The sequence below is a fragment of the Streptomyces sp. ME02-8801-2C genome (assembly GCF_033793965.1).
Classification (GTDB): Bacteria; Actinomycetota; Actinomycetes; order Streptomycetales; family Streptomycetaceae; genus Streptomyces.
Genome location: NZ_JARAXP010000028.1, coordinates 1 through 57,671, shown reverse-complemented (window position 1 = coordinate 57,671; position 57,671 = coordinate 1). Strand labels below are relative to the sequence as shown.

The following is a 57,671-nucleotide window of genomic DNA, read 5'->3' as shown; positions in this document are numbered from 1 at the left end:
GGCTGAGCACCCATCTCTCCATGATCGAGTTCATCCTTGGCATGCGGACGCCGGTGAACACGCTCTGGATGCCGACGTCGGCGAGGATCTCGTCGATCAGGGCAGGGTACTTCGCGTCGCAGTCGCGGATCAGGTAGGCGGCGTGCGCGCCCACGTCCTCAAGGTCCATGACGAGGTTCTTGACCGCCTGGGTCACCCAGCACGCAGTGGGGTGTGCGGTGGTGCCCAGGACGCGGATGCCGCGGATTGCGTGCTCGATGACGGCCAGGATGTACTGCCGCTGCCCGGTCAGGGCGATGGTTTCGACAAAGTCCATGGCCGGCAGGGCGTCGGCCCGGGAGCGCAGGAAGCCGGCCCAGGTGGTGGCGCTCCGTTCCGGCGCCGGGTCGACACCCTCAGCCTTGAGGATCTCCCCGACGGTGGACGGGGCGACCGTGATGCCGAGCACGGCCAGTTCCCCTTGGATACGGCGGTAGCCCCAGCCGCTGTTCTCGCGGGCCAGGCGCAGGACCAGCGCCCGGATCGAGCGAACGGTGCGCGGCCGGCCGGGCCGCTTGAGGCGGCAGATGCGGGCGTGCCGCTGCTTCACCAGGTTGTGGTGCCACCGCAGCACCGTGTCCGGACGCACCAGCAGCCGGAGACGACGCAGCACCTGGCGCGGCAGCGGTGCCAGGAACGCGGCGAGGAAGGCCCGATCCTCGGGGGCAAACTTCACCCTTTTCGGGCCGCGTTGGCGCTCAAGGACCGTGATCTGGTGGCGTAGGGCCAGGATCTCGGCGTCCTTGGCGCGGTCGCTCATCGGGAGCAGCCAGAGCGCGGCGAAGGCATTCGACACGGTCCGATAGGCGAGACGCAGGAGCACGAGTGGTCATCATGCCGTGGCAACTGGCAGCGGCCGCAAGCGGGATGACCTGCGCGGACGAGATTCTCGGCACGCACAGGTGACGGTCGGCGCCTGCCCTGTCTCATCCCACGGGCGACTGGCCTCGCGCGCAGGCTGGCGAACGGCCCCACACGCGCTCATGCCGTACACAAGTGCAAACCAGGTGGCTGCGCTTCGTGGCCAGCGAGGGAGAGCACTGGAAAGTGCCATCTCCCACTGCTCTACCATTCGATCTTGAAGAGTGGTGGAAAACAGCAGGTCGCGGCGGCTCGGGACAAGTCGGCATAGGTTCGTTCATGAAGTTCATCTCGCACAAGAGCTTCATGCCGTTCGTGTACTACCGTATTGCCCTCGGTGTGGTGGTGATTGTGCTGGTCAGCATGGGTGTGCTGAGCCCGCACGCGGCCGAGTCGTCGGGCTGACGCGGCTGCGCCTGCCGCCGCGGCGGGCGACCGTGACCAACCACATACCTGGTGAGTAGCCGCTCGGTAGCGCACTGTCAGTCCCTGCGCCTACGCTGATACGTATGTCCCCCGATTCCCTGACCCCTGGTTCCGTGCGGTCTGCCGCCATGCTGAACGAAGAGATCCGCGCGCTCTGGCTCCGCGCGGGCGGCTCCCTCTCGGCCCAGGAGCGGGAGGAGTACGAGCTGTTGGTGGTCAGATGGGCGGCGGCGATACGCGGCGAGATCATCGAGGCCGCCTGACCCACCCGGCGCCCGTCGGGCAAGCCGGGCGTCACCTCCCGCCCGACACCCGCAGCACCGCGCCGGTGGCGTAGGAGGCCTCGTCGGACATCAACCAGGCGACGGCTGCCGCGACTTCCCCGGCCAGCCCCGGCCTGCGGAGCGGAATCGTCGGCGCTGCGCGTTCCGCCCGGCCCGGGTCGCCCATCGTCGCGTGCATCTCGGTGTCGATGATGCCCGGGGCCACCGCGTTGACCCGGACACCGTCCGGTCCGAGTTCCTTCGCCAGCCCCATGGTCAGCGCGTCGACAGCCGCCTTGGTCGCCGCGTAGTGGACATAGTCGCCGGGACTACCGAGAGTGGCCGCCGCGGACGACACGTTGACGATCACACCGCTTCCCCGAGCCGTCATGGCCCGCGCCGCCCGACGCGAACACAGCAGCGTACCCAGCAGATTGACCTCCACCACGCGCCGCAGATCACCGGGGTCCGCGTCGGCGAGCCTGCCCAACGGGCCGGTCACCCCGGCGTTGTTCACCAGCCCAGTGACCGGCCCGAGCCGGTCCTCGACCGTGTCGAACAGCCGGTCCACCTCCGCCTCGACCGAGGTGTCCACCTGGACGGTCACACACCGCGCCCCCGCCTCCCGCACCGCCGCCGCGACCGACTCGGCGGCCCGCGCGTCCCGCACGTACCCCACCGCGACATCGTGACCGTCCGCCGCGAGCCGTAGACAGGTCGCGGCACCGATCCCCCGACTGCCACCCGTGATCACCGTGACCGACGACCCGCTCATGGGCACACCTCCGTGTCTCGCTGCTCCGTACCCGGTCCGTGGTCCCTACGCTCGCAGATGCGCGAGCGCGCCCTCGTCGAGCGGCAGAGGCCGCTCCTCCGGCAACAGCCCGGCCGCACGGTCCAGTTGACCCGCCCGTACGAGCGCGTGGACCTCGGCGGCGAGCGACGTCACGTCCTCGATCCCGACGATCCACTCGTCGGCGTACCGCGCCGCCGCCTCCCCGGAGAGCCCGAGCTGCAGGGACCGGTACGGCAGCGGATTCAGCCGCAGATCCCGCTCGGGATCCCACTGCACCCGCGCCGACGCCAGCCGCAGCTGCCGCTTCCAGGCACCCTGATCCTCGTGCAGCTCGGGCACGTAGTGCGACAGACAGGCGTTGCGCAGCGCCCACTCGAAGCCCTCCCGGCTGATCTCGACGGCCAGCACGGTCTCCTGGCCCTCCTTCGTGCCCCAGCCGCAGCGGTACATCATCCAGGTGAAGGACGGCTTGATCCACGTCATGCGACTGCGGCTCCACTCCGGCGGGAACCGGCCGTCGCGGGCCGCCGCGAGCCCGATCTCCGGGCGGTAGGCCTGATAGACGGTCAGTGTGGACGCCGTATGACGGGCGCGTACACGGAACCTGGGTTCCCGCTCGGGGGAAGTGTCGGGAGAAACGACTGTCTGATCTTTCACGCGACCAGCTTGGGAGTCGGACACGCCCACAGGCCACCGAATATCCGCACGTCCCTTGGCTCCGCCCGCCCTGTGCCCAACACTGAGCCGATGACGCAGCGTGTGGAGCTCGCGACCGTGATGGACAGGCTCTCCCTCGACGGACTCGTCACCGCGTACGCGGTGGCGGTGGACGACGGCGACTGGGAGGCGTACAGGGAACTGTTCGCACCGGACGGGCGGGCGGACTACCGCTCGGCCGGCGGTATCGAGGGGGACGCCCGGGAGGTCGCCGGGTGGCTCAGACAGAGCATGGAACTCTTCCCCATGCGGCAGCATCTGATCGTCAACCGCCGGGTCGGCTTCGACGTCCTGGAGCACGACACCGGCGACACGGCCCGTGTCCAGGCCGACTACATCAACCCGATGCGTCTCGCGAACGGCAACGGCGAATCCGGGTCCACCGCACCCGACTTCGTGTGCGGCGGCCGGTACGCCTTCGGACTGATCCGTACGGGGGACGGCTGGCGGTTGCGCGAGGTGGTCGTCCAGGAGAAGTGGCGGCGCGCGCCGACGCACCTGTCAGAAACCGTCCACCGCCCGGCCGCCGACCGGCAGGAACACTGACCCCTTGGTCTCCCTGACGAGCCCCTGTACGCCAATACGAGGAATCCGCCGTCCTGGCCGGAGTCCTGCTGGTCCGAGATCGTCCACACCACGCACACTGGACGCAGGTAAGGGGTGACCGACTGGGTAGTTGACCCGGTGATCCCGGGGAACCGACTGGTAGGAGGCGCCGTATGAAACTGCCCGGCCACTGGATCGCCTCCCCCTGGCGCCGTTCCCTCGCCGCCGCGCTGGCCGGTGCCCTGCCGATGTTCGCCTTCCCGGCCCCGGCGCTCTGGTGGTTCGCCTACGTCGCGCTCGTGCCCTGGATTCTGCTCGTCCGCTCCGCCCCGACCGGCAAACGGGCGGCGTACGACGGCTGGTTCGGCGGCTTCGGGTTCATGCTGGCCGTGCATCACTGGCTGCTGCCGAGCCTCAATGTGTTCATCTTCGTCCTCGCGGCGCTGCTGGGCGCTCTGTGGGCGCCGTGGGGGCTGCTCCTCCGGCGGTTCCTGGCGGGCCGCGCCTCGGTGGGGCGGATCGCCGCCGGGCTGGTCGTGCTGCCTTCGGGATGGCTCATGGTGGAGCTCGTCCGGTCGTGGCAGGGGCTCGGCGGGCCCTGGGGCATGATCGGATCCAGCCAATGGCAGGTGGCACCCGCGCTGCGGCTGGCCTCGGTGGGCGGAGTGTGGCTGCTCAGCTTCCTGGTGGTGGCCGTGAACGTGGCGGTCGTCGTCCTGGTCGCGGTACGCGAGTCCCGGGTCCCGGCCGTGGCCGGGCTCGTCGCCACCGCCGCCGTCACCTCCGCGGCCTGGGTGTGGTCACCTCGTCCGGAGGTGGACGGCCGGGTACGGATCGCCGTCGTACAGCCGGGCGTCGTCGGCGGGGCCGACAGCGCGGAGAAACGGTTCGCTCTCGAGGAGGCGCTCACCCGCCGGCTGGCCGGTCAGGGCCTCGACCTGGTCGTCTGGGGCGAGAGCAGCGTCGGTTACGACCTCGCCGACCGCCCCGACCTGGCCGAACGGCTCGCGTCGCTCTCCCGCGCCACCGGCACCGACATCCTCGTCAACGTGGACGCAAGGCGCTCCGACCGGCCCGGGATCTACAAGAGTTCGGTGCTCGTCGGCCCGGACGGCCCCACCGGCGACCGGTACGACAAGATGCGGCTCGTGCCCTTCGGTGAGTACATTCCGGCGCGTTCGCTGCTGGGCTGGGCCACCTCCGTCGGCAAGGCGGCGGGCGAGGACCGCAGGCGCGGCAGCGAGCAGGTGGTGATGAACGTCGGGCACGGGCTGCGCATCGGGCCGATGGTGTGCTTCGAGTCCGCGTTCCCCGACATGAGCCGTCATCTCGCCCAGGACGGCGCCGAGTTGCTCGTCGCGCAGTCGTCGACCTCGTCGTTCCAGCACAGCTGGGCCCCCGAGCAGCACGCGTCGATCGCGGCCCTGCGTGCCGCCGAGACCGGCCGGCCCATGGTGCACGCCACGCTGACCGGCGTCTCCGCCGTCTACGGCCCGAGCGGCGAGCGCGTCGGCTCCTGGCTCGGCACCGATGCGAGCACCACGACGGTGTACGACGTCCCGCTGGCCCGGGGTGTCACGGCGTACGTCCGCTTCGGCGACTGGACGGTGCACGCCGCCGTGCTCGTCCTTGTCGTCCTGGGTACCGTCGAGGGCGTGGGACTGCTCAGGCGGCGCCGGTCCGCTCCCCCACCGCTCGTACCACCCGCTCGCACAGTTCATGAGTCGCCAGTGCGTCCCGGGCGCTGAGCACCTTGCCCGCGCGCACGGCGTCGAGGAAGGCGAGCACCGCCTGTTCGATGCCGCGCTGCCGGGAAACCGGCACCCAGTCGCCGCGTCGCCGCAGCGTCGGCTGCCCCTTGTGGTCGATGACCTCGGCGAGGTTGACCACCTGACGCTTGGTGTCCTGCCCGGACACCTCGAGGATCTCCTCGGCCGAACCGCTGAGCCGGTTCATCACCCCGAGCGCGGTGAAACCGTCCCCGGAGAGCTGGAGCACCACGTGGTGGAGCAGCCCGTCCTCGACGCGGGCGCGCACGGTCATGTCGTCGACCGGCCCCGGCACCAGGAACCGCAGTGTGTCCACGACGTGGATGAAGTCGTCGAGGATCATCGCGCGGGGCTCCTCGGGCAGCCCGATGCGGTTCTTCTGCATCAGGATCAGCTCGCGCGGATGGTCGGCGCACTGCGTGTACCCGGGCGCGAAGCGCCGGTTGAACCCGACGGCGAGGGAGACGGCACGTTCCTCCGCCAGCCTCACCAGCCGCTCCGACTCGGCGAGTTCGTATGCGAGCGGCTTGTCGACGAACGTCGGTACGCCCGCCTCGAGCAGCCTGGTCACGATCTCCGGGTGCACCACGGTGGGCGCGTGCACGAAGGCCGCGTCGAGGCCCTCGGCGATCAGTGCGTCGATTTCGGCGTGACGCTGCCCGGCCGGCAGGCGCAGACCGTCTGCGACGCGGGTGAGCGTCCCGGGCGTCCGTGTGTGCAGATGCAGTTCGACCTCGGGCCGCATGCCCAGCACTGGCAGATACGCCTTCTGCGCGATGTCACCGAGTCCGATGCAGCCGACCTTCACGGGGTCTCCTTCAGGGGTTGCCTGCCGGGGTCATGCCGGAAGCATACGGCCGCCGCAGGCCGCGCAGGCAGGCCGAGACCGGTGGAAAACCCATGGTGGGGACTGCCGCGGTAAGCGATCATGCGTGCATGACGACACAGGCGCCGCGCAGTGAACCCGCCCAGAACGCCGACGAGCGCACGATGCTGGAGGGCTGGCTGGACTACCACCGCCAGACCCTGGCGTGGAAGTGCGAAGGACTGACCGACGCCCAGCTCAGGACGGCCTCGGTGGAGCCCTCCGAACTGTCCCTCATGGGGCTGGTGCGGCACATGGCGGAGGTGGAGCGGAGCTGGTTCCGCAGAGTGCTGGTGGGTGACGATTCTGGCCCGATCTACTACTCCGAGGAGGACCCGGACGGCGAGTTCCATCTCACCGAGGCGGACACCTGGGACGAGGCCTACGGCACCTGGCAGGCCGAGATCGACGTCGCCCGGCGCAATGCCGCTCAGTTCGGTCTCGACGGCCTCTCGAAGGGCAGAAGCCGGCACAGCGACGAGCCGTTCAGCCTGCGCTGGATCTACACGCACATGATCGAGGAGTACGCCCGCCACAACGGCCACGCCGATCTGGTCCGCGAGCGCCTCGACGGAGCGACCGGCGACTGAGCCGGGCCTGCGGGCGGCGGGCCTCGGGACGGTGACGACCGTCAGCCGGGGCCGTCCCGCACCCTCCGTAAGGGGCCGGAGATCACTCGAGTGGGGCATCCTGCGCTTGTCCGCGGTTCCAAAACGGGCCGGACACAGCAGAGTTGCGCGGGTGCATCGAACGACGACCACCGCAACGCTTCTGGTCACCGTGGCTGTCACGGCCCTCGCCGGCTGCGTCACGGTCCAGCAGCCGTCCGCGCCCGGCCCGCTCCCGCCGCCCCCTGCACCGTCCCAGCCGTCGGTGCCGCCGAGCCCGGTCGGCAGGGCCGAACCGCAGATCGTGCAGGCGCCCGCCCGGGAGGCACTGGAGCTCATCGGCCCCGAGCGCGGGCCCACGCAGGCCCAGCGGGCACCGCGGACCCCGGTGGAGCGGCACCACCCGGCCGCTGCCGCGCCCGCGCCGCCACCGGCCGCCGCTCCGGCATCTCCTCCGCCGCCGCGCCGGTCGAAGCCGAAACAGCGTCCGCCGAAGCCGGAGCGCCGCCACACCCAGCCGCGCGTCGAGCTTCCCGAGATGTCCCGTCCGGTACGCGAGAACACGGACGTGTGCGCCCTCGGCAGGAAGTACGGCGGCTGGGGCAAGGACAGCCCGGAGGCGGTCATCTGCAAGGAGACGTACGGGCGTTGAACGCGCACGTCGGACTGACGCGCGGTCGGAGGTTCTTCCACAGCTCCCGTCAGCGCCCGTCAACACGCCCGTCAGCGCCGCGACCGTCCGAAACTCAGGGCCGCTGTCTCGGCGGCCCCCAGGAATCCCCTTCCGGTCCGCCGTCCGACCCGCCGGAGGGTTCTCCCTCCCCCAGCCGCGACTCCAGCCGCCCGATGGCGGCTCTGACCCCGTCGCCGTAACTGTCGTCGCCGAGGGCGTCGGCCGCGCCGCGAGCGCGGCGGAGGTGGGTGCGGGCGGCTTCGGGGCGGTCCAGCTTCACGTAGTCGGCGGCCAGGTTGAGGTGCAGTGAGGGGTACAGGGCACGTACGGCGAGCGCCCCCTCGTGCCGGACGACCTCCGCGACGCGCTCGTCCGACAGTTCCTCCGCAGCCGACAGCGCCCGCAGGTCCCACGCCAGCTCGTCCGAGGCATCGTCCTGGGTGTCGGCCATGTAGTGCGCCAGGGTGCAGCGGTGCAACGGGTCGCCGTCCTCGCCGATCTCCGCCCACAGCCCGAGGAAGCGGTCCCGGGCCTCCTCGCGGTCACCACCGTGATGCAACATGACGGCCTGACCGATCCGGGTCATCATGGCCTCCGGCGCCACCTGTTCCTGCCGCTCCGCCACCGCGCCCTCCGCCCTGTCCGCTGTGCCCGCTGTCTTTTCCGACGCTAACCGCAGGCACTGACAATCCCGGTCAGGCGGGCCGGTACGGCACCGGACCGGCCCCGCGACAGACGGACACCGGCCCGGCGACCCGGCTCACCGCTCCCGGTTCACCTCGATGCAGGGCGGATCAGCCCAGGTCGGGAATGGTCCAGTCGATCGGCTCGTGCCCCTGGCCGGCCACCGCCTCGTTGATCTGGCTGAACGGGCGCGAGCCGAAGAACTTCTTCGCCGAGAGCGGCGACGGATGCGCCCCCTTCACCACCACATGCCGCTCCTCGTCGATCAGCGGGAGCTTCTTCTGCGCGTAGTTGCCCCACAGCACGAAGACCGCCGGGTCGGGACGGTCGGCCACGGCCCGGATCACCGCGTCCGTGAACCTCTCCCAGCCCTTCCCCTTGTGCGAGTTGGCCTCGCCGGAGCGGACCGTGAGCACCGCGTTGAGCAGCAGCACGCCCTGCTCGGCCCACGGCATCAGATAGCCGTTGTCGGGGACGGGCGTACCCAGCTCCTCCTTCATCTCCTTGTAGATGTTGCGGAGCGAGGGCGGCGTCTTCACCCCGGGCCGGACCGAGAAGCACAGACCGTGGCCCTGCCCCTCGCCGTGGTAGGGGTCCTGACCGAGGATCAGGACCTTCACCTTGTCGTAGGGGGTCGCGTCGAGCGCCGCGAACACCTCGTCGCGCGGAGGATAGACAGGACCCCTCGCCCGCTCCTCCTCGACGAACTCGGTCAGCTCCTTGAAGTAGGGCTGCTGCAGCTCGTCACCCAGGACGCCGCGCCAGGACTCGGGCAGCATGGCGATGTCGGTCACGTGAACTTCCTCCGATGTGCGGTGTGTTCCACTCACCGAAGAACCTACCGGCGCCCACTGACAACGGTCACCGAGAACGGGTCATGAGCCCGCTACCAGCTGGTCTTCCAGTACAGCTCCCACATGACCATCATCGTCGCCGGGTCGATGGACACCTCGGCGCCCCCGATGTCCTCGTTCGCCGCCACATGCTGCTTGCCCTGCCACAGCGGCAGCAGACGGGCGTCGTTCAGGATGATCTGCTGGGCTTCCTCGAATTCCGGGCCGACGGCTCCCCGGTCGCTCTCCCGGCGTGACTCGGGCAGCAGCTGACCGGTGATCTCGGGCGAGGTGTACGGCGTGCCGAGCGCGTTCTGCTCGCCGACGAAGGGGGCGACGAAGTTGTCGGCGTCGGGGAAGTCGGGGAACCAGCCGCGCCCGAACACCGGGTACTCGCCCTTCTGGTAACCGTCCACATAGGTCTTCCAGGGGCGGCTCTGCAGGGTGACGGTGAACAGGCCGGAGTCCTCCAGCTGCCGCTTCAGTTCCTCGAAGGCCGGCTTGGTCTGGGAACCGTAGCGGTCACTCGTGTACCAGAGGGTGAGCGGGACCCGCTCGGTGACGCCGTCCTCCAGCAGGATCTGCCTGGCCTTGGAGGAGCTGGGACTCCCGAAGCTGTCGAAGAAGCCCGTCGTGTGGCCGACCAGCCCCTTGGGGATCATGGAGTACAGCGGCTCGACGGTGTCCTTGTAGATGTTGTGGGCCAGTGCCGGACGGTCGACGAGCTGGGCGATCGCCTTGCGGACCGAGAGTTTGCCGGACCACGGGTCCTTGGGGTTGAACACCAGGTAACTGATCTCGGTGGTGGGGTTCTCGACGAGCTGGAGCCCCTCCTCCTTCTCGTTGTCCTGGATGTCGACGATGTCGTCGGCGCTGAGCCCGCGGTAGATGATGTCGATCTTCTTGTCGCGGAGGGCGTCCGCGATCTCGGCCGAGTTCTTGAAGTACCGGATGGTGACGGCGTCGTTCTTGAGGTCCGCGATGCCCTTGTAGTTGTCGTTCCTGACCAGAACGGCCTGGTCGCCCTCCTTGTAGGACTCCAGGGTGTACGGTCCGGAGCCGTTGACCTTGCCGTCCCGGCGCAGGGACTTCGCGGGGTACTCCTCGGGGTCCACGATCGACATGGCGGGCGTGGAGAGCACGAAGGGGAAGGTCGCGTCGGGCTGGTTCAGATGGAAGACGATCCCGCGGTCGCCCTTCACCTCGATGCGGTCGAGGCTGGTCAGCAGGCCGGCGGGGCCACCGTTGACGTTGATCGTTTTGATCCGGTCGATGGAGTACTTGACGGCCTGCGCGTCCAGCTCGTGTCCGTCCGAGAACTTCAGTCCTTCGCGCAGCTCACAGCTGTAGACCGTGCTCGAACTGTCGGTGAACGCGCAGCTCTTGGCGGCGTCGGGCTTGGGCTCGGTCCCACCGGTGTCGAAGTTCAGCAGCGTCTGGTGGACGTTGCGGAACAGCTCCCACGAGTTGTCCCAGGAGGCGGCCGGGTCCAGCACGCTGGGCTCGCTGGTCGTCCCCACCACGATCGCCCTGCCCTCGTTGGAGGAGTCGGAGGAGAAGACCCCGCACCCGGCGACCATGGATATGGACGCGGCCGTCGCCAACTGCCGCAGGCCCCGGTTCCGGTTGAACACGCGCACGCTCCTCGATCTGCCATACCAAGCCAACGGTCGGCAGACCATACCGCAGTGCCCCACCAGGTGGTCCAGCCTCCCGGGAGGCCACTTGATCAGCGCGTATCGAAAAACACCACTCCTGGACCGTGTGACCTCGGACGTCGACACAGGAGCTTTTTCTGTCAGGTGACACGCATAAGTTTGCAGCGGCCGACATAGGAGCTTTTCGCCGCTCATCTTCCGGTAAATGGCAAAGGAGACGTCAAATTCATCGGCGCCCGAAGGAGCCCTGGGGGCCCTGTGACGCCTGTGACCCCTGAGTACGGAAGCGGGCGCCCGTCTCACGACGAGCGCCCGCCGGATTCCGTACCGCCGTGTCAGCCGTGACCGGCCTTGAGGAAGATGCCGCCGTCGACCACGAGCGTCTGGCCGGTGATCCACTCGGCCTGGGACGAGGTCAGGAACGCGGCGGCGCCACCGATGTCGGAGGGCACGCCCAGCCTGCCGAGCGGGTAGGCGGCGGCCGCCTCCTCCTCGCGGCCCTCGTAGAGCGCCTGGGCGAACTTGGTCTTCACGACCGCCGGGGCGATCGAGTTGACCCGCACCCCGGGCGCGTACTCGTACGCCAGCTGCAGCGTCAGGTTGTCCATCGCGGCCTTGCTGATGCCGTACGCGCCGATGAACGGCGAGGCCGAGAGGCCGGCCACGGACGTGATGTTCACGATCGCGCCGCCGTTCTCCTTCTGCCAGGCGTGCCAGGTCTTCTGGGCGAGGCCGAGCGCGGAGACGACGTTGGTCTCGAAGACCTTGCGCGCCACATTGAGGTCGAGGTCGGCGATCGGCCCGAACACCGGGTTCGTACCGGCGTTGTTGACGAGGAAGTCGACCCGTCCGAAGGCTTCCAGGGTGCGCTCGACGGCGACAGCCTGGTGGGCCTCGTCGTGGGCCTTGCCCGCCACGCCGATGACCCGGTCGGCACCGAGCGTCTCGACGGCCTCCTTGAGCGCGTCCTCGTTGCGGCCGGTGATGCACACCCGGTCACCGCGCGCGAGCAGCGCCTCGGCGATGCCGTAGCCGATGCCCCGGCTGGCGCCGGTGATGAGGGCGACCTTGCCCGAGAGTTCCACAGTGCTCATCCTTCTCTGTCCCCGGTCCTAGTCGAGTGGTCCGCCGGCGACGTACAACACCTGGCCGGAGACGAATCCGGCGGCCTCGCCCGTGAAGAAGGCGATGGCGTTGGAGATGTCGTCGGGGTTGCCCACGCGCTGCACGGGGATCTGGGTCGCCGCGGCGGCCTTGAAGTCCTCGAAGCCCATGCCGACGCGCTCGGCGGTGGCGGCGGTCATGTCGGTGGCGATGAAGCCGGGGGCGACGGCGTTCGCGGTGACGCCGAACTTGCCGAGTTCGAGGGCGAGCGTCTTGGTGAAGCCCTGGAGTCCGGCCTTGGCGGCGGAGTAGTTGACCTGGCCGCGGTTGCCCTGGGCGGAGGACGAGGACAGGTTGACGATCCGGCCGAACTTGGCGTCCACCATGTACTTCTGACAGGCCCTCGACATCAGGAAGGCGCCGCGCAGGTGCACGTTCATGACCGTGTCCCAGTCGGACACGCTCATCTTGAAGAGCAGGTTGTCGCGCAGGACGCCCGCGTTGTTGACGAGGATCGTGGGTCCGCCCAGCTCCTCGGCGATGCGCGCGACCGCGGCCGCGACCTGGGCCTCGTCGGAGACGTCGCAGCCGACGGCGATCGCCTTGCCACCGGCGGCGGTGATCTTCTCCACGGTGTCCTTGCAGGCGGCCTCGTCGAGGTCGATCACCGCGACGGCACGGCCCTCCGCCGCCAGTCGTACGGCGGTCGCGGCGCCGATGCCTCGCGCGCCGCCGGTGACCACGGCGACCCGCTGCTCTGTGGTGGACATTGCTGGTTCTCCTCGCCCTTGAAAAGCCTGCGGTCCACGGTACGCCCACAGGTGAGCGACCGCTTAGTACCTTCGGTACCCGTGACGCTAGAAGTCCTGGCACCCGGTGTCAACGTCATGTCACACCGGTGTGAGCCATTACCTGACCAGCAGGTCGAGCAGCCGCCCCACCTCGGCGGCCGGATCGGACGTGAGCCCCGTGTGCACCGGGCCCGGTTGGACCACCGTCGAGCGAGGCGCGATCAGCCAGCGAAAGCGCCGCCCCGCGTCGTCCAGCCCGGCCTGGCCCGCGGCCTTCCCGCCCACACAGACCTCTTCGACGCCCCGCAGAGCGGCCCGCACACCGACCAGGTCGGCCCCGGGGTCGAGTGCCAGCAGCTTGCCCTCCGCCAGGTGTGTACGCGCGGCCACGAAGGACCTGGCACGGCAGTACACCAGGACGCCGGCGTTGAAGCACTCGCCGCGTTCGATCCGGGGTACGACCCGCAACAACGCGTACTCGAAGACGTGCCGCTCGCTCACTTCTCCCCCTCAAGACCCTTGATCCGCTCGTGGATGACGGCCGCGCGCGCGAGCAGCGGCTCCGCGTAGGCCCGCCGGAGCGCGTCCGGCGATTCGAAGCCGGGTTCGTCGGCGAGCCACTCGTCGGGGATCTCGGCGGTCACCTCGGCGAGCAGCTCCTCGGTGACCAGCGGCGCCAGTTCGGCGGTGGCCGAGGCGATGTCGGGGCCGAACCGCACGAGTGCGTGCTCGGAGACGTCGTACGGCTTGGCGGCCGAGGTCCCGGCGCCGGGCCAGTGGTGGTGCCAGATCATCGTGGCGCCGTGATCGATGAGCCACAGGTCGCCGCGCCACATCAGCAGGTTGGGATTGCGCCAGGACCGGTCGACGTTGTTGACGAGAGCGTCGAACCACACCACTCGCCCGGCCTCCTCGGCACCCACCTCGAAGACGAGCGGGTCGAAGCCGAGCGCCCCCGACAGGAAATCCATACCGAGATTGGTGCCACCGCTCGATTTGAGCAGCCCCTGCACCTCCTGGTCGGGCTCACCGAGCCCCAGCACCGGGTCGAGGGCGACCGTCACCAGCCCCGGCACCCGCAGCCCCAGCCGCCGGGCCAGTTCACCGCAGACGACCTCGGCGACGAGCGTCTTACGGCCCTGTCCCGCACCGGTGAACTTCACGACGTACGCCCCGAGATCGTCGGCCTCGACGAGCCCCGGCAGCGAACCCCCTTCGCGCAAGGGCGTGATGTAGCGGGTCGCGATGACCTCTTTTAGCATTTTTCCAGGCCATCCGTCTCGTCAACCTTGCAATCCATGGTCACTGCGGGAGGATGCAGCAGCGGACATCGCCCGTCGTCGGCCCTGGGGGGAATCGGGGAGGCTTCGACCGGCCTGCGGTTCCCCACTCCCCGAGCAGTCCGTCGACGGCGGTTCGCCCCTTGCGTTCCGGCCTCCGGCATGAAGTGAGCATAGTAATCAGGGGTGATTGCTGCACTTGGCCGCGCAGCGGTTCGCGGGCCACGCCGACCGTACGCCGGTCCTCCTCGGGTCCCAGGGCCCGGGGAGGCAGTGTGGCGCGACCGCGCCGCAACCCGAGCGCACGGCCCGGTGCCCCCCGCGCGATGACCGACAGGCCGGCAACGTCCACGGTCGGGCATGATCCCGCAGAGCGAACGTCGTCTTCCGGAGCGGCATCGCCGCCCCCTCAACGGCCCCGTGGCCCCGCCCGACCGCCCCTTGCCGCTACCGGTCCTCGTTCAGTGTCGGCTGCTCAGCGCCCCGACCGCCGAACCGCCCGTACCCGCCGTGTTCAGCGGACTGTGGCGGGTCGGCCGGAGGAAGGCACCGTGGCGCGGGGTACCGTCCCGGTTGCGTTCGTACGAGGCGGGCGGCGTGAGCGAGTAGAAATCGGCGGTCGTGGCGACCGTCGTACCGTCGGAGCTCACGGCTCGCTCCCCGTCGAAGAGGACGTTCGTACGGTCGACGTCTCCCGAGAGGAAGTCCCGCACGGGTTCGGCGCCGCCGGGCCCGTCCTCGGTCCGGAAGGAGAGATTGTCGCGGTAGACGCCCTGCTCGGCGGCCGTGAAATAGGGGTTGAAGCGGGCGATGTAGTTGAACCGCTTGTTGTCGAAGGACGTGTTGCCGGTGAGCGTCATGCGGCCCGGGTTGAAGTTGTCGGTGAAGCCGTCGAGGTTGTTGTCGTAGGCGATGTTGCCCCGCACCACATGGTCGACGGGCAGCCCTTCACCCCCGAGCTTGAAGCCGCTCCCCCGGTTGCTGTCCTCGTCGTAGCCGTTGCTGAGGCGTCCGTTGGCGTAGGCGATGTTGTCCACCAGGGTGATCGGGAGGTTGGCGCCTTCGTTCGTACGGTTGTAGAGGTCCCAGCCGTCGTCGATGTTGTGGTGGGCGATGTTGCCCCGGAAGACGTTGCCCGCGCCGACCCCGAGCTTGGCGGCGAACCCGTCGGCGTTCTCGTCGTCGAGGTCCCTGTTGTCGTGCGACTCGTTGCCCTGGACGAGGTTGTACGAGGGCCACAGCGCGGGGTCGCTGCCGCTGCCGGTGATCTGGAAGCCGGTGTTGCCGTTGTAGTTGAACAGCATCCGCTCGATCGTGTTGTGACTGCCGCTGACCCGCATGGCGTTGGCCTGCGCGTGGGTGATGTGGAAGCCCCGCACCCGCCAGTTGTCGGCGTCGAGCCGCAGCACGACGTCGAGGGCGTCGCGTCCGTCGATGACGACCGACTGGTTACGGTACGGCTTGAGCGTCTTGGGCTTCCTGTCGAGCCCGCTGTACGAGGCACCGAGGTTGAGTGTGCCGGTCGGCTGATAGGTCCCGTCGTGCATGAGCACCTCACCGCCCGGTGCGACGTACTTGAGGGCGGTGGCGAGATCGACAGGATCGGAGACGGTACCGGCGCCGGCACCGGTACCGCCCGGGGAGGCGTGCACGACGCAGCCGTCCCCCTTCTCGCCGTACGCCTTTCTGACGACCTTGAGCGACCTGCTGACCGGAGTACCGGGTGACGAGGCCGCGTCGGGTGTGAAGGTCAGCTCGAAGTCGGCCTGATCGGAGGCGAGTCGCACGTCATGCCCGAAGATCTCGTTCGCGGCGACCCGCGCCTCGGCGATCCGCTCTCCGCTGCCGGTGTCGGTGACGACGAGAGTGCCGTCGTAGTTGGGACGCGCCCGGATCGTGTAGTCACGGGTGCTGGTCTCGGGCGCCGAGAACAGCGTCAGAGCGGGTGCGACGGGGGGCACCTGGACCGGCGTACGCGGCTGCGTGTGCGCCTCGCTCACCTCAAGGCGGGCGTTGTCGAAGCTGACCTTGGCGTTACGGGCGGCATAGAGCCCGACGTACATGTGATCGGGGTCGATGTCCTGAACCCAGTCGGCCCCGGCCACCCGCTGCTCGAAGGTGGCGGGCTCACCGGCGTGCGTGAAGGTCGCCGACATCACGAACTCGGTGTCGGTGCGCTCCAGTCGGAGCGTGACGGGGGTCCCGGTGGGCAGCGCGTACTTGGAGTCCTTGGTGAAGGGGATCGCCTTGAGGGCGCCCCCGGGGTTGCCGTACGGCTTCACGACACCGGTCCGGCTGAAGCCGCTGAGCCCAGTCTTCATCATGCCTGCGCCGAAGACGTTGGAGGCGGCGGGCACCTCTTCGAACCCCGTGACCATCGGCTCCTGACGGGCTGCCCCGTTCACGTCACGCACCATGATCCCGGCACTGTCGGCCGAGTTGACGGCGGCACCGGTCTCCGGCCCGAACTGCTCGACGGTCATGTCGGCGGTGAGGACGAAGTTGTCGGTCTTCGGGTTCAGGACGGTCTGGTAGAAGGTGATCCCGTCATGCCCGGGCGCCAGCTTGCCACCACGGCTCTCCAGCACGGTACGGCCTTCGAGGGTGCCGGGGTGATCGGACTTCGCGTAGTTGGTGCCGACCTTCTCGGGCAGCACGTTGGACGCGAAGTTGAGGTCGGTGGACTGGCCGAAGGTGATCGGCGACCAGGTGAGGTCGGTGGCTACGGAATGCGCGGCGGCGCCGTCCGCTCCGAGGGCGGTGGCGTCGTCGGCCAGGGCCGAGGGGACCGTGACGGGGGCGGCCGTCAGGATCAGCGCGGTGGCGGCCGACGCGGCCAGTCTGCCGACCGAGGGCATCGCGGAAAGCACGGGCTTCGCCATGGGTCTCATCATCAACTTTCTGTAGGAGGCCGCCTGTTCGGCCCTGACTCCCCCTGCATCCCCGGTTCGCACGTGAGTCGGCGGCACCTCGCCTCTCCGCCGACATCATGATCAGTCTCGCGGGGCGGGGTGGCTGGGTCAACCGCCGACGGGTGGTTCCGGGACACGCACGCGGGGGTCAAGGTGCCTACAGGGAAGCGGAGTTGGGGCGCGCCCCAGCCGATCACGGGGCGGTCCGCCGGAACAGCCGCGGCGTGCGCCCCGCGTCGCGAGCAGGCCGACTGTCAGTCGGTCATGCCACGATGCCCGCAGTCCACGCGCCGGAACTCGCCGACCGGATCGGCGGCTTCGATCCCGAGGGCGGGATGATGGTGCGTCTACGGCAACGACGAGGCGGCTCTGCGGGAGCTCGGGCTGATTCTCAGCAGTACCTTCCACGACCGCGCGAAGCTGGCTGGGCACATTGGTGTCCGCGGTGAGTCGTACCGCCGGAGTCAGGACTGTTCTGGTGTCAAGGACGTTCCAGCTCGGCCGCATCCTCGAAGGCCAGACGCAGAGTGTCGGAGGAGATGACCGGCGAGGCCTCGCCCGGCGGCAGCGCGGGAGCGAGGGCACGGAAGACCGCGTGCACCGCGTCGGGCCCGTACTCCCAGATGTTCTCCGTCGCGCGCAGCAGCGCTCCTCCGCAGGCCAGCGGCTCGACCGCGAAGAAGGCGGCGCTGTCCCGGAGACGGCCGACGCCGCCCAGCGCCCTCACGACACCTGGGGAACAGACCGTGATCCACGCGTAGCCGCGCAGGACCGAGTCCAGGTCCGGGAAGGTGTCGTCCTGGAAGAGGCCCAGCGTGGCTTCCAGAGCTGTGCGGCCGGTGGCGGCTTCCGCGTCGTCCGCGACGCCGCCGAAGAGGATCGACTCGTGGGCGTGCGCCTGCGTTCCCAGAAACGCGGTCCAGCGGTTCTGGGCGTCGCTTCTCGTGCCTGTATCGGCGAATTCCTCGGTGGTGCGGTCCACGACGAGCGCGATCCAGTCCGGAGCGTCCCGTTCGCGTACGACGGAGACGTCCAGCCAAGGTTCACCCGGAAAACCGTCATTTCCCACCAGGGCCAGTTGCACCTTGGCCTCGGGCGGCATTTTCTCCACGTCCCGAAGGAATGTCCGCCAGTTCTTCGGCGACCAATAGGTCTCGACCATCCGCCCGGAGGCCCGGGTGACAAGCAGTGAGGCCCAGAAACTCCCCGGGTCTCCGTACTTGCTGTTTCCCCCGGTGATGGCCGAGGCACGGGCTGAAAGGTCCAGGTCGTATCCGAATTCCTCCCCCAGCGCCCCGGCGAGTTCGGCCAGGGCCGCGGTGAACCATGCCTCGGCCACCTCGCGGTAGGCGGATCCGTCCTCGGGGCAGGGCAGATTGATCTCAGCACGCAGACTCGAGTTCAGCCTGATCTCGCGCTCCACCGCCATGTCCCGCCCCTTCGCTCCACCGGACGCACACCGGAACCCACTGACGTCAACCGCAGGCTACTGCACCACGATCGGCGGCCTGAGCAGCCGATCGTGGTGCGGTGCCGTCACGCAGGGCTCAGGAACAGCGCGGTCAGGAAGGCCACCGTCGCGAGCGCCCCGCTGGTGCTGGTGTCCGGCGTCGTCACCGTCCCCCAGTCCCAGCCCCACTCGTTGTTGGTCTCCGCTCCCGGCAGCGGGGCGAGCTGCGTCGCGCCTGGTGCCGGCTGGTACGGATTCGCGGGCTGGGGCACCCGTTCCGGGACGGTCGTCGGATTCGGCTGCGGAAACGGCGACGGTGAGGGTTTGTCGATCTTCTTCACCTTCGTGTACGTGTACACCTCGATTCCCGCGGCTTTCGACGACGAGCGGACGGTGATGAATTCATCGGCCTTGATGCTGGGACCCGACTGCTCCAGCGGGAATGCGAAACCGGCGACGACCTCTCTCTTGTCCCCCTTCGCCCGCAGCTGCTTGGTCAGATACTTGATGTAGTTCTTGAGCTGCGCGGGCCCGGTGGATTCCGCCGACGGTCTCGACGACCTGTAGTTGGCCGATTGCTGGTGCTTGATCTCCCAGACGTAGACCTTCTTGTCCGTCCAGTAGATGAGGTCCGCGTACCCGGTCTTCTTCAGGGATTCTTTCTTGACGTTGATGCTGTTGTACGAGCCGTGCTTGATGGCATTCGCCTTGCGGCTCGTGGTCACGGCCCCGTGGCCGTTGCCGTGGGAGAGGTCGTAGAAGCGAACCGCCATGGCTCTCAGCATCACCGCCGCGTTGTGGCGGGAATTCCACATCGTGCGCCAGAAGCTGCCGCCGAACAGGAGGTCGAAGAACAGTCCGGACGGGTCGCTGTACGCGATGGGATTGTTGACGCTGTAGCTGTAGCCGTTGAGGCTCTGCGGCAGATACGGCGTCGCCAGTGGATCGGGCGACAGGAAGCGGCCCAGAGCCGGGTCGTAGAGCCTCGCCCGAGGAGGGAGAGGCCGGTGGAGTCGTCCTCGGACTTGCCGAGGAAGCCCCGGTCGGTGGCCGTGGGCAGTGCGGTGGCGCCGCGCTGTTCGCCGAACGGCAGGTAACGCCGCCTGGTGACCGCGCCCGTCGCCTGGGCCACCATCAGTTGGGTGGAGCTCTGTGTGTCGGACATCAGCCAGATGAGCGTGCCGTTGGCGGTGCCGTCCGCCACGCGCAGGGCCACCGCTGTCTTCTCCAGCGCGTAGTAGCGGCTGGCCTTGGTTCCGGCGGTGGTGGAATGCAGTTCCTGGCCGTCCAGGTACAGCACCTTCTCGCTCTTGGCGGTGCGCATGACGACGTTGCCCTCGACGTCGTAGACGTACGTCGACACCTCGTCGCCGGTCTGCTTCTTCTGCGTGACCTTGGTCAGCCTTTGCTGCGGGTCCCAGTCCAGGGTGGAGCTCACTCCGCCGACGGTCCGCGTGGTCAGCTGGCCCTTGTCGTTGTAGCCGTAGATGTCCGTGCCTGACGGCGTGGTGACGGACGTGACCGCGTGCGGGTGCGCCTGGCCGGCCGTGTAGGTCGTCTCGTCGGCGCTGTAGCCCGGGTACTTGTAGTCCCTGACTGTCGTCTCCGTCTCCGTGGTCTTGGTGACGGACTGTATGTTGCCGAGCCGGTCGTAGGTGTACTGGTGCTGGTAGGCGTCGGGACCGGCGAAGTCCGACTGCGGTGTGGTGCCGCAGTTCGTGGCTGCCGTGGTCCAGGCCCCCTTCAGCCGCTGGAGGCCGTCGTAGGTGTAGCACTGCTGCTGGTTCGCGACGGTCTCGCGCAGCGCGGTGACGGTTCCCGCGCTGTCGCGGGCGTAGGTGTCCTCCTGAACCTTGGTGGTGGTACCCGAGGTGAGCGCGTTGGTGGTGACGTTCTTCAGCCAGCCGGTGCCGTTGTCGTCGTCGTAGGCGAAGGTGCGGGTCGCACTCGTGCCGGTGCCCGCTGTGCCGTACGAGCGGGAGATCGTACGGCCGAGGTCGTCGTATCCGACCCCGGACACATAGGTGGCCAGCGCGCTGGACAGCTTGGTCGGGTCGCCGTAGGCCGAGCGCTGGGTGGTGACGGTCTCCGCGGGCAGTCCGCCGACCGCCGGGTAGTCGACCGAGGTCGTCTGGTCGTTGGCGTCGTAGTGGTAGCCGAAGGTGTAGCTGCCCTGGAACCCGTTGCCGTCGTTGGGGACGACCGTCGTCTTGGACGTGGCCCGGCCGCGCGCGTCATAGGCGCCCACCGTCGACACATAGCCGTAGCCGCCCGCGTACGAGGTGGTCGAGGCCAGCAGTCCCTTGCCGTTGGTGGCGGTGTCCCACTTCCACTCGCTCAGCAACGTGGAACCCGAGGAGACCGACTTCTGGCGGTTCAACTGGTCATACGTGTGCGTGAGGACGGTGGTGCCGTCCGTGACGGTCTGGACGTTGCCGTTGGCGTCGTACGTGTTCGTGCTGACGCCGCTGTCGAGATCCTCGGTCCTGAGACGATCTCCCGCCCAGTTGTAGGTGTAGTGCGTGGTGTTGCCCAACGCGTCGTGGACATATTTCAGACCACCGCTGCGCGTGTACTCGTACTCCGTGGTGTAGGACTCCGAGCCGTTGTGCTCGACCACCTTGACGGTCTGGCCGTCGACATCGGTGTAGGTGTCCTTGGGCTCCCCCACCGGCGGGAAGACGGTGGTGAGGTCCGCGCCGCCGTAGCTGGTCACGGTCCTGTTCGCCGCCTGCGCGACGTTACGGACCAGGATCTGCGACAGCGTGGTGCGCCCGGCCCAGTCCACCTGCAGGTCTTTGTAGGCCGGGATGTCGGACACGGCCGGATTGACCATGCCGGAGCCGGCCGCCTGGCTGTTGTAGAACTCCGCCGACGTGCCGGCGACATTGCCCGACGAGTCGTAGCGGGTCACCGTGACCGTGCGGCCCGTGCCCGACGGCGCGGGCATCTGCGTCTCCCGCGCCCGGCCGAGGCCGTCGACGTAGCCGACCGATTTCAGGAAGGTGGTGCCGGACTGGAGGACCTCGGTGGTCACCTTCGCCGGCGCGCCGGTCGCCACGTCGGGCACACCCGTGGAGGACGTGGCGACCGGGACCGCGTAGGAGAACTTCATCGACGGGGTGCCGTCGGGGTAGTTGGCGGACTCGGTCGGCTTGAAGACCTGGATGGTGCGGCCGAGCGCGTCGTAGACGACCCGGCTGATGTTGCCGTTGGCGTCGACGGTCTTCCACGGTTCCCCGAAGAACCGGGAGAGGTACGTGGTCGAGGTGAGTGCCGTTCCCCCGCTCGGGGTCGGGGTCGTGGTGGTGATGCCGTTGATCGGCCAGGACGTGTTCGGGTTGTACGTGGTGGTTGTCAGGTTCTGCTTGCCGTCCCACGTCTTGGTCCGGCGCCCGGCGTCGTCGAAGTTGCCCTTGGTGGTGCGGTAGGTGGTGGCGTCGGTGTAGGTGCGGACCTCGGTGGCGTTGCCGTCGGTCAGCTTGGCGTCGTTCTCGGACTGGGTCGTGGCACCGTCGAGGAGCGTGACGGTCCTCTGGTCCTGGTGCAGGGTGTCCTGCCCGGCCGCCTGGTCCTGGGCCTGGGTGGTGCAGGAGACGGAGTAGTGCCGTTCGTCGTCCTGGTACACCATCCACCGCTTGGTGCCGGTCGCGTCGAGCTGGTCGGTGTTGTAGGCCCGCCCGAACTCGGTGCACGTGTTGTCGGAGACGCCGGTCTCGCCCCAGTCGTCCACGCGCATCGGCAGACCGAAGGTGGTGGAGGCCGTCTCATTGTCGTCGTACTCGTTCTCGATGATGTGCTCGCGCCAGGTCGACAGGTCCGTGTCGGTGGAGTCGTAGACCTTCTCCAGCGTGCGCGTCTTGCTCTCCCGGACGAAGCGGGCGTCCGGGAGGCCCGTGTACTGGGCGGTGTTGTGCATCCAGTACTCGTGCCACTCCCTCGCCTGCGACTTGTCCGCGCTGTCGCGCGTGGAGGTCTCCAGCGGCTTGCCCGCCAGCCACGCGGAGTCGGTCCACTGGGTGCCCTCGGAGTCGGTGACCTTCACCGTCCGGGTCTGCGAGGGGTCCGTCTTGGAGGTGCGGTCGCCGTCCAGGCCCCGGTACAGCCAGTTGTAGGTGGAGTGCCTGTTGGAGTTGGCGCCGGTGGTGACGAGCACCTTGCCGTAGCCGCGCCACTCCGACCAGGACTCGTCCTCGTCCTTGGCGATCGGGTCGGCCGTGAACCGCCAGCCCGGGGCGCCGTCGTACTCGTACGTCGTGGTCATCGCGGGATCGCCGTCCCCGAGATCGCCGGGGTCCACCACGACCTGCGTCACGACGAACTTCTTGAACCAGCCGGTCTGCTCGGTCGTCGTGCCCTCCGGCGTCCACTTCTGCCAGAAGCACTCGGAGTCGTTGGTCGACTGGGAGGGCAGGTGGGCGGCGTCGCACTGCCGGGAGACGTCACCGTCGGAGGCGTGCCCGTAGGTGACGGCCACACTGGAGCCCAGGTCGGTGAAGACCTTGTTGACCCGGCGGAAGTTCAGCAACGAGCCGCCGACCTGGTTGTCCAGGTACACACCGTTGAAGTTGATGGTCGGCAGGGTGACGTCGTCCCCCGCGTAGCCGCGACGCTGGATGTAGTCGAGCCAGAGCGTGCCGTCGATGGTCCCCTCGGGATTCATCAGCGCGTACTTCATCTGGTACTGCATGACCAGGTCCCAGCTCGCCGCGTCGTTGTCGCGGACGTACGTCTTGATGTCCCAGAGCATTCCGCGCTGGAAGAACGTGGGGTAATAGGTCTTGCTCGCGCAGGACTCGCCGTCCTCCGGGCCGTCGCAGATGAGGTCGACCGGCACGTCCGGGTACGACGAGGGGGACCCGTCGATCGTCGGGCAGTCCGGCGGGGTGTTGTCCAGCGGGTCCTTTTCGTTCATCCGCTCCACACAGCGGTTGACGTGCTGGAACTCCACCTTGGCAGGAAGTTGGGCGCCCGCGATCTGCGAGGACCAGCCGTACTCGATCCGGCTCAGGTACGCGCCCGCGTCGTAGGAGCGGGCCTTGTCGGCCGCGGCCACCGAACGGTAGTAGTTCTGCTCCTTGTCGTAGAAGTAGGAGTTCTCGACCTCGTTCGGTGTCACCACCCGGTCCAGGTTCCAACGCCAGGCCTGCTTGCAGGGGCTGGGGTACGAGCTGTTGCAGGGCTCGCCCGCGTCGTCACCGACGACGGGGACGGTCAGCACCGAGCTCGTCCTGGCGAGCGAGCGCTCGGAACGGCCCCAGCCGAAGTAGTAGCGGGTGCCGTCCTGCTGGGTGATCACCCAGAACTCGTCGGTGTTGTCCGAGCCGTAGCCGCCGTTGAGCTTCTGCACCTTCCAGCCTGGGTCGTCCTCCATGTGGAAGGAGCCGGTGCCGGTGTTGTCCTGGATGAGCTGCGTCGTCATCCCGTTGATGTTGATGACGTACACGGCGCCGTTCGGGTCCGCCGACGAGTTCGGCGAATCCCAGCACAGGTCGCCGAAGTCCGGGTGCCCGTCCTGGGTGCAGTTCTTGTAGCGGCGCTCGATGTAGCCGAGGTTCAGGTCCCAGCCCATCCCGACCCAGGAGGCCTGGTTGTTGGAGGCCGACGTACGGCCGTCCACGGACTGGGAGTTGTAGCTCAGTGCGAGGTCCGGGGCCTCACCCACCGGGGGTTCGGGCACCTCGATCGGCACCTGGTAGGTGAACGCGCCCGAGCCCATCGACACGTCCCACTTGCCCGTGGGCGAGAGCGTGCTCGCCCGGTAGTCGCCCTTGTCGGACGACGACCCCGTGGTCAGCGCGTAGACCGAGGGCTCCGCCAGTGCCGCCACGCCGGAGGCGGTCTTGGCCTGCGGCGCGGCCTCGACGGTCGCCGACAGCTTCTGTCCGTCCGTGTCGTTCTTCGACGGTACGTAGCTGCCGCTCTGGCAGCCTCGCGCCTTCGGATTGGTCGCCGCACAGGCCGGCAACTTGATCAGCCGCAGGCGAGAGGCGAAGTCGCCTCCGTAGGCGTGGGCGAAGCCGGAGTAGTCGATGGATATGTCCACCGCTCCGGCCTTCTGCCCGCCGTCCCGCCGCGCGAGTCTCAGCCCGAGCCCCAGACCGCCGACGGCCTCGGCCTCCGCGCGTCCCAGTACCTCGACATCGACTTTGGAGGGCGCGCGATCCACTGCCACGTCTGCGGCCTTCGCCGTGGACCGTGCCGCGCGGACCGACACCACCGATCCCTCGGCCGACTTGACCGGCACCGACCCCAACGCGACTGTGCCGCGGCCCGACTTGGGCCAGGTCACCTTCGCCGGCCTCTGCTGGGACGGCTCGGCCCGCTGCGGCACCGGGCTGTCAAGTGTTCGGGTCGGCACGCTCGGTTCGTCACCGCTCGGCAGCGCCACCGCCGCCGAGGGCGTGAACGCCACGACCGACAAGAGCCCGGTCAGCAATGCCTTGCTGACCAGGGCGGCCACACTTCGAGAACGCAGACGTCTCACGAAGCTTCCACCCCCCATGCGTAGCGAAGATCAAAAATGTTCGCCAAGAGTAAGAATCCCTCATCTGTCATGTCCAGCTCACCAAAGGGGACATGTGGCATCTCATGGTCATTTCACAGTCAATCCATGGCCATTTGGCAGGCGCCACACAGATGTGACTGGTAGTCACGCCTGTCCCTCTGGCAACATCCGCTCGACAGATATGTTCATCGGCGTCAGGGGGGTCTGGTGCGCTCAGCATCACGCCATGGTTCAAGCCGTCTCGCAGCGGCTCTCGTCTCGGTCTCGCTTCTCGCGGGCCTGCAACTCGGTCTGGCGGACAGCGCGTCCGCGGCCGTGACATCGGGTCCGGTCTTCAACAAGCCGACCGGCACCGTGGCCGAGCAGCAGGCGATACGCACTCGCCTGCTCGACTACATCAACCAGTCGCCGTCCGACTCGTCCATCAAGGGCTCGGTCTACCACTTCTGGGACGCGGAGCTGGCCGAGGCCCTCGCAGCCGCCCGCGCACGCGGTGTCGACGTCCAGCTGATGATGGACGAGAGCGACGTCAGCGACAACACCGACGACCCGACGTACGACATCCTGAAGACAGCGCTCGGCACCGACCGCACCCAGAGCTCCTTCGTCGGGCTGTGTCCGGCCAACAAGTCCTGCCTGGGCCAGCCCTCGCAGGGCGCCTCGATCAACCACAACAAGTTCTGGCTGTTCTCACAGCTCGACGGGGCCTACGACGTGGTCATGCAGACCTCGGCGAACCTCACACCGTCCAGCTACAGCCGGTTCTGGAACGACGCCTACGTCCTGGCGAACAACGTCACGATCTACACGGCGTACAGCAATTACTTCGCCGAACTCGTGGGCCAGGACTGGGCGAACTGGCAGTACAGCTCCACCACCGCCAGCCCGTACAAGGTCTACTTCTTCCCGCGCCCGGCGGACGACCCGTCTCCGGGCGACACCATCACCGGCGTCCTCGACAACGTCACCTGCACCTACACCGAGAGCGGCGCCACCAAGCACACCACGGTGCGGGTCGGCATGTTCAAGCTCACGCGCCTGGCCGTGGCCCAGAAACTGGTCGCGCTGCAGAAGGCCGGGTGCACAGTCGACATCGTCTACTCGCAGACCGACAGCGGCTCCGCCAGCGGCACCTGGGAAACCCTGCACGCCTCGGGGGGCCCGGCACTGCGCTGCTACAACTGGGACGACGACAACAACCCGAGCACCGCCGCGCGGATCATTCACTCCAAGTACCTGCTCATCGAGGGCAAGTACGACGGCACCACGGGCCAGAAGGTCCTGTGGACCGGCAGCCACAACTACACCGGGCCGGCCCTCACCAAGAACGACGAGGCGCTCCTGAAGGTCGACAGCAACGCCGACCACGACGCCTACGTCACCAACTTCAACGCCGTGAAGGCGGCGGCCGTGCCGGGAACCGCCGACAGCACGAACGCCTGCAAGGGCGTCACCAGCACGCCCGAGACCTGATCACGCCGCACCCGGGCCGTGCGGTGCTCCTTGGCCACGCGGCCGCAGCTCAGCTCGGGGCACCCAGGGTGAACCGGTCGTAGCCACCTGGCGCGACGAGCACCCGAAAGGCAGGAAAGGGCCTCCACCACAGGTCAGAGGCCCTTTTCAAGACAAATCCACAGGTGGCGGCAGCAGCGTCGAACGTGTCCGGGGCTGGAAGGTCGCCGGCCACCTCCTCCTGGTGGGCCGTGAGCTGCACCGAGCGGGACACCGCCGACGGTTGTCTGGTCGTCCTGCGCCGAAAGTGTGCGTTTCCTGTGGATGCCCGCCCCGCCTGAACGGCGCGCGCGAAGGGTTCGTATCTTCGAACAGATCCAGAAACGCCTCCGGAAGGAAACGCCAGCATGAGCAGCGCCTCGCTTCAGCCCGCATCGGGACCGGCTCGTCGTACGGTCATGGCGGCGGCCGGCGCCGCGGGGCTCACCGCCGCGCTGACCGCGTGCGGGTCCGAGGACGACTCGTCCGGCACCGCCCTGGCGAAGACCTCCGACATCCCGGAGGGTGGCGGCAAGATATTCGCGGACCAGGGTGTGGTCGTCACTCAGCCGACGGCGGGCACGTTCAAGGCGTTCTCGTCGAAGTGCACCCACGCGGGTTGCGCGGTGACCGGTATCACCAACGGCGTCATCACCTGCCCCTGTCACAAGAGCGAGTTCTCGGTGGCCGACGGCAGTGTGAAGAAGGGCCCCGCGACCCAGGCGCTCGCCGCCGAGTCGATCAAGGTGTCCGGGGACTCCATCACGCTCGCCTGACCCCCGCCCGCGTCCTCACCCCCGCCCGGCACGGCGGGGCCGCTTGAGGCAGGCCAGCACCTCGTCGCTGGTCACGACCGTGGCGACCAGCGCGAGGGTGTTGCGGATCAGCGCGGGGGTGTAGTCGGAGGGCACCCCCGCGATGGCGTCCTTGGGCACCACGACGGTGTATCCCCGGTTCACGGCGTCGAACACGGCGTTGGGGATCGCGACGTTGGCGGAGACCCCGGTCACGATCAGGGTGCGGCAGCCCAAGTTACGGAGCAGGGCGTCGACGTCGGTGCCCTGGATCGGCGACAGTCCGTGCAGCCGCCGTACGACGAAGTCCTCGTCGGCGACCTCGATCGGCGGCGCGACGCGTACCGCGGTGGTGCCCGAGAGCTGCTGGACGGGGAGTCGTTCGGCGGCACGGAACAGGCGCGCGTTGTGGTTCGCGCCCCGGCCGTCCGGACGGCGTTCGGCGATGGCGTGGATCACCTGGACGCCGGTCTCATGGGCGGCGGCGACCAGCCTCGCGACCTGGGCGAGCGTGCCCGACGACCGCGCCTCCCTGGCGAGTTCGGGCAACGCGCTGTCCGGTCCGACGACGCCCTGCTGGCACTCGACGGTGAGCAGGACCGTGGTCGCGGGGTCTAGGAGTTCGCTGAGCTGTTCGTGAGACGGCATGGCGTTCCTCCATTTTCTTTTCTGACGTTGTGCCAGAGGATCACCTCTGACACAACACGGGAGAACCGAACGAACTGAACGAACTGAATCAAGAGGGGGACCGCATGACCGCCACCCAACGCCGCGGCCGGAAGATCATGATGACACCGGGTGAACTGGACGAGTTCCTGACGACCCAGCGCACCTGCCGGGTCGCCACCGTGTCGGCCGAGGGCGCTCCGCATGTGAGCACGCTGTGGTTCGCCTGGGACGGCACGTCGATGTGGCTGTACTCGGTGGTCCGCAGCAAGCGCTGGACCGACCTGCGCCGCGATCAGCGGGTCGCGATCGTCGTGGACACCGGCGAGGAGTACGACGAACTGCGCGGCGTGGAGCTGTCCGGCACCGTCGAGTTCGTCGGCGAGTTTCCGCGCACCGGAGAACTGCGCGCCGAACTCGACGTCCCGGAGACCCTGTTCGCCCGCAAGAACTTCCACCTGGACGAAATGCCCCACGACGGCAGACACGCCTGGATCCGCCTCACCCCGGAAAAGATCGTCTCCTGGGACTTCCGCAAGCTGCCGCCGCAGTAGGGAGCATTTTTAGCCCGTCCGGCGTTTGAGGACAAGGCCCGTTCAGGGCCGTAGGGGGGTCTGGGGGCACAGCCCCCAGGAACGGGATGGGACGGGTAGGGGCGGCGGGGGCGAACCCTCCCTACGCGCACCCCACCCCCCGCCCCGCCACCCGCAACGCCTCCACGGCGGCCCGAATCGACGGCCGCCGATCCGCATCGGCCCGCCAGACCACATACACATGCCTCCGCACCCGCTGCCGCAGCGGCACGGTGACAACCCCCGCAGGCACAGGATGCCGCCCCAGCAACGGCGCGATGCACACCCCGAGCCCCGCCGCGACCAGCGCCAACTGCGTATGCGTCTCCGCCGCACGATGGCCGATGCACGGCTCCACCCCCTTGGAGCGCAGCGTGAACATCAGCCACTCGTGGCAGAACTCGCCCTCGCCCCAGGTGATCCACTCGTCCTCGGTGAACTCCTCGAGGTCCACCTCGTTCCGCCCGGCGAGCGGATGGCCGACCGCCATCGCCACATCCGCCGGGTCGTCGAGGACCGGCGCCTTCACCAGACCGTCGGGCAGCGCCAACGGCTTGTTGTACCAGTCGAGCACGACCGCCAGGTCCAGGTCTCCGCGCACCACCCCGGCGACCCCGGCCTCCGGTTCCAGCTCGCACGAGCGCAGCCGCAACCCGGGGTGCTCCGCACGCAGGGCCGCGAGCGCGGCCGGGAACAGCCCGCGCGCGGCGGTCGGGAACGCCGACAGCCGCAACTCCCCCACCACCTTGCCGCGCTGCGCCTCCAGGTCCGACTGGGCGAGCTCGACCTGGGACAGGATGCGCGCGGCATGATCGGCGAGCAGTCGTCCGGCATCGGTGAGCCGTACGCCCCGCCCGTTCTTGGCGAGGAGTTGCTGCCCCACTTCCCGCTCCAGCTTGGACATCTGCTGCGAGACGGCCGACGTCGTCACATGCAGCCCTTCGGCCGCGCCGCTGACCGAGCCGTGCCGGGCGAGGGCGTCGAGGGTGCGCAGGCGCTCCAGGTTCAACATATAAGCAATGCTACGAGAACCAAGAGAGAACTACCCATCTTCGCTACGAAATCGACATCGCGAGAAGCACGAAGCAACCGAACATGACCATCCACCCCCGACACCTCAGACATAGGTACGCGCCCCCACCGGCCCCACCGCCGCGGCGATCGCGTCCGCCAGCGTCCCCGTCTCCTCGCGCGTCAGCGTCGCGACGGTCACGCGGATACCGGACGCGGCGTTCATACGGAACCGCGCACCGGGGGCGACGGCCCAACCAGCGTGCAGCAGCCGGGCGACCGCGCCCGTCTCGTCCGGGACCGGGATCCACACGTTCAGTCCACTGCGCCCGTGGGCGGCGACCCCGCGCCGCGCGAGCGCGTCGATCAGCGCGTCCCGGCGCCGCCCGTACGCCGAGGCGACCGCGCGTGCGTCCAGCGCGTCGTCGGACCACAGTCGTACGACCGCCCGTTGCAGCAGCCGGCTGACCCATCCCGGCCCGAGCCGCTGCCGCCCCAGGACGCGGTCGACGGTGACGGCGTCCCCCGTGAGGACGGCGAGGCGCAGGTCGGGCCCGTACGCCTTGGCGACCGAGCGGACGAACGCCCAGTGCCGGGTGGCCCCGGCCAGCGGATGAAGGGGCTGGTCGACGATCCGGTAGCCGTGGTCGTCCTCGACGAGCAAAGTCTCCGGGTACTCCCGGAGCACGGCACGCAGGGCACGCGCGCGCGTGGCGCTCAGCACGGCCCCGGTCGGGTTCTGGGCGCGGTCCGTGACGATCAGCGCCCGCGCCCCGGCCGCCAGCGCCTGTCGTACCCCTTCGGCGAGTGGCCCCTCGTCGTCGACGCCCACCGGGACCATGCGGAGTCCGAGGGCCGGTACGAGATCCAGCAGCCCGCCCCAGCCGGGGTCCTCGACGGCGACGGTGTCACCGGGCTTGAGGTGTACGGCGAGGACACGCTCGATGCCGTCCAGCGCGCTGGAGGTGACGGCGAGGGGACCGTCCGGCACGCCGTCGGCGTCGAGGTCGGCGCGGGCGATCCGGGCCAGCTCCGGTTCGACGGTGGCGTCTCCGTAGAGCACCGGCGCCCGGTCGCCCTGCTCGCCCGCCGCCGCGAACGCCGCCGCCAGTGACGGCAGCAGCTCCGGATCGGGGTTGCCGTGCGCCACGTCCCGCACCCCGGCCGGCACCTCCACGCGAATGTACTCGCGCCCGGTGGTGGCCGGTTTGGAGCGCACACGGCTGCCTCGCCGCCCATGGGTTTCGATGACCCCGCGTTCACGCAGCGTGCGATAGGCGGCGGCCACCGTATTGGGATTCACCCCGAGCCGCTCGGCCAATTCCCGCATGGGAGGCAGCAGTTGCCCGGGCGCCAGCTCCCCGGCACCCACCGCGCGTTCGACGCTCGCGGAAATCTCTGCTGCGCCCCGACCCTGGATCGGATATTCTCCTAGCACAACACCGATTATGCACTAGTGCAATAACCACGGCAAGGAGACCGGCGATGTCGGGGACCGCGCAGGACGACGCACGCACCACAGAGGACGCCATACGGGAAGGGACGGCGACGACATCGCGAGAGGCCGGCCCGTCGTCCCCGCAGCCCACGACCGACGCCTACGCGCCCACCGACCGCACGGTCCCCACCCGCTCGGCCAAGAGGGCCTCGTACGACAAGGAGTCGGTACACGCGATCCTCGACGAGGGCTATGTGTGCCACCTCGGGTTCGTCAGGGACGGCGCGCCCGTCGTGCTGCCGACGCTCTACGGGCGACTCGGCGAACGCCTGTACGTGCACGGTTCGACGGGCTCGCGCCCGCTGCGGATGACCGGTCAGGCCGACCCCGGTCTGCCGGTCTGCCTGACGGTCACACACGTGGACGCCCTGATCCTGGCCCGGTCCGCCTTCCACCACTCGATCAACTACCGCTCGGTGGTCGTCCACGGCATCGCCCACCAGGTGACGGACCCCGACGAGAAGCGCCTGGCCCTGGACGTCCTGGTCGACCACGTCGTGGCCGGTCGTTCGGCCGACTCACGACCCGCCAACGCCAAGGAACTGGCGGCCACCGCCGTGATCCGCATCGACCTCGACGAGGTCTCCGCGAAGGCCCGCACAGGCGGGGTGAACGACGAGCCCGAGGACCTCGCTCTCCCCCACTGGGCCGGCGTGGTCCCCCTGCGCAAGGGGTACGAAACCCCGCTCGCTGACGCCGAGTTGGCGCCCGGCACCCAGCTTCCCGACTACCTCGAGGCTTTCTGATCCCGATGCTGATCCACCCCTGGGACGCGCCGCGCGACGACGCGGAGTGGCAACAGTGGCTGTCGGTCCACGACTTCGGCCAGCTCGCGGTCAACGGCCTGCCGGGCGAGGCGCCGTACGTCCAGCCACTGCACTTCGCGTACGACGCCGAGCGCCTCGAAGCGGTCACCCATCTGGCCCGCCCGAACCCCCTCTGGCCCGCACTGGAGAGAAACCCGGTCGTGCTGCTCAGCGTGGTCGACGACTACGCCTTCATCCCCGGACCGTGGCAGGCCGCGCCGGACGGACCGTCCGAGCACGGAACGCCGACGAGCGTCTACGCGGCCGTCCAACTCCGGTGTACGGCCCACGTCGTGGACGACCCGACCGACAAGGCCGCCCTGCTCAACCGCCAGATGAGCCACTTCCAGCCGGAGGGCGGCTCGGCGCGGGTGGCGACGGACGAGGAGCCGTACGGCCGGATGCTCGCCGGTATCCGGGGCATCAGGCTCGAAGTGACGGACGTACGGGCGAAGTTCAAGTACGCCGAGAAGAAGCCGACGGAGGTCCAGGACCGTATCGCGGCCGGCCTGGCGGCACGCGGCGGACCACGGGACACGGCGGCTCTGGCGGTTCAACGACGTAGGCGGGGGCTGTAACCGAGCACCAACCGGACCAGCCCCCAGCCGTCGACGCCCCGGGCGAGCCGGGCGACCGGGCTTCAGCCGAACGCCCTTTCAGATTCCGCCCTCCGTTCCGCACCCCCATCCACACCGGCACTCTCACCGGCACCCCCGCTCCCACCCACACGCGCACCCACACCCCTGGTCTCCGCCACAGCGAGCCCCGCTGTCGCGCCCAGCAGCAGCAGGGTGCCCACGGCGGTCGCCGTCGTCAGTCGCTCGCCGAGCAGCGCGACGGCGAGGACCGCCGCGCTCACCGGTTCCAGGAGCATGATCACGGAGACCGTCGCGGAGCGGACGACGGCCGCCCCGGCGAAGTACAGCCCGTACGCCAGAGCCGTCGGCACGGCGGCGACATACACCAGCAGGACGAAGAGCCGCAGGTGGTCGTCGGTGTGCGGCAGGAGCCCCTCGGCGAGCCCGAACGGCAGCAGGCACAGCGTCGTGACGCCGAAGGCCCTGACGGCCGTGCCGAAGGCATCCGTCGCTCCCTCCCGCCCCCACCACCGGGTGAGGAGGGTCATCACGGCGTATCCGAACGCCGACAGCGCCGCCCATGCGACACCCGTCGGCCGCAGCTCACCGCTTCCGCCACCGCCACCCAGCACGAGCACGGTGAGCCCGGTGAGCGCCCCGACGACCGCGAGGATCCCGCCCGCCCCCAGCCGCTCGCCCATGGTCAGCCGGGCGCCCAGCGCGATGAGGACGGGCCCGGCGCCCAGCGTGACGACGGTGGCGACCGCGAGGCCGGTGGCCTGGACGGACGCGAAGTACGCGGTCTGGAAGACGGCGAGCGAGATTCCGGTGGCCCCGGCGCGCAGGGCCTTGCGGCGCCGCGACTCGGGCTCGACGGCAGTCCGGCGGCGCAGCGAACGGGCCAGGAGCAGCAGCACGAAGCCGCCCGCGCAGCGCCAGAAGGAGAGGGCGACGGGGCCCATCTCACTCGCCCGGTAGACGAGGGAGGCGGCCGCGCCCGCGGTGCCCCAAGCGGCGCCGGCGACGGTCAGGAAGAGCAGGCCTCGCCCGATGGGCAGGCCGGAAACGTGATTGGACACGGGAGTCTCTCCGCAGACGCGCGGAGACACGCTCAAAGAGCGTCCACCGCGCGGAAGTTGACGAAAGGACCCGGCCCCTCGGGGCTCAACGGATCCTCGGACCTCGTCTGCGGGCAGCGCCGTTCAGCCCGACGTGGACACAGCAAAACGTCGGACAGGTTCTCCGGGAAGCCCGCTCAGGCGGCCGGAGGCGGAAGGACGAGTACGCGCGCGTGCATGATCGCGACCCTAGGCGGCGGTACGCCGGGCCGCCACCTCTTTTTCGGGCCCCCGGGCCACCGGCTCCGCCGACCCCTTGGCGGGCGTGGAGGACTGTGCGATGAACGCGCCCAGGAGCACCACGGCGCCCCCGACGATCTGCGGCGCCGACAGATGCTCGCCCAGCAGCACCCAGGCCAGCACGGTGGCGATGACCGCCTCGAGACAGGCCACGACCCCGGCGACCTGCGGCGAAAGCCGCCGCACGGAGACCACACCGGTGACGTACGCGACGACCGTGGCGACCAGCACGAGCCAGCCGAGCAGCAGCCCGGCGGCGACGGGGGTGCCGTCCATGTGCGCGCTTCCGGCGAGCACGGACCACTCCATGTGCCACGGACGCGCCACGACGGTCAGTACGAGGGTGCCGACGAGAAGGCCGTACGCGATGACACCGAGGGGGTCGGGTGCCTCGTTCCCGGCGCCGCTGCCCTGGTCGGACAGGACGAAGTAGCCGACCTGGCAGCAGGCGGCGGCCAGGGCGAGCAGCAGCCCCGTCGCGTCGAAGCCGATCCCCGACCACACCTCGACGACACAGGCGAGCCCGCCGACGGCGAGGACGACACCGAGCGCAGCGGCGCGGGTCACGGGCCGCCGCTGCACGAACCGCACCCACCCCAGCACGAGCGCGGGTGCGAGGTACTCGACGAGCAGGGCGACCCCGACGGGAATCCGGGATATCGCGGCGAAGTAGCAGGCCTGGACGCCGGCCACGGCGAGCAGCCCGAACCCGGCGAGCAGAGCGGGCCTACTCCGGACCAGGGCGCGATGCCGTACGGCCAGGGGCAGCATCACGAGCGCGGCGCCCGCCACGCGCAGCCACACGACGTGCAGCGGATCGAGGCCCGCCTCGATCAACGGCTTGGCCGCGACTCCGGACCCTCCGAACGCAACCGCCGACACCAGCGCGAGCCCGAGCCCGACACTCCTGCCCCGACCGACCTCACCGCTCACTGACGTACCCACCGGCCCATGATGTCAGGAGATGACATGACCGTCACCCCCATTGACACCTGTCTCAACAACCGGACGACTCACGGGCCGGACGGCCCACCTACGGGACGGGCCCACTGACCGGAGCGGACGCACGCGGGACGGGGTTCACGGGCCGCACGGGCCCACCGACCGCACGTACTCACGGGCCGGACGGGCCCACCGACCGGAGGGGGTGCGCGCGCCGGACGGGGTTCACGGGTCGAACGGCCCACCGACCGGACGGGCTCACGAACCGGACGGGCCCACGGGCCAGACGAGCCCACCGACCGGACGGGGCGCGCCAGATGGGGTTCACGGGCCGCACGGGCCCACCGACCGCACGTACTCACGGCCCGGACGGGCCCACCGACCGGAGGGGGTGCGCGCGCCAGATGGGGTTCAGGGGCCGCACGGCCCACCGACCCGGCGGGCTCACGAACCGGACGGGCCCACGAGCCAGACGAGCCCACCGACCGGACGGGGCGCGCCAGATGGGGTTCACGGGCCGCACGGGCCCACCAACCAGACGGGCCCACCGACCAAACAGGCTCGCGCGCCGAACGGGCCCGCGCGCCAGATGGGGTTCACGGGCCGGACGGGGCTCACGGCCCGTCGAGCAGCTCCGTCTCCTCGGCCGCTGTCCACGCCCGGGAGGACCCCTCCCACCCCGCCGCGGTCAGTTCGACGTGCCGCAGCCGCGTCAGCAGTTCCCCCGCGTCGACACCGGCCCGCCCCAGTACCTCGACGGCCCGGGACTGCGGATCCCCGACGATCGCCGCGAGCAGATCGATCCCGCGGGCCCGTGCGTCGCCGCGCCGCCCGGCCCGCTCGCACGCCTCCTCCAGCGCGCCCGCCGCGACCGGCGACCAGCCGGCCGCACCCACCGCACCCACCGCCCTCGGCAGCACGGGCAGGGCCCCGGAGTCCTCGACGGAGCTCTGCCAGCGCAGTCCGTAGCCGATGCTGCGCTGCACGAGATAGCCGAGCAACCGCGCGACCTGCGGATCGCCGCCCTCGAACACCACGCGCACCTCGGGATCGGACTCCAGGAGAGTGTGCAGCAGGTGGGCCGTGTCGATCTGCCGGTCCCCGTCCCGCAACGCCCGTCTGCGCGCACCGGCGACCACCGCTGCCAGCTCTGCGGTGAGCCTGGCATCGTTGTCCACGCGGTTCGCGCCGTGCTCAGTGGCCGACTGCCGGGGTATACGGGGCTTACGGGGTTGCACATCTCCCACCCCATCAGCCCCCGCTGATCCGGTCATCCTCGCTGCGCACCATTTCGGGGTCCCACGAGGGGTGTGCATCGCGTGCGCAATCTCCTCCTTACGGATGACATCAGGCCGCTCCGGCACGAATTCGCCACGAAGTCGACGAAGTCGACGCAAGGGGCGCCCGCACCCTTTCCGCGCGCCCCGGGCGCAACCGCACACGTCCCAGACCAACATGGAGAGCAGGTGCTGGCTGGTGGCGCTGCCGGCCACGGACGGCAGACAGTACGTGTACCGGGTGTACGCCCCGGAGGACGCACTGCTCGCCGACCTGTTCCGGGAGACGTGGCACTGCCACGACGAAGGCCCCTTCCCGCGCGCGTGGGACGTGTTCGACGCGGCGGTGATACGGCGGGTGGACAGAGGCCGCGACCTCGACCCCGACAGCAGAACCTGACGACCCGTCAGTATTGAATGTTATAGCCCTTACGGATACGTTCCGCGACACCGCAGCCCGAGACACAGAGGTGGTCGCATGGCCGAAATAAGCGCGGAGGCACGCATCCAGGCACCGGCGGAGAAGATCTGGACGCAGCTGACGGACTGGACGGCGTACGGGGCGTGGAACGCGACCCACACGAGCTTCCCGAAGGGCGGCCCCTCCGCGCTGGAGGTCGGCGGCACCTTCGAGGAGAACATGAAGCTGATGGGCTTCCCGGCCGAGGTCGAGTGGACCATCGCGGAGTTGGAGCCCGCCCGCACCCTGGCCATCCGGGGCAAGGGCCCGATGGCGGTGAGCGTCGCGACGCGCTACACCCTCACCCCCGACGGCGACGCCACGACGGTCCGCATCGACGGCGAGTTCACCGGCGCGGCCGTCTCGCTCATGGCCGGCAAGCTCAAGGACTCGGGCACGGCCGCCCTGAACGAGTCGCTGCGCAAACTGGCCGGCCTGGTGAGCTGAGCCGGCCGCAGCCGACGTACGACGACAGAAAGGCGCCCCGCGGACACTTCCGCGGGGCGCCTGCGCGCACTGGGGGACATGCCGCCGGGGGGGGGCGGACAGGTCTCCGAGAGCGGCCCATCAGTCCTCGTCGGCGAGGATCAGGTACAGCTTCTTGCGCGCTTCGTTGATCACGGCGAGCGCCTTCTCGCGCTGCTCCTTGCTGCCCGTCTTCCAGACCTGGCCGAAGGCCTCCATCAGACCGAAGCCGGCCTGACGGATGTCGTTCAGCGCCTCCCAGTCCATGCCGCGCCCGGCCTCTTCCCAGGGGGCGTCGGGACCCTCGTCGGCCGCGGTACGGCCGGACTCGGTGAGCGCGAACAGCTTCTTGCCGCCCTCGCTCTCGCTGGCGATCAGGCCCTCGTCCTCCAGCAGCTGGAGGGTGGGGTAGACCGAGCCGGGGCTGGGCTTCCACGCCCCTCCGCTGCGCTCGGCGATCTCCTGGATCATCTCGTAGCCGTGCATGGGCCGATCCTTGAGCAGGGCCAGGATCGACGCGCGGACATCACCGCGCCGCGCCCTGCCCCGCGGTCCGCCCCGGCCGCCGCGCCCACCCCAGGGCCCCGGACCGAAGCCGGGACCGCCAGGACCACCGGGACCGGGCCCGAAGGGACCGAAGGCTGATCGCCGCCCCTCGAAGCCGCCACGCCGGAATTTGTCTCCGTGGGAATGCATCGCAACCACTCCGTTCGTTGTCTTGTCGTTGATCTGTCGCGATGTGTCAACGATATATCGAGATAGCTCATCCGACAACCCCCACAAGGAAGTGACCCAGGCCACAGTAGAAACGTGAGCGTTTCGATAGCGGCGAGAGCTAGGCTGACGGCAGCGAAGTGAACGAAACAGTTTCGTACAAGGAGGGTGCCCCCCATGGCCTCCGTACTCGTCGTACACCGCCAGACCCTGCAGCGTCTCGGCCTGCGCATGCTGATCGCGGCCGAGCCCGATCTGACCGTCGTCGGCGAGGCGACGAACGGCGCCGACGCCGTTCGTATGAGTGCCGCGCTCCGGCCGGACGTCGTGCTGATGGACAGCCTCGTGGTCGACACGGACGGGGTGGACGTCATCCGCCGCATCAGCCGGCCTCCCACCCTGCTCCCGGTCTCCGAGCCCGCGAGAGTCGCGGGCAACTCCCCGCGCGTACTGGTCCTGACCCCCACCGACCACGAGAGGCACGCCTACGCGGCCCTGCGGGCCGGAGCCGGCGGGTTCCTTCCCCAGGACGCGACGCCGGAGGAACTGATCGCCGCCGTCCGGATCGTGGCCGCCGGTGACGCCGTCACGACGCCCGCCCTCACCCGCGCGCTCATCGACACCGTCCGACACGAGCGCACCTTCGGCTCACTCGAACGCGAGAGCGAGCTCCACGCACTTACCAGCCGTGAGCGCGACGTCCTGACCGCGGTCGCCGCCGGCTGGTCCAACACCGAGATCGCGACCCGGCTGAACATCTCTCCGACGACGGTCAAGTCCCACGTCAGCCGCATCCTCACCAAGATCGGCGCACGCGCGCGCGTGCAAGCGGTGGTCTTCGCCTACGAGTCCGGCCTGGTACGGCCGGCCGCGGCGGCGGCCTGACGCTCCCGGCCGCGAGGGAAGCCACCGCCCTTCGGCGCCGGGCCCGCCCACGTCCAACGGCCGCCGAATCAGGTCCAGCACCCCGAAATTGGCCTTGGTCCGTCACCCCGCCGCTCGTCTAGCGTCGCCCCATGCGCATTCGAATCGTCGACGCCTTCACCGACCGCCCGTTCGCCGGCAACCCGGCGGGCGTCATGCTCCTCGACGCCTTCCCGGACGACACCCGGCTGCAGCGGATCGCCCTGGAGGTCAACCACGCCGAGACGGCGTTCGCCCACCGCCTGCCCGAGGGCGGCGAGGCCGACTGGGCGCTGCGCTGGTTCACCCCGGCCGCCGAGGTCGCGATGTGCGGCCACGCCACGCTGGCCACGGCCCACGTCCTGCACACCACGGGCGCCCACTCGGGACCCGTACGATTCGCCACCCTGAGCGGCGTCCTCAGCGCGACGCCCCACGAGGACGGCTCGATCACCCTCGACTTCCCCACCGCCCCCCTCACCCGCGTCGAGCCTCCCGCCGAGGTCGCCGAGGCCCTGGGCACCAAGCCGCTCGCGGCCTTCGACACCGGCCCGAACATCGGCGACCTGCTGATCGAGGTCGCCGACGAGAAGACGGTCCTGGGCCTCACCCCCGACCTCAAGGCTCTCGCCGTCCACTCGGAACGCGGTGTCATCGCCACCGCCCGCGCCGAAAACCCGGCCGACGGCTACGACTTCGTCTCGCGCTGCTTCTTCCCGCGGATCGGCATCGACGAGGACCCGGTCACCGGCAGCGCCCACACGGCCCTCGCCCCCTACTGGTCCGAGCGTCTCGGCCGCCCCGACCTCACCGGTCTCCAGGCCTCCGCCCGCACGGGCCTGGTCCGCACGCGACTCCGCGGCGACCGCACCCTGCTGACCGGCCGAGCGGTCACGACCATCGAGGGCGAACTGCTCGTCTGAGGACGCTGCCCACTCACGCGGTGGGCAGCCACCCCACCTTCCCCGCGAGCAACCCGTACCCCACGAACGCTCCGATGTCGAGCAGCGAGTGCGCGACGACCAGGGGGCCCACCCGCCCCCACCGCCGGTAGAGGTACACGAACACCACCCCCATCACCATGTTGCCGATGAACCCGCCGATGCCCTGGTACAGGTGGTACGACCCGCGCAGTACGGAACTGGCCACCAGCGCCGTCCCCGGTGTCCAGCCCAGCTGCTTCAGCCGGCGCAGCAGATAGGCGACGACGATGACCTCCTCCAGTACGGCGTTCTGCACCGCCGAGAGGATCAGCACCGGGTACTTCCACCACACCTCGGGAAGCGCCTCCGGCACCACCGTCAGATTGAAGCCGAGGCCACGGGCCGCGAGGTAGAAGGCGATTCCGCTGCTGCCGATCACCGCCGCGATGGCGGCCCCGCGACCGAGATCTGGCCAGGGCCGGGTCCGGTCGAAGCCCAGCGTCCGCAGCCCCTCCCCCTCGCGCAGCAGGAAGTGCGCGACCAGGGCGACCGGGACCAGCGCCGTCGTGATGCCGAAGAGCTGCCAGGCGAGATCAAGCCATGGACGCCCGGGCGCCGCCGACGCGTTGAGGGTGGCCGCCTGATCCTTGAGGCCGCCCGGTTTCGTGACCGATCCGACAAAGCTGATCAGGGCGGAGACACCACTCGCGCCGAGCGAAAGCCCCAGAACCAACAGCGTCTCGTCCCGAAGAGTCCGTCGCGACGGTTGCTCCTCAGGGATAGAACCAGCCACCTGCACCCCTGCCTCCAGTTGCGTCACCCCGCCGCTTCCGGAGTACCTCCCCTCACCAGGGGAGGAGACCACCGTCGCGTGGGACGTCACAGCTTGCCCGATCGACCTGAGACGGACATGAGCGGCCCCCGCGCGGCGCGGTCCGGGTACGGTCCGGGGCCGGTCAGGAGGCAGCTTGGAGCGGGCACCGGCGCGTGAAGGTCACGCCGCCCCGGGGCGGGCGATCACCCCAGCGGCACCGGTTTCGGCAGGCCCACCGGCCAGGTGTGCACCGGCTCCCCGAGGTGCATCAACTCGCTGTAGCGCCGGGTGGTCGCCGCCAGCGCGGCCTCCCGGGACAGCCCCTTCTCCAGGGCCCGGTGGAAGGTGGCCGCCTGCCAGGACGCTCCGTTGGCCCGGCGCCGGCACCGTTCCTCGATCACCCCGAGGTACAGGTCCCGGTCGGCGGGCTCGACCCCCCACGCGTCGAGGCCGGCCGCGGCGAGCGGCAGCAGTTCGTCCCGTACGAGATGCACGGCGTCGACCTCCGCCGTGCCGCCGAACCGGCCGTGCCGGGGCCACTGGAGCCGCGCGTCGATGCCGTACCGGCAGGCGGCGTCGAAGTTGGCGGCGGCCGCCTCGAAGGGCAGCCGGGTCCACACGGGCCGCGACTCGTCGGCGAGCGCCCGGACGACCCCGTAGTAGAAGGCCGCGTTGGCGATCACATCCGTGACGGTGGGCCCGGCGGGCAGCACCCGGTTCTCGACCCGCAGATGCGGAACGCCGTCCGCGATGCCGTAGACCGGACGGTTCCACCGGTACACGGTGCCGTTGTGCAGGACGAGTTCGCCGAGCTTCGGCACCCCTCCGCCGTCGAGGACGCCCAACGGATCCTCGTCGTCGCAGATCGGCAGGAGAGCCGGGTAGTAGCGCAGGTTCTCCTCGAAGAGGTCGTACGCCGACGAGATCCACCGCTCCCCGAACCAGGTGCGCGGCCTCACGCCCTGCGCCTGGAGCTCCGGCGGACGCGTGTCGGTGGACTGTGTGAACAGCGGGGGCCGCGACTCCCGCCACAGCTCACGGCCGAACAGGAAAGGCGAGTTGGCGCCGATCGCGACCTGCGCGGCGGCGATCGCCTGCGCCGCGTTCCACACATCGGCGAACCGCGCCGGCGTGACCTGGAGGTGCAGTTGTACGGAGGTGCAGGCGGCCTCCGGAGCGATGGACTTCGACGTGCACGACAGGCGCTCCACCCCGTCGATGTCGAGCGTGAAGTCCTCACCGCGGGCCGCCACGATCTGGTCGTTGAGCAAGGCGTAACGGTCGACGGCGGAGAGGTTGGAGGAGACCAGGTCGTCACGGCCGAGCGTCGGCAGGATGCCGATCATCATGATCCCCGCGTCGACCTCGTTCGCCTTTCGATGGGCATACGCCAGGGACGTACGGAGCTCTTCGGCGAGCCGGTCGAAAACGCGGCCGCCGAGGCGATGGGGGGCGATGTTGACTTCCAGATTGAACATGGCGAGTTCTGTTTGGAAATCGCGGCTCGCGATCCTTTCGAGTACTTGCCCATTCATCATTTTCGGCATGCCGTCGGGCCCGACGAGATTCAGCTCGATCTCCAGACCCAGCAGATTCTTCGGGCGGTCGAACCGCTTCTCGGCCAGCAGTCGCTCCAGCCCCGTCAGACACTGCCGGAGCTTGCCGCGGTAGCGCCGGCGATCGGACAGATCGAACTGCCCCGCCACGACCTTCTCCCCCATCGGAAGCGTCCCTCCTCGAATGGGCAGGCCGAAGACCGGCCGCTGATGTCCCGGGTCAGGTGGGATGATGCCCACCCGACGCGATCGATAACGCCCCGTGCGCCACCGTCACCCGCTACGCTGCTCGACGTGTCCGGCGGCACATTCGTCCGGCATGAAGCGACGGACGGTGCGGCCCGGGTACCCCCGACAGAATCGCGCAATCTCGAACTCGTGAGAAACGTCGACGATAATTGGCCGACCGACTTCGGCGCGTATACCGAGGTCATCGCCGCGCAGCAGGCCGGGAATCGGAAAAAAACACCACGCAACGCCGACCGAACAGACTCTTGCTCTTCACGCGGAAAACAGTTAGACGAAACACAGTGTGAACACGTGTCGTATAAACTCCGCGAACAAGGCAGAGAGTCGGCGCCCGGGACCTGGGTCCTGCCGTCCAGGTGACGTACGACAGGCCGCACCCCGTCGCCTCACCCGACCCCCGCCTCTTTGACCCGAGAGACTTCGAGAGCTGACAGCGCCGTCCGCCCCCGCCCCCGCCCTCGCGCCACCTTGCCTGTCGAATGAGAGGCGTTCCGCCATGCCGCTGCATGTCCCCCCGGCACCCGCCCCCGCACTGCGCACCGTCCTCACCGCACTCAGTTCACCCACCGCCGTCCGCGAGGCACCGACCCCCTCCCTCCGCACGGCCCAGGGGCCCACCACTCCCGAGCTGCCGCTTCCCGTACACGTCCTGGACCGGATCACCCCCGCCGGGGCGTCCGCCAGCCGACTGACCGGGTGGCGCTTCCTGATCCGCAGCGGGGACCGCGCGGTGGCCGCCGCCGAGACCATGCTGACCCCTGACGGCTGGGCCTTCTCGCACTTCTTCGAAGGGCCCTACATCGCCTCCACCGAGCGAGCCCTGCGCCAGGCCGAGACCATGAAACAGCCCTACCAGGCGCGACTGCTGTCCGTCCCCGAGCTGTACATGCTCACGCTCTGGCTGCACGGCGACATCACGGCCGACGGCGCCGAGGGCCACCCCGCCGCCACCGACCTCCTCGTCCCGCTGGCACCGGCCCCGCCCGGCATCGCCGCCCACCGTCCGCATCGGGTCGCCGAACTGCTCCCGGTCCTGACCCATCGGGTGACTTCGGCCCCGCTGCTCAGTTCCCCCGCCTGACCGCACACGACACGACACTCTCCGTATTCCCTTGTGCCCCGTCGTCGAATTCCCGTCGGCGGGGCACATTGCTCTTTCGCGCACCATTACGCTCGTACGAGCCATTAAGGGTTTTCGACCCGTCCGGACTAGCCCCATCCGGCCACCAGGAACCACCCAAAGGGACAGCCCAGTTGGACTGAACCGGCCGCGCGGGTGATGCGTCTTCAACCTGTGAGAAGCGGTGCAGCCAAATCCCTGCGGATTGACGCCCGTGGGGCAACACTGGGTTCGAACCGATTTACCACAACGGGGAGCGGCCATGAACAGTGCTTCGAGCCGCAAGACAGACACCACAGCCATCTCACACTCGACGACAGAGCGAAAGATCCCACCAATGTGCCAGCATCAGCCACCGTGCCCGACAGCCCACTCCACCGACCGGGAGTCCGCCCGCCTCATGGCGCACCACCCGGAACAGGGATGGAGCCTGCTGTGCAACGGCGTCCTCCTCTTCGAGGACACCGGTGAGCTCCTGCCCGACGGCCAGATCATCGCCCCGCACCGCGCGATGACGGCCGTCTGAGGACCGCGGACCGGGCATCCTCCGGACGTCAGGAGCGACTGCCCGAACAGCTGAACAGACGAAGAGGGGCCGGCCCGCAGGAACTCGCTGCGAACCGGCCCCGACGCATGTCCGAGGGTCGTTACTCCTGGTAAGCGTCCAGCGGCGGGCAGGAACAGACGAGGTTCCGGTCACCGAAGGCCTGGTCGATCCGGCGCACCGGCGGCCAGTACTTGTCGGCCGCCGAGACCCCGGCCGGGAAGACCGCCTCCTCGCGCGTGTAGGCGTGCGTCCACTCCCCGCCGAGCGCGGCGGCGGTGTGCGGCGCGTTCCGCAGCGGGTTGTCGTCGGCGGGCCAGCCGCCCGTGCCGACCTTCTCGATCTCGCCCCGGATGGCGATCATCGCCTCGCAGAACCGGTCCAGCTCCCCGAGGTCCTCCGACTCGGTCGGCTCGATCATCAGCGTCCCGGCGACCGGGAACGACATGGTCGGCGCGTGGAAGCCGTAGTCGATCAGCCGCTTGGCGATGTCGTCGACGCTCACTCCCGTCGCCTTGCTGATCGGCCGCAGATCGATGATGCACTCGTGCGCGACGAGCCCGCCGGGCCCGGTGTAGAGGACCGGGTAGTGCGGCTCCAGCCGCTTGGCGATGTAGTTGGCGCTCAGCACGGCCACCTGCGTGGCCCGCTTGAGCCCCTCGCCGCCCATCAGCCGGACGTACGCCCACGAGATGGGCAGGATGCCCGCCGAACCCCAGGGCGCCGCCGAGATCGGCCCCACGCCCGTCTCGGGCCCGGCCGCGGGCTGCAGCGGATGGTTGGGCAGATAGGGCGCGAGGTGCTCCCGCACCCCGACCGGGCCCACCCCGGGGCCGCCGCCGCCGTGCGGGATGCAGAACGTCTTGTGCAGGTTCAGATGCGAGACGTCCCCGCCGAAGTGCCCAGGCTTGGCGAGCCCCACCAGTGCGTTGAGGTTGGCCCCGTCGACGTACACCTGACCGCCGGCCTCGTGCACCTGGGCGCAGATGTCGGCGACATGCTCCTCGAACACACCGTGGGTGGACGGGTACGTGATCATCAGCACCGACAGCTCGTCCCGGTACTGCTCGATCTTCGCCCGCAGATCCTCGACGTCGATCTCGCCGTCCCCGGCGGTCTTCACGACGACGACCTTCATCCCGGCCATGACGGCACTCGCCGCGTTGGTCCCGTGCGCGGACGACGGAATCAGACAGACGGTCCGCTGCTCGTCGCCGTTGGCCCGGTGGTATCCGCGTACGGCGAGCAGCCCGGCCAGCTCGCCCTGCGAACCGGCGTTCGGCTGGAGCGACACCTTGTCGTAGCCGGTGACCTCGGCGAGACGTTCCTCCAGCTCCCGGATCAGCGTCAGATAGCCCTCCGCCTGTTCGGCGGGCGCGAAGGGGTGCAGCTGGCCGAACTCGGGCCAGGTGACCGGCTCCATCTCCGTGGTCGCGTTGAGCTTCATCGTGCAGGAGCCCAGCGGGATCATGCCCCGGTCGAGCGCGTAGTCCCGGTCGGCGAGCCGGCGCAGGTAGCGCAGCATCGAGGTCTCGGAGTGGTACTGGTGGAACACGGGGTGGGTGAGGATCTCGTCGGTGCGCAGCAGCGCCTCCGGCAGCGTGTCGCCGGCGTCGGCGTCGAGCGCCTCGGTGTCGCCGTCGACCCCGAACGCCGTCCAGACGGCGGCCAGTTGGTCCCGTGTGGTGGTCTCGTCACAGGAGACGGAGAGCCGGTCGGCGTCGACGACGTGCACGTTGACCCCGTGCTCGCGCGCGGCGGCGGCGACCTCGTCGGCCTTCCCGGGCACCCGCACGGTGAGCGTGTCGAAGTAGGCCCCGTGGACGACCTCGACACCGCCCGCCGTCAGCCCCGCGGCGAGGATGGTGGCGTACCGGTGGGTGCGCCGTGCAATGATCCGCAGCCCCTTGGGTCCGTGGTGGACGGCGTACATGCCGGCCATCACGGCCAGCAGGACCTGGGCCGTACAGATGTTGCTGGTCGCCTTCTCCCGGCGGATGTGCTGCTCGCGCGTCTGCAGTGCGAGCCGGTACGCCTTGTGCCCGTCCGCGTCCACGGAGACACCCACGAGCCGGCCGGGCAGGCTGCGCGCGAACTGCTCGCGTACGGCCATGTATCCGGCGTGCGGCCCGCCGAAGCCCATCGGTACGCCGAAGCGCTGGGTCGTCCCCACCGCGATGTCGGCGCCGAGCTCACCGGGCGAGGTGAGCAGCGTCAGCGCCAGCAGATCGGCGGCGACGGTGACCACGGCGTTGAGCCCGTGCGCCTGGTCGATCACGGGCTTCAGGTCCCGTACGGCACCGGACGCACCCGGGTATTGAAGGAGCACACCGTTGATCTCACGCCCGGCGATGTCGTCCGGAATCCCCGCGCTCAGGTCGGCGACGACGACCTCGACGCCGGTCGGCTCGGCCCGCGTCTCGATGACGGCGATGGTCTGCGGCAGGGCGTCCGCGTCGACGAGGAAGAGGCCCTTCTTGTTCTTGCCCATGCGCCGGGACAGCGCCATCGCCTCGGCGGCCGCGGTGCCCTCGTCGAGCAGTGAGGCGCCGGAGGTGGGCAGCCCGGTGAGGTCGGCGACCATCGTCTGGAAGTTCAGCAGCGCTTCGAGGCGCCCCTGCGAGATCTCCGGCTGGTAAGGCGTGTACGCGGTGTACCAGGCGGGGTTCTCCATCACGTTCCGCAGGATGACCGGCGGGGTGAAGGTCCCGTAGTACCCGAGCCCGATCATGGACCCCAGCACCTGGTTCCGGTCGGCCAGCGACCGCAGCTCGGCCAGCACCTCGGCCTCGGTACGGGCGCTCGGCAGGTCGAGCGCGTCGGCGTTCCTGATCACGTCCGGCACCGCGGCGGCGGTCAGCTCGTCGAGGGAGCCGTATCCGACCTGCGCGAGCATCTTGGCCCGGTCCTCGTGATCGGGCCCGATATGACGCCGCTCGAAGGGCGTTCCCTGTTCGAGTTCGGCGAGCGGAGTGCGGTGGGCGGTCATTACGGAGGCCTCCTGGTCGTCGCGACCTTCGAGGGGCACCCCGGCACGGGTGCCCGAACGGCCTCCCCCTCTGTCATCTCAACCTGAGAGCTTCACCGGACCGCCAACACGCTGACGTCCCGGTTTTCACCGTCGGTGAGAGCGGAAGCCGTCGACACCCGCTCTTCTTTCCAGAGTGACCTCGTCCGTGCGGTACAGGGGCCTGAGAGATTCCGGGGAGGATTTGCTCCTTCGGCGCCTCCGAGGTTCCGGAGGACTCTCCCGCACAGGGTCAGCAGCCATTGGCCAGCCTACCAGCGGGTCCACGCACAGACCTTCGAGTGGCCGCCTTCCCGGATGTGCTCTTTTGTAGTGCTTACGGATGAGTTGCGATCCTACGGAGGCGCCGTGCAGACCGACATCGATCCGCGCAACCTGATCGGCCGCAAGGCCTTCGACCGCAACGGCACCAAGATCGGCACGATCGACGAGATCTACCTCGACGACGCCACGGGAGTGCCGGAGTGGGCGGCCATACGGACAGGGCTGTTCAGCAGGGACGCTTTCGTGCCCCTGGAGCCCAGCGAACTGGTCGACGGCACCCTGCGCATCCCCTTCGAGCGTGCCCTGATCAAGGACGCGCCCGATTTCGGTGTCGGCCGCCACCTCTCCCCGGAACAGGAACTCCAGCTCTACCACCACTACGGCCTCGACGTGGCTCCTCCGCCCCCCTTCCCGGACCACGACTTCGGCAGGCTGGCGGGCACGGACGACTCCTGACCGGAGGACCCCTCATCCGGACCGTCGGGTCGTCGCGGCGCCAGGGCCACCAACGGCAGCGGATCCGCCGGCTCCAGCGCGGGATCGTCGGTCCGGAACGTCCGCACCCGCCCGGGCTGCTCCGAGTCCGGCGTCTCGAACCGGACGGTCACCCGCCCCAGCCCGCTCCCCTGCACCCACCCGGGCCCGAAGTCGGCATGCCGTACGTCGTGCCCGGTGGTCCAGCGCCGCTCGGCGGGCGCCTCCGGCTCCTCGACCGGCTCGTGCTCCGCCTCCCCGTCCGGCTCGAGCGCCGCCAGCTCCCCGGCCGCTTGGGCGAACAGATCCTCCTGCGTGTAGTCGGCGAGGCCGCTCACCCCGACCCCGAGCAGCCGGACGCCCCCGGTGGTGTCCACCGCCTCCAGGAGCCGGGCCGCCGCCTCCCGCACCACCGCGGGGTCGTCAGTGGGCCCCCGGAGCGTCTCGGACCGGGTCAGCGTGGAGAAGTCGTACCGGCGCACCTTGAGGACGATGGTCCGCCCGGACAGCCCCGCACCCCGCAATCGCCGCACACACCGGTCGGCCAGCCGCTGCACCTCGGTGCCTACCCGGCCCCGGTCGTGGATGTCCACGTCATAGGTGTCCTCGACCGACACGGACTTGGTCTCCCGTTCAGCCACCACGGGCCGCTCGTCGTGCGCCAGCGCCATCGCGTACAGCGCGTGCCCGTGCGCCTTCCCCAGCAGCCGTACGAGCTCGTCCTCGCCTGCCTCGGCCAGTTCGTCGACCGTGCTGATCCCGGCCCGCCGCAGATGGTCGCCGGTCGCCGGGCCGACCCCGGGCAGGGTCCGCACCGACATCGGCCCGAGCAGCGCCCGCTCGGTCCCGGGTTCGATCACCACCAGACCGTCCGGCTTGGCCTGTTCCGAGGCGATCTTCGCGAGCATCTTGGAGGCGGCCAGCCCCACCGATCCGGTGAGCCCCGTGACGGCCCGTATGTCCGCGCGCAGCTTGGCCCCGGCCAGCCTGGCCGACCCCTCGTCCCAGGCCGCCTGCCCGGCCTCCAGATCGACGAACGCCTCGTCCAGGCTCAAGGGCTCCACCAGCGGCGACAGCCCGTGCAGGAGTTCCATGACCTGTTCGCTGATCGACCGGTAGAAGGCGCCCCTCGGCACGAGATACGCGGCGTTCGGCGCGAGCCTGCGTGCCTGTGCCATCGGCATCGCGGAGTGCACCCCGAAGACCCGGGCCTCGTAGGAGGCGGTGGCCACCACCCCGCGCGGCCCGAGCCCGCCCACGACTACGGCTTTCCCGCGCAGACTCGGCTTGGACGCCTGCTCCGCCGAGGCGAAGAAGGCATCCATGTCGAGATGCAGGATCGTGGGCACGTTTCTCACATCACCGATGCTGCCCTACGCCACTGACAACGGCCCCGGAAGACGGCGGCGCCAAGTCGGGGATGCCGCTCAGACCGCCCGGTTGCGCCGCCGCGCCAGCTCGTCCGTGGGGTTGTGCCCCACCAGCGTCTCGCCCGTGTCGACGCGTTCCCCGTGCAGCTGCGAGAGAGCGCTTTCCACATCCCGCCACACCACGCCCACGGCGATACCGAAGATGCCCTGACCGCCCTGGAGCAGCGCGTGCACCTCGTCCGGGGACGTGCACTCGTAGACCGTCGCGCCGTCGCTCATCAACGTCAGCCGCTCCAGATCGCGGAACTCGCACGCCCGAAGATGCTGAACGGCCGTACGGATGTTCTGCAATGAGACGCCGGTGTCCAGAAAGCGCTTGACGATCTTCAGGACCACAACATCGCGGAAGCTGTAGAGACGCTGCGTCCCCGACCCGTGGGCGGGCCGCACGCTCGGCTCGACCAGGCCGGTGCGCGCCCAGTAGTCCAACTGCCGATAAGTGATGCCGGCCGCCGCGCACGCCGTGGGGCCGCGGTAGCCGATCTCCTCGGACGCCATGGATGTCGCCCCTCCGCCGCCTGCTACAGCCGTCGGCCGCGAGACGTGATCGACCGCGTCGCCGTGATGGGGGTCCCCCCAGCTCGAGCGTTGCCGAGAGCCTGGGGGAGGGTACGGGCCACTCTCCCCGAGACCGCGTCCGGGGGCACCCCCAGCCGTACCGTCGCCGCTGCTTCTCACGCCGACCTCCGTCCTTGACCTGCCTTCTTGACGGTAGGCAGTCCCCAGGGGCGCGTCAACGATCGCCACACTCGGCACGCCGAGTGATAATCACCCTAGGAGTGGTTTCCCGTACCCCACCGCGGGGAAAGGCTAGCCGAATGCGCTCCGCCAGAGCCGCACGACGCTCTCACACGCTGCTGGCAATTGCCATCATTCGTGACGCCGTGGGCCAAAAGACAGACCCCACGGACCAGTGGGTCCGTGGGGCGGCAGGAGCCTCTACAGCCTTGGTTTGAGGCTCACTGACTGTTGGTACCGAAGTCCTCGGGAGAGATCTGGTCGAGGAACTCGCGGAACTTCTCCACTTCGTCCTCCTGCTCGTCGGGGATCGCGATCCCGGCGTCGTCGAGCACACCGTCACTGCCGTAGATCGGCGTCCCGGTACGCAGCGCAAGCGCTATGGCGTCGGACGGACGGGCACTCACCTCGACTCCACTGGCGAACACCAACTCCGCGTAGAACACACCCTCACGCAGATCGGTGATCCGCACCTCGGTGAGTTCCTGGCCGACGGCCTCCAGCACGTCCTTGAACAGGTCGTGGGTCAGCGGTCGCGCGGGGGCCATGCCCTGCTGGGCGAAGGCGATCGCTGTCGCCTCACCCGGTCCGATCCAGATGGGAAGGTAGCGGTCGCCTCCCACTTCACGCAGGAGCACGATCGGTTGGTTGGAGGGCATTTCGACCCGGACACCTACGACATCGAGCTCGTTCACACAGCAACCCTAGGCCGTGCCCGGGATGTTTGGGTAGTCGGGCACGGAACGGGCGGCCGATCCACCCCCCGGCGACCTCGGCTCAGGGCTGCCGCACACCCAGCGCGATGCGCACCAGGGCCGCGTGCAGCTTGACCGTGAGCCCGGCCAGTTCCTTGCTGCGGGCCTCCGCTAGGGCCCTGGTCTGCGGATTGCGGTGACGCTTGAGCGGGGCCACCACCTGGTCGACCAGACCGGCCTCGCGTTCGGCCGCGGCCTTCATCACCCGCAGATGCCGTGGCTCGATCCCGAACCGCCCCAGCTCGGCGACGAGCGTGGCGACAGTGACCGTCTCCGCGTCGTACGCCCCGTCGGGCAGCGGCACGACCAGCCCGTACGACTGCCACTCCTCGAGTTCCTCGTCGCCGATCTCCGCGGCGGCCAGCAGCTCGGAACGGCCGATGCGGACGGCGGTGGGCCCCTCGGCCTCCAGAACCGGCTCGCCGTCCCGCTGGCGGCCTACGGTGGGCAGCGGGACGGCTTCCCCGCGCTCCATGGCGTCCAGGTACTCCCTGATCACCTTCAGCGGCAGATAGTGGTCCCGCTGCATCCTCAGCACCTGGCTGAGGCGTTCGACGTCCTCGGGACTGAACTTGCGGTACCCGGACGGGGTCCGCTGCGGCTCGATGAGCCCTTCCGACTCCAGGAAACGGATCTTGGAGATGGTGACTTCGGGAAACTCGTCACGCAGTGCGGTCAGCACTGCGCCGATACTCATCAGCCCGTTGTCCGTGGCGGCGATGCCGTGCCCGGCACCGCCGCTCGGTGTTTGAAGCATGGACCTTTCGGTCCTTCCGTGGGGAAGCCCCCCGGACTCGGTCCGGAGGAGGGTCAGTAGCCCCGCTGGCTCGCGTAGAACACCAGCCGGTACTTGCCGATCTGCACCTCGTCACCGTTCGACAGCGCGACCTCGTCGATCCGCTCACGGTTGACGTACGTGCCGTTGAGGCTGCCCACATCGGCGACCGTGAACATGCCGTCCTGGCCCCGCCGGAACTCCACGTGCCGGCGCGACACCGTCACGTCGTCCAGGAAGATGTCGCTCTGCGGATGACGCCCGGCAGTGGTCAGCTCCCCGTCCAGGAGGAAACGGCTGCCCGAGTTCGGGCCACGGCGCACCACCAGAAGCGCCGAGCCGAGCGGCAGGGCATCCACCGCCGCCTGCGCCTCGGGCGACAGCATCGGCATCTGCGTCTGACCGGTGACCTCGGCGTCGTACGCCTCGATCCCGGAGATGGAGATCGTGGACGTAGTCTCCGACGGACGCTCGGCGGAGACCCCTGCCCTCAGCGGCGCGCCGCAGTTGGAGCAGAAGCGGCTGTTCTCCGCATTGCGGTTACCGCACCTCGTACACACCAGGGCCGACATCGACGGATCCTCCTGCCGCGGCTGCCCCGCCGGGGCATTGGACGCATACGGACCGGAGGAAAACTCTCCACCCGTACCTGAGGTTGACGGTTCCCCGAAACCTATGCGCCCGGACTGGGCAGGGTCAACAGACGGCGCGCCCTGACCTCCAGGAACGTCACCGCCCGGACCTCCGACCTGGTCCCGGAACAGCGGACGCTGGCCGTCCGCGTCAGGCTGTGCGCGATGCCGGGCAGTGGCATTGTCGCTGCCCTCTCGCGCGCTCTTGCCGAACAACTTCGCAAACAACTTCACGGGCGATTCCCCTTGACCGAAACAGACCCGCCCGTGGGGCAGGACGAACCCTGACTGCACCTACCGGTCGACCCGGACATCCTCACAACGTCCGCCGCCACCTGACAGTTTCCACCACGCACCACCCATTCGGTGCGCCGACCCCCCGCAACCTCATGCCCTCCCCGGACAGCCCTCATGCACCCCCGGTTCACTCGGAGGACGACCGAGCGTAGTCAGGCTGCTTCGCAGCTCGCAAGGCGTCCACGACGATCTTGGTCGCCCGCTCCACGGTAACGGTGGCCTGCTCCTTCTCCAGGGTCTGCACCACGCCCCCGGGGATGTTGAGCGCCGGCTCGAGGTCCTGGGGCTTGCCGATGACCTTGAAACGATAGGGAGAGTCGATCTTGTTCCCGTCGACGCTCACTCCCCCACTGTCCTCGTCCGCCAGAAAGGTCCCCGCGACCACCCGTACACCGTTCACCTGGATCGCCTCGGCACCGGCCGCACGCAACTCCTGAATCGCGTCGAGCAGCATGTCGGCTTCGACCGTTCCCTTCGTGTCCACGACGGTCAGCGTGATCCCGGGCCCCTGCGCGGCCACCGTGCCCGCCAGGATGCCCAGTTGCCGCTCCTTCTCGACCGTCTGCTTCCGGGCCTCCTCAGCTTGGTCCGAGCTGTTCTCCAACTCGGCCCGCTGATCTTCGAGACCCTGCTTCTCGTCCTCAAGACGCTGCGTACGGTCATCCAGTTCATCGAGGATGCGCACGAGATCTTCCTGACGCGCACCCCGTAGCGCACCGTCGTTGTCACTGGTGGACGCCACCTGCACCGCGAGCCCGAATCCAAGCCCGAACAGCAGCAGGGCGACGATGAGTTGGGCCCGGGTCACCCGCGGCGGCCACAGCCCATTCACCAGCCGCTGACGGCCGGTCACGGACGGCTCGGGCGCTTCCTCGGCCACCGCCTCCGCTGCCTGGGCGTCAGAGGCTTCCGTGGGCGTGACGGCGACCTCCTCGGGAAGTTCCTCACGCAACCGCTTCTCGCCCGCGTCGTTCCTGTCGTTGTCACTCATCGGCGTCAGGCCCGGAACACGTGCCGACGGATCGCCGCGGCATTCGAGAAGATACGGATACCGAGGACCACGACGACACCGGTCGACAACTGCGCGCCTACACCCAGCTTGTCGCCCAGGAAGACGATCAGCGCGGCCACGACGACATTCGACAGGAACGACACCACGAAGACCTTGTCGACGAAGATCCCGTCGAGCATGGCCCGCAGACCGCCGAACACGGCGTCCAGCGCCGCGACGACGGCGATCGGAAGGTAGGGCTCGACGACAGCCGGCACCTCGGGCCGGACCAACAATCCAGCCACGACTCCCACGACGAGGCCCAGTACCGCGATCACGATGTGCCCTTCTCTGTGCTCGGCTGTGCTGTACGTACGATCACACTCGGTGCGGCGGGCAGCCGGAGGTCGCTCTCCACGGAGATTCTGGTCCGGATATCGAAGTTCTCCTGCAGCGCGTGCAGATACAGTCCGTCGGCGCTGTCCTGGAACCTGCTGCTCAGCCGCTTGCCGTCCCCCACCGCGAGCACCGTGTACGGCGGCACCAGCGGCTTGTTGTCGACCAGTATCGCGTCTCCCGCGGCCCGGATCGCCGACAGGGCCGTCAGCCGCTGCCCGTTGATGGCGATGGCCTCGGCCCCCGACTGCCACAGACCGTTGACGACCCGCTGCATGTCCCGGTCGCGCACCCGCCCCGTGTCGGAGAACCCGGAGGTCTCCCGCGCGTCCCCGCCGGCCCCCGTGCTGGCTTCCTTCGCGTCGTCCACGACGAGCTTGACACCGGGTCCGTGCACCTCGGTCGCGCCCGACAGGATGCCCACCAGGTCGGCCCTGCCACTGACGCCGTCCGACTTCAGCGCCGCACGCTGACGGGCGCTCACATCGTCGCGCAGCTGGTCGACCTTCTTCTCCAGTTTGTCGGCCGCATCGGTCTCGCGGTCGATACGGTCGATCAGTTCCTCGCGTTCCTTGGCGACCACGGGTGCTGCCACCCGCGCCTGGGCCGCCCCCACGGTCACGACGAGAGCGGCGAGCACCAGACCGGCGGCGAGGCCCAGCTTCGACCTCAACGGCCTGGGCAGACCGCCATCGCCCGTGGCCTTCCTACGGGCGGCCGCCTCGGCGTACCCCTCGTCGAGGCTGTGGTCCATGACGTTGGTGAGCAGCGACATGGACGCGTCCGGGCGGGCACGGCTCGTGGGGATGCTCCGAACGGGGGGCTGCTGCGGCATGCCGCACATCGTCCCACGTCGCGACCACTGCCTCCGAACGGCCCCACGCGCGTGCCGGACAGGCCCCCTTGGGGACCCCTTGTCCGGCACGCGCGCATGTACCGCGATTCAGCGACCGGCGCCGTCCACGACGGCGGACCACTCGTCGAGCAGCGCCTGGGCGGAAGCGTCGTCGGGTCCCTCTGCCCACAGATGCGTGACAGCCTCAGCCGGGTCCGGCAGAACCATCACCCACCGCCCGTCCGTCTCGACCACTCGGACCCCGTCGGTGGTGTCGACGAACCGCTCTCCGGCCTCCTCCACGACCCGGCGCATGACAAGGCCCTTGACGGCCCACGGAGTCGCCAGATCCCGCTTCAGGACGTGCGCCCGCGGAATCCTCGCGTCGATCTGGCTGAGGGTGAGCTGCGTCCGCGCGACCAGCCCGATGAGCCGTACGAAGGCCGCCGAGCCGTCGAACACACTGCTGAACTCCGGCACGATGAATCCACCGCGGCCGTCGCCACCGAAGATGGTCGACTCGTCCCGCCCGACCCGGGTCAGATCGTCCGGCGACGTGGTCGTCCACTCCACCTGGGTCCCGTGATAGGCCGCGACCTGCTCGGCGATCCGGGTGGTGGTCACCGGCAGCGCCACGCGCCCACTTCGCCGTTCCGCGGCCACCAGATCGAGCATGACGAGAAGCGCCCGATCGTCCTCGATGATCCGCCCCTTCTCGTCGACGAGCGACAGCCGCTCGCCCACCGGGTCGAAACGCACCCCGAAGGCGGCGCCTGCCGACGCCACGATCTCGCCGAGCCGCACCATCCCGGATCGCCGGGTCTCTGCGGACTCCGTCGGCCTGGATTCGTCGAGCCCCGGATTGATGGTCAGCGAATCCACGCCGAGCTTCCCGAGCAGACTGGGCAGGACAAGTCCCGCACTGCCGTTGGACGCGTCCACGACGACCTTGAGCCCGGACTCCGCGATCCCGGTCGTGTCGACGTTCCGCAGCAACGACCCCGTGTAGGAGTCGAACACACTCGCCGGGAAATGCAGATCCCCGATCTCTCCAGGGAACGCCCGCCTGTACTCCTGCCGCGCGAACACCCGGTCCAGCTTCCGCTGACTCCCCTGCGAGAGATCGGCCCCTTGCCCGTCGAAGAACATGATGTCGACGGAATCAGGAACCCCGGGCGTCGTCCGGATCATGATCCCCCCGGCACTCCCCCGCGCGGTCTGCTGCCGAGCCACCGGCAGCGGTACGTTCTCCAGATCCCGTACGTCGATGGCGCTGGTCTGCAACGCGGAGATGACCGCCCGCTTCAGCGCCCGGGCGCCTCGGGAGTGGTCGCGGGCGGTGGTGACCGTGGACCCCTTCTTCAGGGTGGTCGCATAGGCGCCGGCCAACCGCACGGCCAGCTCGGGTGTGATCTCGACGTTCAGAATCCCGGAGACTCCACGGGCGCCGAAGAGATGTGCCTGTCCTCTGGATTCCCAGATCACCGACGTGTTGACGAAGGCGCCGGCCTCGATCGTCTTGAAGGGGTAAACGCGTACGTTCCCCTGAATGATCGATTCCTCACCGACGAGACACTCGTCGCCGATGACCGCCCCGTCCTCGATCCTCGCCGCGCGCATGATGTCGGTGTTCTTCCCGACCACACATCCACGCAGATTGCTGTGCTGGCCGATGTACACGTTGTCGTGCACCACGGCCTTGTGAAGAAAGGCCCCGCTCTTGACGACGACGTTCGAGCCCACCACCGTGTGCTCGCGGATTTCCGCACCTGCCTCGACCTTGGCGTAGTCCCCGATGTAGAGAGGTCCACGAAGCACGGCATCGGGATGCACCTCGGCACCCTCCGCGACCCACACTCCGGGCGAGATCTCAAAGCCGTCGAGCTCGACATCGACCTTGCCCTCAAGGACGTCCGCCTGAGCCTTCACGTAGCTCTCGTGCGTACCGACGTCCTCCCAGTAGCCCTCGGCGATATAGCCGTAGACCAGCCGTCCCTCTTTCATCAGCTGTGGGAAGACGTCGCCCGACCAGTCGACGGAAACATCGGCCTCGACATAGTCGAAGACCTCGGGCTCCATGACGTAGATACCGGTGTTGACGGTGTCGGAGAACACCTGCCCCCAGGTCGGCTTCTCGAGGAAGCGCTCGACCTTGCCTTCCTCGTCGACGATGGTGATACCGAATTCCAGTGGATTCGGCACCCTCGTCAGGCAGACAGTCACGAGAGCACCTTTTTCCTTGTGGAAATTGATGAGCTCGGTGAGGTCGAAGTCGGTCAGCGCATCACCGGAGATGACGAGAAACGTGTCGTCCTTCAGCGCGTCTTCGGCGTTCTTGACGCTTCCGGCGGTACCGAGTGGCTTCTCCTCATTGGCATACGTGAGCTCCATACCGAGCTCTTCGCCATCACCGAAGTAGTTCTTGACGAGCGATGCCAGGAACTGCACGGTAACGACTGTCTCGTTGAGCCCATGCCTTTTGAGCAGCCGTAGCACATGCTCCATGATCGGCCGATTGGCCACTGGCAGGAGCGGCTTGGGCATGCTTGAGGTCATTGGGCGAAGGCGCGTGCCTTCGCCTCCGGCCATCACGACGGCCTTCATGTCGGAAGCGTCCTCCTTGAAGAGACGGTCTAGCCGACTTCACCCGTCCAGATTGTCCCGCACTTTTCCGAAGCGGGCCATCGAGCCACTGCTGTCGCCCAATCCGCGAGCTCAATCGGCCATGGCGTCCGCTCGGACCAGCCGGCGGACTTGCACCATGTAGAGGACTCCTGCCCACCAGTACAGGGTTGTACCCCATCCGGCGAACGCCCATCCGAAAATAGCAGCGAGTGACGAGATCCATCCGCTTCCGTCACTGAGTAGAAGTAGCGGGAACGCGTACATCAGGTTGAACGTAGCGGCCTTCCCCAGGAAGTTCACCTGCGGCGGCGGATACCCATGGCGCCTGAGGATGCCCACCATCACCAGCAGAACCAGCTCTCGCGCCAACAGCGCAGCGGTCAACCAGATTGGCAGAATCTCGCGCCATGTGAGACCGACCAATGTCGAGAGAATGTAGAGCCGGTCGGCCGCAGGATCAAGAAGTCGTCCAAGACTGCTGATCTGGTTCCAGCGCCTCGCAAGCTTGCCGTCCAGATAGTCACTGATCCCGCTCAGCATCAGCACCAGAAGTGCCCAGCCGTCACTCTGCGGGCCGCCGAACTCAGGCAGAAGGATCAGCCAGAGAAAAACGGGTACGCCGACAAGACGCGCCATGCTGAGGATGTTCGGGATAGTGAGGACCCGGTCTGTCTGGACGCGGGTCTCCTGGACCTCCACCCGGGGGCCTCCTGTAGGAAATGGGCCGACGATGCCCCCTGACCCTACCTCAACGCAAAAAAGCTCCGGCCCTCGGGCAGCATGCCCAAGAGCCGGAGCTATAAAAGGAGTTCGGCGGTGTCCTACTCTCCCACAGGGTCCCCCCTGCAGTACCATCGGCGCTGTGAGGCTTAGCTTCCGGGTTCGGAATGTAACCGGGCGTTTCCCT

At 69.1% G+C, this 57,671-nt stretch carries 51 protein-coding genes, 1 rRNA gene, 2 pseudogenes and 1 riboswitch (1 of these 55 running past the window's edge); of the genes and pseudogenes, 18 read left to right on the top strand and 36 right to left on the bottom strand.

Translation table 11 applies throughout. The features are described from left to right. Positions 1-862, bottom strand: partial view of an integrase core domain-containing protein gene (locus tag PV396_RS42330; protein ID WP_319213697.1) — the 5' portion only. It extends 236 nt beyond the left edge of the window; only the first 862 of its 1,098 coding nucleotides appear in the window; the start codon lies at positions 860-862; its stop codon lies beyond the left edge, outside the window. A gap of 305 nt (positions 863-1,167) precedes the next feature. On the opposite strand from PV396_RS42330, the pseudogene PV396_RS42325 reads away from it, so the two are divergent. After that, positions 1,168-1,305, top strand: a pseudogene (locus tag PV396_RS42325) (undecaprenyl-diphosphatase); the annotation flags it as partial. A gap of 104 nt (positions 1,306-1,409) precedes the next feature. Next, positions 1,410-1,589, top strand: coding sequence for a hypothetical protein (locus tag PV396_RS42320; protein ID WP_319213696.1), 180 nt, complete (start codon positions 1,410-1,412; stop codon positions 1,587-1,589). Positions 1,590-1,620: 31 nt separating this feature from the next. Here the strand turns inward: PV396_RS42320 and PV396_RS42315 are convergent, their stop codons facing one another. Both PV396_RS42315 and PV396_RS42310 read right to left on the bottom strand, forming a co-directional pair. Further along, positions 1,621-2,364, bottom strand: coding sequence for an SDR family oxidoreductase (locus tag PV396_RS42315; RefSeq protein ID WP_319213695.1), 744 nt, complete (start codon positions 2,362-2,364; stop codon positions 1,621-1,623). A gap of 45 nt (positions 2,365-2,409) precedes the next feature. Further along, positions 2,410-3,042, bottom strand: coding sequence for a DUF4291 domain-containing protein (locus PV396_RS42310; protein WP_319213694.1), 633 nt, complete (start codon positions 3,040-3,042; stop codon positions 2,410-2,412). 90 nt (positions 3,043-3,132) lie between these two features. Here PV396_RS42310 and PV396_RS42305 point away from each other — a divergent pair, with 90 nt between their 5' ends. Both PV396_RS42305 and lnt read left to right on the top strand, forming a co-directional pair. After that, entirely contained in the window at positions 3,133-3,648 is a 516-nt protein-coding gene (locus PV396_RS42305) for a nuclear transport factor 2 family protein (protein WP_319213693.1), read from the top strand. Positions 3,649-3,821: 173 nt separating this feature from the next. After that, complete coding sequence (gene lnt / locus PV396_RS42300) at positions 3,822-5,396, top strand: apolipoprotein N-acyltransferase (RefSeq protein WP_319213692.1); 1,575 nt, start codon at positions 3,822-3,824, stop codon at positions 5,394-5,396. On the opposite strand, the gene PV396_RS42295 is transcribed toward lnt, so the two are convergent. Then, positions 5,314-6,225, bottom strand: a complete 912-nt coding sequence (locus PV396_RS42295) for a Gfo/Idh/MocA family oxidoreductase (RefSeq protein WP_319213691.1) — start codon at positions 6,223-6,225, stop codon at positions 5,314-5,316. The genes lnt and PV396_RS42295 overlap by 83 nt on opposite strands. A gap of 128 nt (positions 6,226-6,353) precedes the next feature. Here PV396_RS42295 and PV396_RS42290 point away from each other — a divergent pair, with 128 nt between their 5' ends. Next, positions 6,354-6,872: a DinB family protein gene (locus PV396_RS42290; RefSeq protein WP_319213690.1), complete on the top strand. Its 519-nt coding sequence runs from the start codon at positions 6,354-6,356 to the stop codon at positions 6,870-6,872. Positions 6,873-7,023: 151 nt separating this feature from the next. After that, complete coding sequence (locus tag PV396_RS42285) at positions 7,024-7,542, top strand: hypothetical protein (protein WP_319213689.1); 519 nt, start codon at positions 7,024-7,026, stop codon at positions 7,540-7,542. Positions 7,543-7,636: 94 nt separating this feature from the next. Here PV396_RS42285 and PV396_RS42280 read toward each other — a convergent pair whose 3' ends face one another. The 11 genes and pseudogenes from PV396_RS42280 to PV396_RS45290 form a co-directional block, all read right to left on the bottom strand. Next, a complete protein-coding gene (locus tag PV396_RS42280) occupies positions 7,637-8,188 on the bottom strand; it encodes a hypothetical protein (protein WP_319213688.1) in 552 nt (183 codons plus the stop codon). 169 nt (positions 8,189-8,357) lie between these two features. Further along, the gene (locus PV396_RS42275; protein ID WP_319213687.1) at positions 8,358-9,041 is read right to left on the bottom strand and encodes a uracil-DNA glycosylase; all 684 of its coding nucleotides are present in this window, start codon (positions 9,039-9,041) and stop codon (positions 8,358-8,360) included. Between the two features lie 92 nt (positions 9,042-9,133). Continuing rightward, the gene (locus PV396_RS42270; RefSeq protein WP_319213686.1) at positions 9,134-10,714 is read right to left on the bottom strand and encodes an ABC transporter substrate-binding protein; all 1,581 of its coding nucleotides are present in this window, start codon (positions 10,712-10,714) and stop codon (positions 9,134-9,136) included. A gap of 359 nt (positions 10,715-11,073) precedes the next feature. Beyond that, complete coding sequence (locus PV396_RS42265; RefSeq protein ID WP_319213685.1) at positions 11,074-11,832, bottom strand: SDR family oxidoreductase; 759 nt, start codon at positions 11,830-11,832, stop codon at positions 11,074-11,076. 18 nt (positions 11,833-11,850) lie between these two features. Next, positions 11,851-12,612: a 3-oxoacyl-ACP reductase FabG gene (gene fabG / locus PV396_RS42260; protein ID WP_319213684.1), complete on the bottom strand. Its 762-nt coding sequence runs from the start codon at positions 12,610-12,612 to the stop codon at positions 11,851-11,853. 138 nt (positions 12,613-12,750) lie between these two features. Further along, the gene (locus tag PV396_RS42255) at positions 12,751-13,134 is read right to left on the bottom strand and encodes a DUF3037 domain-containing protein (RefSeq protein WP_319213683.1); all 384 of its coding nucleotides are present in this window, start codon (positions 13,132-13,134) and stop codon (positions 12,751-12,753) included. Then, positions 13,131-13,895, bottom strand: coding sequence for a HipA family kinase (locus tag PV396_RS42250; protein WP_319213682.1), 765 nt, complete (start codon positions 13,893-13,895; stop codon positions 13,131-13,133). The genes PV396_RS42255 and PV396_RS42250 overlap by 4 nt, the downstream gene beginning before the upstream one ends. A gap of 479 nt (positions 13,896-14,374) precedes the next feature. Next, positions 14,375-16,795 carry a right-handed parallel beta-helix repeat-containing protein gene (locus PV396_RS42245; protein ID WP_319213681.1) on the bottom strand — a complete coding sequence of 807 codons (2,421 nt, stop codon included), beginning with the start codon at positions 16,793-16,795 and terminating at the stop codon, positions 14,375-14,377. A gap of 511 nt (positions 16,796-17,306) precedes the next feature. Continuing rightward, a complete protein-coding gene (locus tag PV396_RS42240; protein ID WP_319213680.1) occupies positions 17,307-18,254 on the bottom strand; it encodes a hypothetical protein in 948 nt (315 codons plus the stop codon). 107 nt (positions 18,255-18,361) lie between these two features. Further along, positions 18,362-19,048, bottom strand: coding sequence for a hypothetical protein (locus PV396_RS42235; protein WP_319213679.1), 687 nt, complete (start codon positions 19,046-19,048; stop codon positions 18,362-18,364). Between the two features lie 141 nt (positions 19,049-19,189). Beyond that, positions 19,190-20,050, bottom strand: a pseudogene (locus PV396_RS45290) (hypothetical protein); the annotation flags it as partial. A 4,940-nt stretch (positions 20,051-24,990) separates the two neighbouring features. Here PV396_RS45290 and PV396_RS42225 point away from each other — a divergent pair. Next, positions 24,991-26,256, top strand: coding sequence for a phospholipase D-like domain-containing protein (locus PV396_RS42225; RefSeq protein WP_319213677.1), 1,266 nt, complete (start codon positions 24,991-24,993; stop codon positions 26,254-26,256). A 386-nt stretch (positions 26,257-26,642) separates the two neighbouring features. After that, a complete protein-coding gene (locus PV396_RS42220) occupies positions 26,643-27,050 on the top strand; it encodes a Rieske (2Fe-2S) protein (RefSeq protein ID WP_319213676.1) in 408 nt (135 codons plus the stop codon). A gap of 15 nt (positions 27,051-27,065) precedes the next feature. On the opposite strand, the gene PV396_RS42215 is transcribed toward PV396_RS42220, so the two are convergent. Further along, positions 27,066-27,716, bottom strand: coding sequence for a cysteine hydrolase (locus tag PV396_RS42215; RefSeq protein ID WP_319213675.1), 651 nt, complete (start codon positions 27,714-27,716; stop codon positions 27,066-27,068). A 104-nt stretch (positions 27,717-27,820) separates the two neighbouring features. Here PV396_RS42215 and PV396_RS42210 point away from each other — a divergent pair, with 104 nt between their 5' ends. Continuing rightward, positions 27,821-28,288 (top strand): pyridoxamine 5'-phosphate oxidase family protein, encoded by a 468-nt coding sequence (locus PV396_RS42210; protein WP_319213674.1) that lies wholly within the window; start codon positions 27,821-27,823, stop codon positions 28,286-28,288. A gap of 121 nt (positions 28,289-28,409) precedes the next feature. Here the strand turns inward: PV396_RS42210 and PV396_RS42205 are convergent, their stop codons facing one another. Together PV396_RS42205 and PV396_RS42200 are read right to left on the bottom strand one after the other, a co-directional pair. Beyond that, positions 28,410-29,318 carry a LysR family transcriptional regulator gene (locus tag PV396_RS42205; protein ID WP_319213673.1) on the bottom strand — a complete coding sequence of 303 codons (909 nt, stop codon included), beginning with the start codon at positions 29,316-29,318 and terminating at the stop codon, positions 28,410-28,412. Positions 29,319-29,423: 105 nt separating this feature from the next. Further along, complete coding sequence (locus tag PV396_RS42200) at positions 29,424-30,755, bottom strand: aminotransferase class I/II-fold pyridoxal phosphate-dependent enzyme (RefSeq protein WP_319213672.1); 1,332 nt, start codon at positions 30,753-30,755, stop codon at positions 29,424-29,426. A gap of 47 nt (positions 30,756-30,802) precedes the next feature. Here PV396_RS42200 and PV396_RS42195 point away from each other — a divergent pair, with 47 nt between their 5' ends. Beyond that, positions 30,803-31,561 (top strand): pyridoxamine 5'-phosphate oxidase family protein, encoded by a 759-nt coding sequence (locus PV396_RS42195; protein WP_319213671.1) that lies wholly within the window; start codon positions 30,803-30,805, stop codon positions 31,559-31,561. Between the two features lie 5 nt (positions 31,562-31,566). Continuing rightward, positions 31,567-32,199: an FMN-binding negative transcriptional regulator gene (locus tag PV396_RS42190; RefSeq protein WP_319213670.1), complete on the top strand. Its 633-nt coding sequence runs from the start codon at positions 31,567-31,569 to the stop codon at positions 32,197-32,199. A gap of 62 nt (positions 32,200-32,261) precedes the next feature. On the opposite strand, the gene PV396_RS42185 is transcribed toward PV396_RS42190, so the two are convergent. The 3 genes from PV396_RS42185 to PV396_RS42175 all read right to left on the bottom strand — a co-directional run bounded on the left by PV396_RS42185 (position 32,262) and on the right by PV396_RS42175 (position 35,773). Next, positions 32,262-33,278: a DMT family transporter gene (locus tag PV396_RS42185; protein WP_319213669.1), complete on the bottom strand. Its 1,017-nt coding sequence runs from the start codon at positions 33,276-33,278 to the stop codon at positions 32,262-32,264. Between the two features lie 228 nt (positions 33,279-33,506). Beyond that, positions 33,507-34,502: an EamA family transporter gene (locus PV396_RS42180; protein WP_319213668.1), complete on the bottom strand. Its 996-nt coding sequence runs from the start codon at positions 34,500-34,502 to the stop codon at positions 33,507-33,509. A 611-nt stretch (positions 34,503-35,113) separates the two neighbouring features. After that, a complete protein-coding gene (locus PV396_RS42175) occupies positions 35,114-35,773 on the bottom strand; it encodes a Clp protease N-terminal domain-containing protein (RefSeq protein ID WP_319213667.1) in 660 nt (219 codons plus the stop codon). A gap of 202 nt (positions 35,774-35,975) precedes the next feature. Here PV396_RS42175 and PV396_RS42170 point away from each other — a divergent pair, with 202 nt between their 5' ends. Both PV396_RS42170 and PV396_RS42165 read left to right on the top strand, forming a co-directional pair. Then, a complete protein-coding gene (locus tag PV396_RS42170; protein ID WP_319213710.1) occupies positions 35,976-36,176 on the top strand; it encodes a hypothetical protein in 201 nt (66 codons plus the stop codon). A 78-nt stretch (positions 36,177-36,254) separates the two neighbouring features. Then, positions 36,255-36,683, top strand: a complete 429-nt coding sequence (locus PV396_RS42165; protein WP_319213666.1) for an SRPBCC family protein — start codon at positions 36,255-36,257, stop codon at positions 36,681-36,683. 120 nt (positions 36,684-36,803) lie between these two features. On the opposite strand, the gene PV396_RS42160 is transcribed toward PV396_RS42165, so the two are convergent. After that, complete coding sequence (locus tag PV396_RS42160; protein ID WP_319213665.1) at positions 36,804-37,397, bottom strand: PadR family transcriptional regulator; 594 nt, start codon at positions 37,395-37,397, stop codon at positions 36,804-36,806. Positions 37,398-37,592: 195 nt separating this feature from the next. Here PV396_RS42160 and PV396_RS42155 point away from each other — a divergent pair, with 195 nt between their 5' ends. Continuing rightward, a complete protein-coding gene (locus PV396_RS42155; RefSeq protein ID WP_319213664.1) occupies positions 37,593-38,300 on the top strand; it encodes a response regulator transcription factor in 708 nt (235 codons plus the stop codon). A gap of 131 nt (positions 38,301-38,431) precedes the next feature. After that, a complete protein-coding gene (locus tag PV396_RS42150) occupies positions 38,432-39,241 on the top strand; it encodes a PhzF family phenazine biosynthesis protein (protein ID WP_319213663.1) in 810 nt (269 codons plus the stop codon). A gap of 13 nt (positions 39,242-39,254) precedes the next feature. Here PV396_RS42150 and PV396_RS42145 read toward each other — a convergent pair whose 3' ends face one another. Together PV396_RS42145 and PV396_RS42140 are read right to left on the bottom strand one after the other, a co-directional pair. Beyond that, a complete protein-coding gene (locus tag PV396_RS42145; protein WP_319213662.1) occupies positions 39,255-40,061 on the bottom strand; it encodes a type II CAAX endopeptidase family protein in 807 nt (268 codons plus the stop codon). 197 nt (positions 40,062-40,258) lie between these two features. After that, positions 40,259-41,776 (bottom strand): glutamate--cysteine ligase, encoded by a 1,518-nt coding sequence (locus PV396_RS42140; protein ID WP_319213661.1) that lies wholly within the window; start codon positions 41,774-41,776, stop codon positions 40,259-40,261. 580 nt (positions 41,777-42,356) lie between these two features. On the opposite strand from PV396_RS42140, the gene PV396_RS42135 reads away from it, so the two are divergent. Together PV396_RS42135 and PV396_RS42130 are read left to right on the top strand one after the other, a co-directional pair. Next, positions 42,357-42,941 carry a hypothetical protein gene (locus PV396_RS42135; RefSeq protein ID WP_319213660.1) on the top strand — a complete coding sequence of 195 codons (585 nt, stop codon included), beginning with the start codon at positions 42,357-42,359 and terminating at the stop codon, positions 42,939-42,941. Between the two features lie 376 nt (positions 42,942-43,317). Beyond that, positions 43,318-43,506, top strand: coding sequence for a DUF5999 family protein (locus PV396_RS42130; RefSeq protein WP_053740726.1), 189 nt, complete (start codon positions 43,318-43,320; stop codon positions 43,504-43,506). Between the two features lie 121 nt (positions 43,507-43,627). On the opposite strand, the gene gcvP is transcribed toward PV396_RS42130, so the two are convergent. Continuing rightward, entirely contained in the window at positions 43,628-46,513 is a 2,886-nt protein-coding gene (gene gcvP / locus PV396_RS42125; protein WP_319213659.1) for an aminomethyl-transferring glycine dehydrogenase, read from the bottom strand. A 180-nt stretch (positions 46,514-46,693) separates the two neighbouring features. Next, a riboswitch (glycine riboswitch) is annotated at positions 46,694-46,787 on the bottom strand. A gap of 113 nt (positions 46,788-46,900) precedes the next feature. Here gcvP and PV396_RS42120 point away from each other — a divergent pair. Continuing rightward, positions 46,901-47,272, top strand: coding sequence for a PRC-barrel domain-containing protein (locus PV396_RS42120; RefSeq protein WP_319213658.1), 372 nt, complete (start codon positions 46,901-46,903; stop codon positions 47,270-47,272). Here PV396_RS42120 and PV396_RS42115 read toward each other — a convergent pair. The 11 genes from PV396_RS42115 to rrf form a co-directional block, all read right to left on the bottom strand. Continuing rightward, positions 47,194-48,648 (bottom strand): DNA polymerase IV, encoded by a 1,455-nt coding sequence (locus PV396_RS42115; protein WP_319213657.1) that lies wholly within the window; start codon positions 48,646-48,648, stop codon positions 47,194-47,196. The two genes, PV396_RS42120 and PV396_RS42115, sit on opposite strands and share 79 nt — an antisense overlap. A 69-nt stretch (positions 48,649-48,717) precedes the next feature. Beyond that, positions 48,718-49,398, bottom strand: coding sequence for a MerR family transcriptional regulator (locus PV396_RS42110; RefSeq protein WP_319213656.1), 681 nt, complete (start codon positions 49,396-49,398; stop codon positions 48,718-48,720). A 281-nt stretch (positions 49,399-49,679) separates the two neighbouring features. Continuing rightward, positions 49,680-50,153 carry a bifunctional nuclease family protein gene (locus PV396_RS42105; protein WP_006123076.1) on the bottom strand — a complete coding sequence of 158 codons (474 nt, stop codon included), beginning with the start codon at positions 50,151-50,153 and terminating at the stop codon, positions 49,680-49,682. A gap of 82 nt (positions 50,154-50,235) precedes the next feature. Continuing rightward, positions 50,236-50,970: a MerR family transcriptional regulator gene (locus PV396_RS42100; RefSeq protein WP_319213655.1), complete on the bottom strand. Its 735-nt coding sequence runs from the start codon at positions 50,968-50,970 to the stop codon at positions 50,236-50,238. A gap of 53 nt (positions 50,971-51,023) precedes the next feature. Further along, positions 51,024-51,914 carry an FHA domain-containing protein gene (locus PV396_RS45285; protein ID WP_416071578.1) on the bottom strand — a complete coding sequence of 297 codons (891 nt, stop codon included), beginning with the start codon at positions 51,912-51,914 and terminating at the stop codon, positions 51,024-51,026. Between the two features lie 130 nt (positions 51,915-52,044). Then, a complete protein-coding gene (locus PV396_RS42090; protein WP_319213653.1) occupies positions 52,045-52,908 on the bottom strand; it encodes a DUF881 domain-containing protein in 864 nt (287 codons plus the stop codon). A gap of 5 nt (positions 52,909-52,913) precedes the next feature. Further along, positions 52,914-53,246 carry a small basic family protein gene (locus PV396_RS42085; protein ID WP_006376801.1) on the bottom strand — a complete coding sequence of 111 codons (333 nt, stop codon included), beginning with the start codon at positions 53,244-53,246 and terminating at the stop codon, positions 52,914-52,916. Beyond that, a complete protein-coding gene (locus PV396_RS42080) occupies positions 53,243-54,079 on the bottom strand; it encodes a DUF881 domain-containing protein (protein ID WP_319213709.1) in 837 nt (278 codons plus the stop codon). The genes PV396_RS42085 and PV396_RS42080 overlap by 4 nt, the downstream gene beginning before the upstream one ends. A gap of 168 nt (positions 54,080-54,247) precedes the next feature. Further along, a complete protein-coding gene (locus PV396_RS42075; RefSeq protein WP_319213652.1) occupies positions 54,248-56,743 on the bottom strand; it encodes a mannose-1-phosphate guanyltransferase in 2,496 nt (831 codons plus the stop codon). A gap of 111 nt (positions 56,744-56,854) precedes the next feature. Next, positions 56,855-57,463 (bottom strand): CDP-alcohol phosphatidyltransferase family protein, encoded by a 609-nt coding sequence (locus PV396_RS42070; protein ID WP_319213651.1) that lies wholly within the window; start codon positions 57,461-57,463, stop codon positions 56,855-56,857. Between the two features lie 109 nt (positions 57,464-57,572). Then, positions 57,573-57,671, bottom strand: a 5S ribosomal RNA gene (rrf, locus tag PV396_RS42065); the annotation flags it as partial.

Bases quoted from the DNA above. Each gene is read 5' to 3' on its own strand.
- PV396_RS42175 (WP_319213667.1), bottom strand. From the start codon at position 35,773: ATGACCGGATCAGCGGGGGCTGATGGGGTGGGAGATGTGCAACCCCGT.
- PV396_RS42315 (WP_319213695.1), bottom strand. From the start codon at position 2,364: ATGAGCGGGTCGTCGGTCACGGTGATCACGGGTGGCAGTCGGGGGATC.
- PV396_RS42205 (WP_319213673.1), bottom strand. From the start codon at position 29,318: ATGTTGAACCTGGAGCGCCTGCGCACCCTCGACGCCCTCGCCCGGCAC.
- PV396_RS42245 (WP_319213681.1), bottom strand. From the start codon at position 16,795: ATGGCGAAGCCCGTGCTTTCCGCGATGCCCTCGGTCGGCAGACTGGCC.
- PV396_RS42100 (WP_319213655.1), bottom strand. From the start codon at position 50,970: ATGCTTCAAACACCGAGCGGCGGTGCCGGGCACGGCATCGCCGCCACG.
- PV396_RS42075 (WP_319213652.1), bottom strand. From the start codon at position 56,743: ATGAAGGCCGTCGTGATGGCCGGAGGCGAAGGCACGCGCCTTCGCCCA.
- PV396_RS42290 (WP_319213690.1), top strand. From the start codon at position 6,354: ATGACGACACAGGCGCCGCGCAGTGAACCCGCCCAGAACGCCGACGAG.
- PV396_RS42190 (WP_319213670.1), top strand. From the start codon at position 31,567: ATGCTGATCCACCCCTGGGACGCGCCGCGCGACGACGCGGAGTGGCAA.
- PV396_RS42210 (WP_319213674.1), top strand. From the start codon at position 27,821: ATGACCGCCACCCAACGCCGCGGCCGGAAGATCATGATGACACCGGGT.
- PV396_RS42195 (WP_319213671.1), top strand. From the start codon at position 30,803: ATGTCGGGGACCGCGCAGGACGACGCACGCACCACAGAGGACGCCATA.
- PV396_RS42320 (WP_319213696.1), top strand. From the start codon at position 1,410: ATGTCCCCCGATTCCCTGACCCCTGGTTCCGTGCGGTCTGCCGCCATG.
- lnt (WP_319213692.1), top strand. From the start codon at position 3,822: ATGAAACTGCCCGGCCACTGGATCGCCTCCCCCTGGCGCCGTTCCCTC.
- PV396_RS42135 (WP_319213660.1), top strand. From the start codon at position 42,357: ATGCCGCTGCATGTCCCCCCGGCACCCGCCCCCGCACTGCGCACCGTC.
- PV396_RS42165 (WP_319213666.1), top strand. From the start codon at position 36,255: ATGGCCGAAATAAGCGCGGAGGCACGCATCCAGGCACCGGCGGAGAAG.
- PV396_RS42160 (WP_319213665.1), bottom strand. From the start codon at position 37,397: ATGCATTCCCACGGAGACAAATTCCGGCGTGGCGGCTTCGAGGGGCGG.
- PV396_RS42080 (WP_319213709.1), bottom strand. From the start codon at position 54,079: ATGTCGCTGCTCACCAACGTCATGGACCACAGCCTCGACGAGGGGTAC.
- PV396_RS42130 (WP_053740726.1), top strand. From the start codon at position 43,318: ATGTGCCAGCATCAGCCACCGTGCCCGACAGCCCACTCCACCGACCGG.
- PV396_RS42240 (WP_319213680.1), bottom strand. From the start codon at position 18,254: ATGGCGGTGGAGCGCGAGATCAGGCTGAACTCGAGTCTGCGTGCTGAG.
- PV396_RS42235 (WP_319213679.1), bottom strand. From the start codon at position 19,048: ATGGCGGTTCGCTTCTACGACCTCTCCCACGGCAACGGCCACGGGGCC.
- fabG (WP_319213684.1), bottom strand. From the start codon at position 12,612: ATGTCCACCACAGAGCAGCGGGTCGCCGTGGTCACCGGCGGCGCGCGA.
- PV396_RS42140 (WP_319213661.1), bottom strand. From the start codon at position 41,776: ATGGGGGAGAAGGTCGTGGCGGGGCAGTTCGATCTGTCCGATCGCCGG.
- PV396_RS42215 (WP_319213675.1), bottom strand. From the start codon at position 27,716: ATGCCGTCTCACGAACAGCTCAGCGAACTCCTAGACCCCGCGACCACG.
- PV396_RS42150 (WP_319213663.1), top strand. From the start codon at position 38,432: ATGCGCATTCGAATCGTCGACGCCTTCACCGACCGCCCGTTCGCCGGC.
- PV396_RS42250 (WP_319213682.1), bottom strand. From the start codon at position 13,895: ATGCTAAAAGAGGTCATCGCGACCCGCTACATCACGCCCTTGCGCGAA.
- PV396_RS42090 (WP_319213653.1), bottom strand. From the start codon at position 52,908: ATGAGTGACAACGACAGGAACGACGCGGGCGAGAAGCGGTTGCGTGAG.
- gcvP (WP_319213659.1), bottom strand. From the start codon at position 46,513: ATGACCGCCCACCGCACTCCGCTCGCCGAACTCGAACAGGGAACGCCC.
- PV396_RS42265 (WP_319213685.1), bottom strand. From the start codon at position 11,832: ATGAGCACTGTGGAACTCTCGGGCAAGGTCGCCCTCATCACCGGCGCC.
- PV396_RS42220 (WP_319213676.1), top strand. From the start codon at position 26,643: ATGAGCAGCGCCTCGCTTCAGCCCGCATCGGGACCGGCTCGTCGTACG.
- PV396_RS42305 (WP_319213693.1), top strand. From the start codon at position 3,133: ATGACGCAGCGTGTGGAGCTCGCGACCGTGATGGACAGGCTCTCCCTC.
- PV396_RS42155 (WP_319213664.1), top strand. From the start codon at position 37,593: ATGGCCTCCGTACTCGTCGTACACCGCCAGACCCTGCAGCGTCTCGGC.